63 protein-coding genes and 5 tRNA genes are annotated in these 52,382 nt (G+C 53.5%); 19 read left to right on the top strand and 49 right to left on the bottom strand.

All coding sequences use genetic code 11. The features are described from left to right. The 10 genes from Q7R85_02470 to Q7R85_02425 all read right to left on the bottom strand — a co-directional run. A partial coding sequence (locus Q7R85_02470) for a hypothetical protein (GenBank protein MDO8584964.1) occupies window positions 1-384 on the bottom strand: 384 nt, incomplete at its 3' end. 32 nt (window positions 385-416) lie between these two features. Next, on the bottom strand, window positions 417-1,058 hold the full coding sequence (locus Q7R85_02465) for a VTT domain-containing protein (protein ID MDO8584963.1): 642 nt from the start codon (window positions 1,056-1,058) through the stop codon (window positions 417-419). A gap of 12 nt (window positions 1,059-1,070) precedes the next feature. Next, window positions 1,071-2,105: an AI-2E family transporter gene (locus tag Q7R85_02460; GenBank protein ID MDO8584962.1), complete on the bottom strand. Its 1,035-nt coding sequence runs from the start codon at window positions 2,103-2,105 to the stop codon at window positions 1,071-1,073. Window positions 2,106-2,110: 5 nt separating this feature from the next. Beyond that, window positions 2,111-3,097 carry a GTPase ObgE gene (obgE, locus tag Q7R85_02455; protein MDO8584961.1) on the bottom strand — a complete coding sequence of 329 codons (987 nt, stop codon included), beginning with the start codon at window positions 3,095-3,097 and terminating at the stop codon, window positions 2,111-2,113. Window positions 3,098-3,213: 116 nt separating this feature from the next. Beyond that, entirely contained in the window at window positions 3,214-5,403 is a 2,190-nt protein-coding gene (locus Q7R85_02450) for an Ig-like domain-containing protein (GenBank protein ID MDO8584960.1), read from the bottom strand. An 83-nt stretch (window positions 5,404-5,486) separates the two neighbouring features. Continuing rightward, window positions 5,487-7,304 carry a translational GTPase TypA gene (typA, locus tag Q7R85_02445; GenBank protein ID MDO8584959.1) on the bottom strand — a complete coding sequence of 606 codons (1,818 nt, stop codon included), beginning with the start codon at window positions 7,302-7,304 and terminating at the stop codon, window positions 5,487-5,489. Window positions 7,305-7,580: 276 nt separating this feature from the next. Then, the gene (locus Q7R85_02440; protein MDO8584958.1) at window positions 7,581-8,375 is read right to left on the bottom strand and encodes a hypothetical protein; all 795 of its coding nucleotides are present in this window, start codon (window positions 8,373-8,375) and stop codon (window positions 7,581-7,583) included. Window positions 8,376-8,755: 380 nt separating this feature from the next. Then, complete coding sequence (locus tag Q7R85_02435) at window positions 8,756-8,989, bottom strand: hypothetical protein (protein MDO8584957.1); 234 nt, start codon at window positions 8,987-8,989, stop codon at window positions 8,756-8,758. A gap of 10 nt (window positions 8,990-8,999) precedes the next feature. Beyond that, on the bottom strand, window positions 9,000-9,794 hold the full coding sequence (locus tag Q7R85_02430) for a hypothetical protein (GenBank protein ID MDO8584956.1): 795 nt from the start codon (window positions 9,792-9,794) through the stop codon (window positions 9,000-9,002). A 127-nt stretch (window positions 9,795-9,921) separates the two neighbouring features. Continuing rightward, the gene (locus Q7R85_02425; GenBank protein ID MDO8584955.1) at window positions 9,922-10,641 is read right to left on the bottom strand and encodes a thioredoxin domain-containing protein; all 720 of its coding nucleotides are present in this window, start codon (window positions 10,639-10,641) and stop codon (window positions 9,922-9,924) included. Between the two features lie 107 nt (window positions 10,642-10,748). Here Q7R85_02425 and Q7R85_02420 point away from each other — a divergent pair, with 107 nt between their 5' ends. Continuing rightward, window positions 10,749-11,441 (top strand): hypothetical protein, encoded by a 693-nt coding sequence (locus Q7R85_02420; protein ID MDO8584954.1) that lies wholly within the window; start codon window positions 10,749-10,751, stop codon window positions 11,439-11,441. Window positions 11,442-11,511: 70 nt separating this feature from the next. On the opposite strand, the gene Q7R85_02415 is transcribed toward Q7R85_02420, so the two are convergent. The 15 genes from Q7R85_02415 to Q7R85_02345 all read right to left on the bottom strand — a co-directional run bounded on the left by Q7R85_02415 (window position 11,512) and on the right by Q7R85_02345 (window position 19,600). Continuing rightward, window positions 11,512-11,973 (bottom strand): hypothetical protein, encoded by a 462-nt coding sequence (locus tag Q7R85_02415; protein MDO8584953.1) that lies wholly within the window; start codon window positions 11,971-11,973, stop codon window positions 11,512-11,514. Between the two features lie 173 nt (window positions 11,974-12,146). Further along, window positions 12,147-12,217: transfer RNA gene (locus Q7R85_02410), tRNA-His, on the bottom strand. Between the two features lie 127 nt (window positions 12,218-12,344). Next, complete coding sequence (locus Q7R85_02405; GenBank protein ID MDO8584952.1) at window positions 12,345-12,647, bottom strand: hypothetical protein; 303 nt, start codon at window positions 12,645-12,647, stop codon at window positions 12,345-12,347. Between the two features lie 84 nt (window positions 12,648-12,731). Next, window positions 12,732-12,953 (bottom strand): hypothetical protein, encoded by a 222-nt coding sequence (locus tag Q7R85_02400; protein MDO8584951.1) that lies wholly within the window; start codon window positions 12,951-12,953, stop codon window positions 12,732-12,734. Window positions 12,954-12,973: 20 nt separating this feature from the next. Then, a complete protein-coding gene (locus Q7R85_02395; protein MDO8584950.1) occupies window positions 12,974-13,189 on the bottom strand; it encodes a hypothetical protein in 216 nt (71 codons plus the stop codon). Between the two features lie 119 nt (window positions 13,190-13,308). Continuing rightward, the gene (locus Q7R85_02390; GenBank protein MDO8584949.1) at window positions 13,309-13,518 is read right to left on the bottom strand and encodes a hypothetical protein; all 210 of its coding nucleotides are present in this window, start codon (window positions 13,516-13,518) and stop codon (window positions 13,309-13,311) included. Between the two features lie 327 nt (window positions 13,519-13,845). Continuing rightward, the gene (locus Q7R85_02385) at window positions 13,846-14,373 is read right to left on the bottom strand and encodes an NYN domain-containing protein (GenBank protein ID MDO8584948.1); all 528 of its coding nucleotides are present in this window, start codon (window positions 14,371-14,373) and stop codon (window positions 13,846-13,848) included. A gap of 47 nt (window positions 14,374-14,420) precedes the next feature. Beyond that, window positions 14,421-14,999 (bottom strand): thymidine kinase, encoded by a 579-nt coding sequence (locus Q7R85_02380; GenBank protein ID MDO8584947.1) that lies wholly within the window; start codon window positions 14,997-14,999, stop codon window positions 14,421-14,423. A gap of 209 nt (window positions 15,000-15,208) precedes the next feature. Next, window positions 15,209-15,280, bottom strand: a tRNA-Phe gene (locus Q7R85_02375). Further along, window positions 15,263-15,955: an LAGLIDADG family homing endonuclease gene (locus Q7R85_02370; protein MDO8584946.1), complete on the bottom strand. Its 693-nt coding sequence runs from the start codon at window positions 15,953-15,955 to the stop codon at window positions 15,263-15,265. Before Q7R85_02370 ends, Q7R85_02375 begins: the two co-directional genes overlap by 18 nt. 98 nt (window positions 15,956-16,053) lie before the next feature. Continuing rightward, the gene (locus Q7R85_02365) at window positions 16,054-16,308 is read right to left on the bottom strand and encodes a hypothetical protein (protein ID MDO8584945.1); all 255 of its coding nucleotides are present in this window, start codon (window positions 16,306-16,308) and stop codon (window positions 16,054-16,056) included. 420 nt (window positions 16,309-16,728) lie between these two features. Further along, window positions 16,729-18,474 (bottom strand): ATP-binding protein, encoded by a 1,746-nt coding sequence (locus Q7R85_02360; protein MDO8584944.1) that lies wholly within the window; start codon window positions 18,472-18,474, stop codon window positions 16,729-16,731. Between the two features lie 17 nt (window positions 18,475-18,491). Then, complete coding sequence (locus Q7R85_02355) at window positions 18,492-18,902, bottom strand: hypothetical protein (protein MDO8584943.1); 411 nt, start codon at window positions 18,900-18,902, stop codon at window positions 18,492-18,494. Window positions 18,903-18,928: 26 nt separating this feature from the next. After that, a complete protein-coding gene (locus Q7R85_02350; protein MDO8584942.1) occupies window positions 18,929-19,198 on the bottom strand; it encodes a hypothetical protein in 270 nt (89 codons plus the stop codon). Between the two features lie 330 nt (window positions 19,199-19,528). After that, window positions 19,529-19,600: transfer RNA gene (locus tag Q7R85_02345), tRNA-Arg, on the bottom strand. Between the two features lie 65 nt (window positions 19,601-19,665). On the opposite strand from Q7R85_02345, the gene Q7R85_02340 reads away from it, so the two are divergent. The 5 genes from Q7R85_02340 to gpmI (Q7R85_02320) all read left to right on the top strand — a co-directional run bounded on the left by Q7R85_02340 (window position 19,666) and on the right by gpmI (Q7R85_02320) (window position 23,829). Further along, window positions 19,666-19,736 (top strand) — tRNA-Pro (locus tag Q7R85_02340). A gap of 387 nt (window positions 19,737-20,123) precedes the next feature. Beyond that, complete coding sequence (locus Q7R85_02335; protein MDO8584941.1) at window positions 20,124-20,321, top strand: hypothetical protein; 198 nt, start codon at window positions 20,124-20,126, stop codon at window positions 20,319-20,321. A gap of 79 nt (window positions 20,322-20,400) precedes the next feature. Then, window positions 20,401-21,408: a GDP-mannose 4,6-dehydratase gene (locus Q7R85_02330; GenBank protein MDO8584940.1), complete on the top strand. Its 1,008-nt coding sequence runs from the start codon at window positions 20,401-20,403 to the stop codon at window positions 21,406-21,408. A gap of 188 nt (window positions 21,409-21,596) precedes the next feature. Continuing rightward, window positions 21,597-21,968, top strand: a complete 372-nt coding sequence (locus Q7R85_02325) for a hypothetical protein (protein ID MDO8584939.1) — start codon at window positions 21,597-21,599, stop codon at window positions 21,966-21,968. Window positions 21,969-22,245: 277 nt separating this feature from the next. After that, the gene (gene gpmI, locus Q7R85_02320; GenBank protein ID MDO8584938.1) at window positions 22,246-23,829 is read left to right on the top strand and encodes a 2,3-bisphosphoglycerate-independent phosphoglycerate mutase; all 1,584 of its coding nucleotides are present in this window, start codon (window positions 22,246-22,248) and stop codon (window positions 23,827-23,829) included. An 81-nt stretch (window positions 23,830-23,910) separates the two neighbouring features. On the opposite strand, the gene Q7R85_02315 is transcribed toward gpmI (Q7R85_02320), so the two are convergent. The 3 genes from Q7R85_02315 to Q7R85_02305 are packed head-to-tail and all read right to left on the bottom strand — an operon-like array spanning window position 23,911 to window position 26,032. Further along, on the bottom strand, window positions 23,911-25,287 hold the full coding sequence (locus Q7R85_02315) for a carboxypeptidase-like regulatory domain-containing protein (GenBank protein ID MDO8584937.1): 1,377 nt from the start codon (window positions 25,285-25,287) through the stop codon (window positions 23,911-23,913). Window positions 25,288-25,296: 9 nt separating this feature from the next. Beyond that, on the bottom strand, window positions 25,297-25,458 hold the full coding sequence (locus tag Q7R85_02310) for a hypothetical protein (protein ID MDO8584936.1): 162 nt from the start codon (window positions 25,456-25,458) through the stop codon (window positions 25,297-25,299). After that, window positions 25,442-26,032, bottom strand: coding sequence for a hypothetical protein (locus Q7R85_02305; protein ID MDO8584935.1), 591 nt, complete (start codon window positions 26,030-26,032; stop codon window positions 25,442-25,444). The genes Q7R85_02310 and Q7R85_02305 overlap by 17 nt, the downstream gene beginning before the upstream one ends. 72 nt (window positions 26,033-26,104) lie before the next feature. On the opposite strand from Q7R85_02305, the gene Q7R85_02300 reads away from it, so the two are divergent. Next, window positions 26,105-26,175, top strand: a tRNA-Gly gene (locus tag Q7R85_02300). 285 nt (window positions 26,176-26,460) lie between these two features. On the opposite strand, the gene Q7R85_02295 is transcribed toward Q7R85_02300, so the two are convergent. The 3 genes from Q7R85_02295 to Q7R85_02285 all read right to left on the bottom strand — a co-directional run bounded on the left by Q7R85_02295 (window position 26,461) and on the right by Q7R85_02285 (window position 28,359). Next, the gene (locus tag Q7R85_02295; protein MDO8584934.1) at window positions 26,461-26,802 is read right to left on the bottom strand and encodes a hypothetical protein; all 342 of its coding nucleotides are present in this window, start codon (window positions 26,800-26,802) and stop codon (window positions 26,461-26,463) included. 74 nt (window positions 26,803-26,876) lie between these two features. Continuing rightward, window positions 26,877-27,644 carry a metal ABC transporter permease gene (locus Q7R85_02290; GenBank protein MDO8584933.1) on the bottom strand — a complete coding sequence of 256 codons (768 nt, stop codon included), beginning with the start codon at window positions 27,642-27,644 and terminating at the stop codon, window positions 26,877-26,879. Then, a complete protein-coding gene (locus Q7R85_02285; protein ID MDO8584932.1) occupies window positions 27,637-28,359 on the bottom strand; it encodes a metal ABC transporter ATP-binding protein in 723 nt (240 codons plus the stop codon). Before Q7R85_02285 ends, Q7R85_02290 begins: the two co-directional genes overlap by 8 nt. Window positions 28,360-28,469: 110 nt before the next feature. On the opposite strand from Q7R85_02285, the gene Q7R85_02280 reads away from it, so the two are divergent. Genes Q7R85_02280 through Q7R85_02270 form a run of 3 tightly spaced genes read left to right on the top strand, consistent with a single transcriptional unit; the run spans window position 28,470 to window position 30,382 of the window. Further along, complete coding sequence (locus tag Q7R85_02280; protein MDO8584931.1) at window positions 28,470-29,039, top strand: RNA polymerase sigma factor; 570 nt, start codon at window positions 28,470-28,472, stop codon at window positions 29,037-29,039. Then, window positions 29,020-29,499 carry a hypothetical protein gene (locus Q7R85_02275; GenBank protein ID MDO8584930.1) on the top strand — a complete coding sequence of 160 codons (480 nt, stop codon included), beginning with the start codon at window positions 29,020-29,022 and terminating at the stop codon, window positions 29,497-29,499. Before Q7R85_02280 ends, Q7R85_02275 begins: the two co-directional genes overlap by 20 nt. A 4-nt stretch (window positions 29,500-29,503) precedes the next feature. Continuing rightward, entirely contained in the window at window positions 29,504-30,382 is an 879-nt protein-coding gene (locus Q7R85_02270; protein ID MDO8584929.1) for a hypothetical protein, read from the top strand. 362 nt (window positions 30,383-30,744) lie between these two features. Here the strand turns inward: Q7R85_02270 and Q7R85_02265 are convergent, their stop codons facing one another. From Q7R85_02265 to rny, 3 genes are all read right to left on the bottom strand, one after another. Then, on the bottom strand, window positions 30,745-31,014 hold the full coding sequence (locus Q7R85_02265) for a hypothetical protein (protein ID MDO8584928.1): 270 nt from the start codon (window positions 31,012-31,014) through the stop codon (window positions 30,745-30,747). A gap of 178 nt (window positions 31,015-31,192) precedes the next feature. After that, window positions 31,193-31,468 carry an HU family DNA-binding protein gene (locus tag Q7R85_02260; GenBank protein ID MDO8584927.1) on the bottom strand — a complete coding sequence of 92 codons (276 nt, stop codon included), beginning with the start codon at window positions 31,466-31,468 and terminating at the stop codon, window positions 31,193-31,195. A 199-nt stretch (window positions 31,469-31,667) separates the two neighbouring features. Continuing rightward, window positions 31,668-33,191, bottom strand: coding sequence for a ribonuclease Y (gene rny, locus Q7R85_02255; GenBank protein ID MDO8584926.1), 1,524 nt, complete (start codon window positions 33,189-33,191; stop codon window positions 31,668-31,670). Between the two features lie 499 nt (window positions 33,192-33,690). On the opposite strand from rny, the gene gpmI (Q7R85_02250) reads away from it, so the two are divergent. From gpmI (Q7R85_02250) to Q7R85_02235, 4 genes are all read left to right on the top strand, one after another. Then, window positions 33,691-35,241 (top strand): 2,3-bisphosphoglycerate-independent phosphoglycerate mutase, encoded by a 1,551-nt coding sequence (gpmI, locus tag Q7R85_02250; GenBank protein MDO8584925.1) that lies wholly within the window; start codon window positions 33,691-33,693, stop codon window positions 35,239-35,241. Between the two features lie 10 nt (window positions 35,242-35,251). Then, complete coding sequence (locus Q7R85_02245) at window positions 35,252-35,629, top strand: phage holin family protein (protein ID MDO8584924.1); 378 nt, start codon at window positions 35,252-35,254, stop codon at window positions 35,627-35,629. A gap of 13 nt (window positions 35,630-35,642) precedes the next feature. Continuing rightward, window positions 35,643-35,861, top strand: a complete 219-nt coding sequence (gene secG / locus Q7R85_02240) for a preprotein translocase subunit SecG (GenBank protein ID MDO8584923.1) — start codon at window positions 35,643-35,645, stop codon at window positions 35,859-35,861. A 109-nt stretch (window positions 35,862-35,970) separates the two neighbouring features. After that, window positions 35,971-37,635 (top strand): peptide ABC transporter substrate-binding protein, encoded by a 1,665-nt coding sequence (locus Q7R85_02235; GenBank protein MDO8584922.1) that lies wholly within the window; start codon window positions 35,971-35,973, stop codon window positions 37,633-37,635. A 51-nt stretch (window positions 37,636-37,686) separates the two neighbouring features. Here Q7R85_02235 and Q7R85_02230 read toward each other — a convergent pair whose 3' ends face one another. The 13 genes from Q7R85_02230 to Q7R85_02170 form a co-directional block, all read right to left on the bottom strand. Continuing rightward, window positions 37,687-38,829 carry a hypothetical protein gene (locus tag Q7R85_02230; protein MDO8584921.1) on the bottom strand — a complete coding sequence of 381 codons (1,143 nt, stop codon included), beginning with the start codon at window positions 38,827-38,829 and terminating at the stop codon, window positions 37,687-37,689. 256 nt (window positions 38,830-39,085) lie between these two features. Next, a complete protein-coding gene (gene rpsI, locus Q7R85_02225) occupies window positions 39,086-39,523 on the bottom strand; it encodes a 30S ribosomal protein S9 (protein MDO8584920.1) in 438 nt (145 codons plus the stop codon). A 6-nt stretch (window positions 39,524-39,529) separates the two neighbouring features. After that, the gene (rplM, locus tag Q7R85_02220; GenBank protein ID MDO8584919.1) at window positions 39,530-39,871 is read right to left on the bottom strand and encodes a 50S ribosomal protein L13; all 342 of its coding nucleotides are present in this window, start codon (window positions 39,869-39,871) and stop codon (window positions 39,530-39,532) included. 1 nt (window position 39,872) lies between these two features. After that, window positions 39,873-40,217, bottom strand: a complete 345-nt coding sequence (gene rplQ / locus Q7R85_02215; protein MDO8584918.1) for a 50S ribosomal protein L17 — start codon at window positions 40,215-40,217, stop codon at window positions 39,873-39,875. Between the two features lie 100 nt (window positions 40,218-40,317). After that, complete coding sequence (locus Q7R85_02210) at window positions 40,318-41,070, bottom strand: DNA-directed RNA polymerase subunit alpha (GenBank protein MDO8584917.1); 753 nt, start codon at window positions 41,068-41,070, stop codon at window positions 40,318-40,320. A gap of 22 nt (window positions 41,071-41,092) precedes the next feature. After that, window positions 41,093-41,707: a 30S ribosomal protein S4 gene (gene rpsD / locus Q7R85_02205; protein MDO8584916.1), complete on the bottom strand. Its 615-nt coding sequence runs from the start codon at window positions 41,705-41,707 to the stop codon at window positions 41,093-41,095. A gap of 4 nt (window positions 41,708-41,711) precedes the next feature. Further along, entirely contained in the window at window positions 41,712-42,149 is a 438-nt protein-coding gene (gene rpsK, locus Q7R85_02200; protein MDO8584915.1) for a 30S ribosomal protein S11, read from the bottom strand. Between the two features lie 53 nt (window positions 42,150-42,202). Continuing rightward, window positions 42,203-42,586: a 30S ribosomal protein S13 gene (rpsM, locus tag Q7R85_02195; GenBank protein MDO8584914.1), complete on the bottom strand. Its 384-nt coding sequence runs from the start codon at window positions 42,584-42,586 to the stop codon at window positions 42,203-42,205. Between the two features lie 125 nt (window positions 42,587-42,711). Then, on the bottom strand, window positions 42,712-42,825 hold the full coding sequence (rpmJ, locus tag Q7R85_02190) for a 50S ribosomal protein L36 (GenBank protein ID MDO8584913.1): 114 nt from the start codon (window positions 42,823-42,825) through the stop codon (window positions 42,712-42,714). A gap of 100 nt (window positions 42,826-42,925) precedes the next feature. Beyond that, entirely contained in the window at window positions 42,926-43,168 is a 243-nt protein-coding gene (gene infA / locus Q7R85_02185) for a translation initiation factor IF-1 (protein MDO8584912.1), read from the bottom strand. A gap of 47 nt (window positions 43,169-43,215) precedes the next feature. Beyond that, the gene (locus Q7R85_02180; protein ID MDO8584911.1) at window positions 43,216-44,835 is read right to left on the bottom strand and encodes a hypothetical protein; all 1,620 of its coding nucleotides are present in this window, start codon (window positions 44,833-44,835) and stop codon (window positions 43,216-43,218) included. A 12-nt stretch (window positions 44,836-44,847) separates the two neighbouring features. Further along, the gene (locus Q7R85_02175; GenBank protein ID MDO8584910.1) at window positions 44,848-46,056 is read right to left on the bottom strand and encodes a hypothetical protein; all 1,209 of its coding nucleotides are present in this window, start codon (window positions 46,054-46,056) and stop codon (window positions 44,848-44,850) included. Window positions 46,057-46,081: 25 nt separating this feature from the next. Then, entirely contained in the window at window positions 46,082-47,020 is a 939-nt protein-coding gene (locus Q7R85_02170; protein ID MDO8584909.1) for a reverse transcriptase/maturase family protein, read from the bottom strand. 33 nt (window positions 47,021-47,053) lie between these two features. On the opposite strand from Q7R85_02170, the gene Q7R85_02165 reads away from it, so the two are divergent. Beyond that, window positions 47,054-47,494 (top strand): four helix bundle protein, encoded by a 441-nt coding sequence (locus Q7R85_02165; protein MDO8584908.1) that lies wholly within the window; start codon window positions 47,054-47,056, stop codon window positions 47,492-47,494. A gap of 545 nt (window positions 47,495-48,039) precedes the next feature. Here Q7R85_02165 and Q7R85_02160 read toward each other — a convergent pair. Further along, window positions 48,040-48,633 (bottom strand): hypothetical protein, encoded by a 594-nt coding sequence (locus tag Q7R85_02160; protein MDO8584907.1) that lies wholly within the window; start codon window positions 48,631-48,633, stop codon window positions 48,040-48,042. A gap of 153 nt (window positions 48,634-48,786) precedes the next feature. On the opposite strand from Q7R85_02160, the gene Q7R85_02155 reads away from it, so the two are divergent. The 4 genes from Q7R85_02155 to Q7R85_02140 all read left to right on the top strand — a co-directional run bounded on the left by Q7R85_02155 (window position 48,787) and on the right by Q7R85_02140 (window position 52,159). Then, on the top strand, window positions 48,787-49,230 hold the full coding sequence (locus Q7R85_02155) for a dUTP diphosphatase (GenBank protein MDO8584906.1): 444 nt from the start codon (window positions 48,787-48,789) through the stop codon (window positions 49,228-49,230). 183 nt (window positions 49,231-49,413) lie between these two features. Beyond that, window positions 49,414-50,349 carry a succinylglutamate desuccinylase/aspartoacylase family protein gene (locus Q7R85_02150; protein MDO8584905.1) on the top strand — a complete coding sequence of 312 codons (936 nt, stop codon included), beginning with the start codon at window positions 49,414-49,416 and terminating at the stop codon, window positions 50,347-50,349. 98 nt (window positions 50,350-50,447) lie between these two features. Then, window positions 50,448-51,386 carry a hypothetical protein gene (locus Q7R85_02145; GenBank protein MDO8584904.1) on the top strand — a complete coding sequence of 313 codons (939 nt, stop codon included), beginning with the start codon at window positions 50,448-50,450 and terminating at the stop codon, window positions 51,384-51,386. 92 nt (window positions 51,387-51,478) lie between these two features. Continuing rightward, window positions 51,479-52,159, top strand: coding sequence for a hypothetical protein (locus tag Q7R85_02140; protein ID MDO8584903.1), 681 nt, complete (start codon window positions 51,479-51,481; stop codon window positions 52,157-52,159). 46 nt (window positions 52,160-52,205) lie between these two features. Here the strand turns inward: Q7R85_02140 and Q7R85_02135 are convergent. Next, window positions 52,206-52,382, bottom strand: a 177-nt coding sequence (locus Q7R85_02135; protein ID MDO8584902.1) for an alanine--tRNA ligase, incomplete at its 5' end; no start/stop codon positions are given.

Below are 52,382 nucleotides of genomic sequence, written 5' to 3'. Positions count from 1 at the left end.
CTCACCCTCGTTGAGCATCGGGAGCTGTTGGATGTTTGCGACATCCAACAGATCGTCTCCCGGGCCGTCGGCGATGATGTCCCATCCTCCTTCGTCCTCGAACGGGGGCTTGATCTCGGAACCGAAGGTGGTCGGGGTGAGGGGAATGCACACGCCGCCGTTCTGCAGGAAACGCGTGAACTGCTCGCCCGAACCCTTCGGATTGTTGATGATCCGCTGGGCAACCTCTGTGAGAACGTTGTCCCACTTGGCGTTGCATCCGAGCACCGCCATCACCTGGATGGACTGGTCGCGTCCCGTGCCGTTTTCGATACCCATGGCTCTACGTCCTTTCCTCCAGGGCTGACCGTTTGTCCGCACCGTGCGAACATTCGGCTGACCCACTTTGTTCTAAAAAGCATTATACACGTGCTTCCTCAATTTGTCAAGAGGCGCTTCTTAATCTGCCAATACGCCACGATTCCGCCGATCACAAGCGCGACAAGGCCGTATTTCTCTACCACCTCAAACTGGCTCGCGTAATACGCATACTCCTTCCCCACTCCCCAGCCGACAAGCGCGGAGCCGGATGCGCGCACAAAGGCGCCTAAAAGCGTTACGACGAAAAACTCTTTCCACGGCAGACGTATCAGTCCGCAGACCGCGGAAATAATAGATATTGGAAAAATCGGCAGCGCGCGGAGGATAAACAACAATGTTTCATCCATGCGCCCCGCCGTAAATTTTTTCTCCGCTGCTTCAATTTCTTCCCATGTCAGCCCCACATATTTCCCAAAACGCGCGATGGTCGGTTTGCCTCCGGCATAAACGATGCCGTAAATAAAGAATGAACCGAGCGTAACGCCAAGCGCGGCCGGAATACCGATGTTAATCAATGCCGCGAATACGGCGTTCGCGAATGACGCCTCGGGTGCAATAAGCAAAAATCCGGCGCCAAGAAATACGAGCGAAGATGGAATAATGAACACCACCTCTTCTAAAATGCCAATTAAAAAAACGCCGAGCGCGCCTTGCGCCGCAATGAGTTCCCGCAGCCAAAATTCAATATCCTGGAACATTAATCTGAGATACTAATCGGTATGTGGCGCAACGCCGGCAGCATACAATTCAAGCAACGCAACGAGTAATGCAAGGAGCAACGGACCAAGCAAAAATCCGTAAATACCAAAGATGTGCAGGCCACCGAGCACAGAAAGGAGAATAAGAAACGGATGGACGCCGACGCCCTTCGCAATGAGTTTCGGTTTCAAGACATTATCCATAAGTCCCACGACAAGCACTCCCCACACGATAAGTCCGATAGCCGCGCCAACATTTCCTATATTCCAAAGATACATAACCGACGGCACAAGCACTGCCGCTGTCCCGATGCCGGGAATAAATGACGTGAATACCGTCGCGGCGCCCCACAGGGCGGCGTTCGGCACTCCGAAAAGCGCGTAACCTATTCCCGCCACGACGCCTTGCGCGAGCGATATTAGCAACGCGCCTTTAATGACCGCGTTCACGGCATTGCCGAGATGCGTGGCGATTCGCTGGTCATCGCTGTCGCGCAAAGGACTCAAGCGCACCAGCGCGTCTTTCATGCGCCCTCCGTCGCGCAAAAAGAAAAAAAGAGCGAAAATGGCGAGTAACGCGTTTAACCCCGCTGTCGCAACGCCGGAGAATATCTTTCCCAAATTACCAACGATATATGAAAGCGCCTCGCGCGCGTATTGCCCGACGTTCGGAATAAGCTTCTCGCTCACTTGGAATGGCAACATGCTTCCAAGTTCTTGCAGTAATCCTTGCGTCGCCGAAAGCCCGCTTTCCTCATCCGCAAAACGAACATAGAGATCCTGCGCCTGTTCAAAAACCAGCGTGCCGAAAAATGAGGCGGGCAGTACAATCACAACGAGCACTGCCGCCATCGTAAGCAGTGTCGCAACGCTCGGCGCTTTGGGTATCGCGCGAGCGACGCGCTCATATACCGGCGCGAACACCACCGCGAGCGTCGCGGCGAACACCAACGTGCCTACGTACGGCAAAAAAATAAGCGCGTTTAATGCGAGCGCGATGATAAGCAATCCGAGGAAAAAGTAATGCTGTGCCCGTGCTGACTCCATACAAACTATCTTACCTGATTTTGCTCGTCTATCATAGCATCCAGAAATTTCCGAAGCTCCTCTATTTCCTCGGGGTTATAAATAGAAACTACAAGCGCGCCCTTGCTCATCTTCCGGAGCTCTTTCATCTTCACCGCGCGTTCCTTGTCGCCCAGAAGGTCGGTTTTTGTGAGGCAGATGTATTCAGTTTTTTCCGCGAGTCCGGGACTGTGCGCCACGAGTTCCGCGCGTACAGTATCATAAGTTCCCCGAATGTCGGCGTTGTCAGCGGCAATGCAATGCAACAACGCTTTTGTCCGTTCAATATGCCGCAGAAACTTATGCCCCAGCCCTTTACCGGCGGAAGCACCTTCAATAAGCCCCGGGATATCCGCGAGAATCAGACGCCCGTGTTTACCATAAAACACCCCGAGGTTCGGCTCGAGCGTTGTAAAGGGATAGTCCGCAACGCGCGCCGCGGCACTCGTGAGCTCATTCAACAGCGATGATTTTCCGGCGTTCGGCAATCCGATGAGACCCACGTCGGCGATGAGGCGCAGCTCCAGCAACATCTCGAACAATTCGCCCGGCCTCCCTTCTTCAAACTGCGTGGGGCTGGTATTCCGCGGGCCTTTGAAAAGAAAATTGCCTTTGCCGCCCCGTCCGCCACGCGCCACCCGTACCCTCTCCCCCACGCGCAAAATTTCCACGTCGCTTTTGGTGTCCAGATTATGCACAATCGTTCCGGTGGGAACTTTCAGCACAAGATCCACACCGTTGGCGCCGTCCAACGTCTTCGCCCTTCCGTTCTCCCCATTCCCCGCCGCAAAATCTTTTTTGTGCCGAAATTGTTTTAAGGCGCTCAAATTTGACACGCCCTCAACGTATACATCACCTCCCCTGCCACCGCTGCCACCGGTCACTCCCCGCCCGCCTTTGGACGTATCAAAAGCAACCTTGCCGTCGCCTCCGTTTCCGGCATGGATATGAATTTTTACTTCGTCAACAATCATGCGTATATGTTACCAGAAAAATGCTCTTTTATCAACCGCGATAAGACACAACCCCCATGGAAGGGTTGTGTCTTGTGTTTATAGATAACGCACCGCGTACCTGCAATTCTAACGCATTACTCACCCGCGATCCCAAAAAATTCCTTTATTGTTGACCACAATGATGTACCGAACCATCCGTCACTTTCTGATGCCGCGTACGCAATCGGTATCCCGCCGGTTCTTGTCGCTGACGGTCGCCGCTGTCTGATGAAATTATCCATCGTACCCTTTGTGGCTCCGTTTCTCAACTCTCCGGAATTATTGCCGGGTTTCCGAGAAAGAATTTGCGTCGCCGAACATCCGCGCGTATCCGTCATGGTATATGCGCTATCAACGACCTGTTTTGATTTCGGATCTTTTGTTTTGAAGTGCGTACCGCCGGACCACATAAAACGTCCTTCTTCCGGCGCAATCGCATCCTCAACAGTTCCCGAACATTCATCGTCTCCCTCTAGAATACCGTCACCATCATCTTCTCCGGGCGCGAAAACATTCACATTGCCTGTTCCCGTCATCGGATCGCGCCCAATATTTCCCGCGGCATCTGTTGCTTCTACGTAATATGTGTGCGTTCCGGCGCCGAACGTCGTGCTGTATACACATGACGCCGCAAGACACTGCTGAACCGCGATGCCATCAACAAAAATCGTTATCATGTGCACACCGACATTATCAGTTGCAGTAGCGGAGAACGTAAATGAATCTGCCGTTGTGCCCGATGCCGGACTTGCGGCAGAAGTCACCGTCGGCGCCGTGAGATCCGGCGGAGCAAACGTGGTCGCGTACACCACCGCGGAATCTGCGCTATGATTTCCCGACGCATCAACCGCCACTACCTTGTATCCATATACCGTGCTACCAGTAAGGCCCACATCAAAGTAGCTCGTGCCTGTTGGAGCCGCAATCTGGGTTACCGGCGCGCAACTTGCTCCCGCACAGCGATACAAAAGATACTGCGCAACACCGACGTTATCGGTTGACGGACCCCATGTTACGTTGATTTGCGCGCTGCTTAACGCGCTCGCGGCAACATTGGTTGGCGCGGTCGGCGGGGTCACATCCACCAGTGGCACGAAGAAAATCTGCACCGGAACATTCCGATTCGTGAGCGTCCCGTCCCCCACCTGACCATTCGCGTTATATCCCCAGCCCCAGACGGTGGTATCGGATTTTATCGCCAACGAGTGACCGAACCAACTGCAGGCAGCTCCGCAAAATTGATTACCGCCCGTCGCGATAGCCGCAACTCCACTAATCACTGTCTGTACCGGAGTAAGCGTATTCACAAATGTGCCGTTGCCGAGTTGTCCGCTGACATTTTCACCGGAACCCCAAACATCGCTGTCATTCTCAAGAATAAGCGTATGCGCAACGCCACCGGCTATTCTGCTACCCGTGTTAAAGCCGGGCGGAGTTTGTAATGGAATATTAGAATCGGAACCTGTGCCGTTGCCGTACTCTCCCCTGCGGTTCCATCCCCACTGCCACACCAGCCCGTCACCCGTCACCGCGGAGGAGTGCGCGAAACCGGAGCTGATATCCACTACGCCCGTAATGTTTGAAACCTGAACCGGTGTCGCCTGAAATTGTCCGGTTCCGCCGGTTCCATTACCGATTTCTCCTCTGTTATTTCTTCCCCATGCCCACACCGTACCGTCGTTTTTAAGCGCAAGAGAATGTTCCGCCAACGCTACTGCGGAAATTTTTGTTATCCCTGTAAGATTAAGAACTTGGCCCGGAGTTTCCCTGTTAAGAGTTGTTCCATCTCCGAGTTTTCCATATATATTGCTCCCCCATGCCCACACCGTACCGTCGTTTTTAAGCGCGATTGAATAGTCATAACCACCACCGGCAGTGCCGCCACCGCCACCACCGGCAACCGCGGTAACTCCGGTTATACCGGGAATTTGCGTCGGAATGCGCTTACCATTCATCGAACCCCATTCCCAAACCGTGCCGTCGGACTTCACCGCGACCGAGTGATAACATCCGGCCCCAATTCCGATAACGCCATTCAAACCCGAGATTGGTGTCGGGGTTGAACGGTTTACTATTGTATTGTCCCCTACCTGACCATAATCATTCCTGCCCCATCCGAAAACGGTTCCTCCGGACGTCAACGCAAGCGAGTGCTGACAACCGGTGGCAACTTCTGTAATAACCGGCGACGCCACCTGCGCCCCCGCGATACCGACAAAACCCGCGACGAACGACGACGCCAACGCGACCGTGGTAAAAAGGTTCCTAATATTTTTTATATTCATATATTTTTAATATAACAAAACTAAACTGTGTACGCGAACAACGACACCCCCCACTATACGGGGGTGTTGGTTTTTGCGCGATGCTAGTTGTCCGATGATCGGCGCACTTTTTGCCTATTGATCAACTTGAGTACGCTCTTCCGCAATCGGATACTTTTCGGCGTTGCCTCAACAAGCTCATCGCGACTGATGTATTCAAGCCCCGCTTCAAGCGACATACGGTGCGGCGGAGTCAGCGGAATCAATTTCCCCGCTCCGCGCGAACGCATGTTAGAAAGTTCTTTTTCTTTGCAAGGATTCAGTTCCATATCAAACTCGCGGGAGTTCTGTCCAACAACCTGTCCTTCGTATACCTCATCGCCCGGACCGACAAACAAGGTACCGCGGTCCTGCGCGTTTTCCACCGCGTACGCGCGCACGATTCCCGTATCGGTTGAAACAATGGAGCCGAGCAACCGGCGCTGCATTTCGCCGAGCATCGGTTTATACGCCTCAAAAATGCTGTGCATAATAATGAGGCCTTTCGTCCGCGTCATAAGCAGTGATTTAATCCCGATGAGTCCGCGTGTCGGGATGATGTATTCCAGCTCCACCTCGTGTTCGCCATTCATGACGTTTTTCAATTCTCCGCCGCGCTTCCCTACTTCTTCGATCACTACTCCCTGATAGTCGCCGGGAATTTCCACCACCAGCCGTTCAAACGGCTCCATCTTCTTGCCTTCAATTTCCTTAACAATTACCTCCGGCTGAGACACCTGCAACTCATACCCTTCACGGCGCATGGATTCAATAACCACGGCCAAATGCAACTCTCCGCGACCGGAAACTAAAAACTGATCAGGCGCCGCGGTTTCTTCCACGCGCAAGGCGACATTGGTTTCCAATTCTTTAAACAACCGCTCGCGCAAATTACGCGAAGTGATATACTTTCCTTCTCTGCCGGCAAATGGAGAGGTGTTGACGCCAAAAGTCATTTTCACCGTCGGCTCTTCCACTTTAATCGGCGGCAAGGCAACCGGAGTTTCCGCGGACGCGATGGTTTCCCCGATTTGCACCTCATCAAAACCGGCGATGGAAACAATGTCCCCCGCCAAGGCATCGGGCACATTTACTTTTTTCAACCCCTCAAATGCCAAAAGCGCCGTCACTTTTGCTTTTACCACCTTCCCATCGTGCATAATACGCGCCACGGTTTCATTTTCGTTTATTTTCCCTGATTTTATTTTCCCGATTGCCATTTTACCTTTGTAATCGTCATAGGCAAGCGCGAGCACGAGCATTTGCAATGGCCCCTCAAGATTCACTTCGGGGGCGGGAATATATTTTACCACCGTGTCAAACAGCGGCGTTAAGTCCTTGCCCGGCACATGCTCATCCAGCGTCGCTGTGCCCTGAATGCCGATGGCGTAGACTATCTGGAAATCCAACTGTTCGTGACTGGCTCCCAGCTCCACAAATAAATCAAATGTCTTATTCACCGCGAATGTCGGCCGCGCATCGGGCTTATCAATTTTATTGATGACCACGATTGCTTTGAGCCCCAACTCCAATGCTTTCTTTAACACAAACCGCGTCTGCGGCATCGGACCTTCTTTCGCGTCAACGAGCAGTAATACACCGTCCGCCATGCGAAGCGTGCGCTCCACCTCGCCGCCGAAGTCCGCGTGGCCCGGCGTATCAATAATGTTGATTTTGATGTCGCCATACATGATGCTCGCATTCTTGGCTTTGATGGTAATGCCGCGCTCGCGCTCCTGATCCATGGAATCCATAATAAGCTCGCCCATGTCTTCAATGTGGCGGTCGGCGTGCATTTGTTTGAGCATCGCGTCCACGAGCGTGGTTTTGCCGTGGTCAACGTGGGCGATGATGGCGATGTTTCGGATGTTTTCGCGTTTCATATTATTTATACCCTGAGCTTGTCGAAGGGCGTTTCCACTACGTAAGACAATACTATAACACGGTGATTTGAGAAAATAAAGGGGTTGCGCTTTTCTGTCATTCCCGCGAAAGCGGGAATCCAGTAATACGTCATTTTTGAAAGCTCTAGATTCCCGCTTTCGCGGGAATGACACCGATTGCGTAAGTCCCAATAAAAATGAAGAGCCCGACGTCAGAATGGTTACTGACGTCGGGCCTGTTTTCGCTTGGGGACCTACTTGGTCCCGTTGGCCTCGCTAGATACGATGGTAAGCCTTGTGGTCTGCGATGGCCCTCCGAAGCGCCTTCGACTTGAACCACTGACGTTTCGCCGCATCGTGAAACCCGATCGAGATGCGCCGGAGCTCCGCCATCTCGACAGGGAATTCGCCGAGCTTCTTGCGCATCTCATGGAGCTCATGATTGAGACCACGCGCCAGCTGTTCCGCCATCCGCGCACGCTCGCTCATGGAGATGTTCTCATTCCGGAGCCACTCCGCCTCCGCGAGGAGCTTCTTCTGCTCCTTCTGAGAGAGGAACAGCTCGTCCTTCTTGAACTCCTTCGCGGCCGCCTTCACCTCCTCGGCCGTGACCTTGCCCGCGAGATACTTGCAGAGCAGGTTCGGGCCTACGTAGTAGCCGGACGACGCGCCCCCGCAATTCGGGTACCTATGTCCAATGTAGCGCACGCCCTCGATCTCCACCATCACTGACGAATCTGTCACCGTGGCGAGGCGATCGGCGGGAGGAATCCACACATCTTCGAGATCCACCGGCTTGTCCACGCCGCCCGTCACCTCAATGAAGAAGCACTGATCCTCGCGATGCCCATACTTCCCGATAGGCGGCAAGTAGCTAACCACGAGAGCGATGACGTCCTTGGATCCTTCCTCGGGAACGACGACGAGTGCATGGATGCCCTCGCCTGTCTCCACATTCATGCGGCAACTTGCGCCACACACGGTAATCCATCCCTCGGGAGGAATCGGCGTGATGACCGCCGTCTTCTTCACGGAATCGTAAGACGCCACCAACAGATCCTTGGGTCTCATGACCCACCTCCACAGAATACTCCGTCCAAAGGACGGATTGTGAGGTACTGTTCGGCAGCTGCGAACGCAGCCGCCTCGAGAGACTTGCCCCTCTCGTATAGGTCGAACGGAAACGCTCCCGTTCCGATGAGCGCGCCTCTTACGAGGTTGCAGAAAGTATACCAAAAGCCGCCCGATTTGTCAATATGTCAAATTTGTTGTCTCTTATTCTCTTATTCGCGCGAATAAGGGTATGAGCGCGCAACGGCTCAACGGAGGCCGTCCCGTTGAGCCGTTGGGGCAATACAACCAAAAAGGCCTCAAATGGGCCTTTTTGGTTCTGCGTACTTCCGCGTTGCTATCCCTGCCTACCGCAGGCAGGCGCGCGTATCCGCTTCTATCTATAATTGGTTCAAGTCCGCATCGATTCCCTGAAAATCCGCTCCGACATCACCAATGTCAATCGCTCCCAGATCGGCATCAATGTCGGAGGTCGGGCTTACCTCGGGAGTCACCTCAACAACCGGCGCCGTTATCGGAGCCACGACTACCTCCGAGGGTTCCGCGTTCATCCACCAGAGCCACGCGCCAACGACCACAATCGCGATAATAAGTACAATAGAAAGTTTGTTCATGATGTTGGTGTTACTGAGCTACCGGCGCTGTTACCGGGGCGGGTGTTTTAAACTCTTTGATACCCGGGACTTTGCCTAGTTCGCGCGCGGCGTTTTGTACCGCCTCGCGCGCCGCCTTCACCGCGTCTTCCGTTTTCTTCAGATCTTCGTGAAGCACTTTACGCAAATTCCCCGCTTTTGTCTTCAACGTCGCTTCGCTCTCTACGCCGAGCTTGTATACTTGTCCCGCCTGCGCTTTGACGACAAGACGCGCCGCATCAATCGCTTTTAACGCGTCCGCAATTGCCGCTTCAACCGCCACCACATCGCGGCCAGCTTCTTTTGCCTTGTCGGAACGATCCCTGACGCGCTCCGTTACCGCCTCCAGCTTCTCCAACGCTTCGGTAAACCGATCAGTGCGTGTCGCGTTCAATTTCGTCATCTCCGCATATATACGCTCCACGGCGGCGCGCTTTTTCTCATCCTTAATTTTCGCGAGATTCGCTTTCAGCTCGTCTTTCTTCTCCTGCACACGCGCACGCATTTTTTCCTGCGCGTCGCTGATTTCTTTTTTGAATTGTTCGCGCTTTTCCACGCGGACAACACGAAGATCGGCAGCCACTCTCTTTGCTTCGGCGCGAATATCTTTCACTTCTCCGCGCACTGCCTCCCGCGCCTCCTGCACCTTCTCTTTTGCCGCCTCACGAACAGCCTTGACCGGAGCCGTTACCGCCCGCGCCGCGGCACCCGGTTCCTGCGCCACAACCGGCATCGCAACAATCATTGTTGCCGCAGCTACTGCTACATAATACATGGGGTTCTTCATATATATAGCACCGTTAGTCCCTGAGTTTATCGAAGGGCTACACTATTGTATTCCTTGCGCCACCGCTAAAGCTAAGGCGGCACGCGGTCGACTGTACTCAGGAAATAATAATTACTGATAATAATACTTACCTCAACGCCTCATCAACAATATTCTTCACCGACTCCAGCGGCAATGCTCCCGGAATCGTTGTTTTTTGTCCGCTCGCGCTTACGACGATGCTAAACGGCGTTCCACGCGCGCCAACCGCAACCGCTTCCGCGTAATCCGCCGACACGCGCGCTGTCGTCTTTCCGCTTGCCACGCATGCGTTAAACTCCGCGATGTTAAGTCCGGCGTAGGCGGCGATCTTCGGCAACTCGGCAAAATCAAGACCGTTGTTGGACGGTGTAATCTCATAAAGCCGGTTTAGATATGTCCAATATGCTTCATTGCCGCCAAGCTCTGCCGCGCACTCCGCCGCCGCGGCTTCTTTCGGGGCTTTCGGATGCAATGAATCTAATGGGAAGTTCCGGTACACCCACGCCACTTTGCCGTCATACTCGGCAACCAGCTGCCGCATGGTTTCATGAAACCGTTTACAGAACGGACATTCGGTGTCGGAATATTCAATAATTTTTACCGGAGCATTCGGATCGCCAAGAATGTGGTCGTCCGCGCCGACGGCCCGCGCTTTATCCAGCGCATTCGCGGTTCCCGAAACATCCGCTCCGTCATCCGCAATCGGACCGGTAACGGACTTTTTTCCGACCGCGTAAATGACCGAAACGCCGATAATAAGTCCCGCGACGATAATCGCGAGCGGAACCGAAAGCTCACCCCGACGAGTACTGAAAATGTTTTTCATATATTTTTAGTGTAAAAGTGCGCCCAAAAAAATGCAAGCATTGACCATCGCATTACTTCCTGCTATCATGGCCGACAGTAGCATCTGAATAGTTCGGATGCGGATTTATGGGAAAAGGAGGACGCATGCTGAAACTCTCGGCAACGGACGAACTCATCTACGGACGGTTCATGGAAGAAGGCATCTTCGAGGAACTCAAGCCCGAGAGCATCCCTCAGGCGGACGGCGTCATCGCGGTACTCTGTGCTGACGGCGACCGATTCCACGACGCGATGCAGGACATCTGGGATCTCGGATCGGCGCAGCGTACGAAGCGGCGGTCGCATGCGTGCGGTGTCGCCGGCGGAGCGACACAAGCGGCGGAAGACCCGTTTGCGAATCCGATCACCTTGGATGTCTGCATCGACGACGATGCGCCGATGAAGAGTATCGAGGAGATCCGATTCCGCCTCATCTTCCCGAACGGCGAGCATCTCGTCATTCGAACGAAGACGAAACGCCTCCTCGGCCCCATGACCAGCGTCGTGCTTCTCGCGAACATCAAGGCGGCGGAGGAGATGAATGGTATCGAGACACTACTCCTCGTCGCTCACGCCCCGTGCGGCGTGGCGAACAACCTCGGTTGGGACCTCGCAGTCATCACCGCAAAGGTACTCGCGGCCGAGGATGTGGTCCGCGAACGCATCGCCGGCGAGCACGACCTGCACATCGTTCCCATCTGCCGAGTGCTCCGCGGTGAGCGCGAAGTGGCACATCGCGTGAACCGCGAACGCTTCGCAGCATGGAACGCGCGCCGATAGACAGCGAAAACGCCGGGCTCGAGAATCTCGAGCCCGGCGTTTCCATTTCTTACTTCTTACTTCTTACGTCCTACTTCTTTCCGTCCACCTCCTCAATCTTCACCTTGTCCTCCCCCTCCACATACACAAACCCCATGCGTACTTCCGCTTTCGGAAAATGCTTTTTCGCCCACGCGCCCGCGGCTTTCAATTCTTTCTGATGGAATACGCGCTCGTCGGGAAAATGTTCAAACGTGTTCCCCTCGGCGGCATACTTCCCGCAGTTTTCATGATTTAACAAAATAATGCGTTGCGCCTTGTGCTTCTCCAGCGCCAACGCCACGTCGTCGCGCACCACTTCGCGGCGCGATTCAACGCCCGGGAGCGAGCAATTCTTCGCCCCGCCCGCAAGCTTAATCTCATCATAATGGTCAATCCCAAACGCCTCACGGATTGCCTCGTGCAACGCGTGCCGGAAACGGAAATCAATACACGCCACAACGACGTTTTCAACTTCGTGTACCGCGAGGAGTTTTTTGGGATGTGTTGCCATAAATTATTTCTTAATACTTTGGGCGCTTAGAGGGAATCGAACGTCGCTTCGCTCCTTGAAACCCAGCGGTTTCAATACTTCCGCCACGGGAAAACTCCCGTTTTCCCGACCCCTTTCCCGTCCGCTTCCAGCGCCCAAATGACAACATTGCTTTTCAGCAATACTGTCATTTGGGCGCTTAGAGGGAATCGGACCCTCGCTACCGCTGCCACAGAGCGGAGTTCTACCATTAAACTATAAGCGCCGTGTTTTGCTTCACTATAATATCATAACCGAAACACCAAACGCAAGGAGAACACGACTAGCCGCCAAGCCCATTCACCGAGTTTCCGACTAACAAGCTAACGAAGCTAACAAGCTGTGCTTACCCCTTACACCTCTTCCGCCGGCGGATTTTCCGTCCGCTCGCGCGCAGCGACGTTGTGCAGCTCGGCAACGCGCCATACATCCAGCGCCGCAAGTATTCCGAAGGTGACGCCGAAGAGCGTTACGCGGTTCGGCAAAATAAGCTCGGGGATGAAATAACTAAGCGCCAGCGCAAGCACCGATCCCAGCGCGAACCACGCAAGACCCCGGCGCCAAAAGCCCAAGACAATGTGCCCCAATCCCCCAACAAGCAAACTCAAGACAACTCCCGCAATAATCCGCGGCATTGATAAAACTTTCTCGTTCATCTCTCTATTATATACTCAATAAAATGATTTGAGGCGAGGTCCACGATTGTGAACCTCGCCTCATTGCTTTTCTCCCTTCCGCCACTAGAGCGGAAAAATCTCCACTTGGTCAAGCCGCCGGAGCGTTCCCAGTTCCATCTTTCCGGTCTCGCTGTTGCTGACGGGCCGGAGGATGTCCACCAGTCCATCAGCGCTCATCCCGACGAACACTCCCACCTCCAGACGCCCTCGCCGCGTGAAACGCACGAGAGCGATGAAGTCGGGGGGATGACGCTCCGGAACGATGGTCGGAATGACGTACATCATCGTTCACCTCCTTCCGAAACCTAGTCCACGGTCACGTCGCGCCTGCGCACGACGACAGGATCGCCGCCACTGGCGAGCTTCACCCGCACGCGCTTGCGGCGGCTACCGTCCTTGTCCGACACCACAACGCCGAGCACGTCCACTCCGTCCAAATGAACGATGACATGCGTGCCAGACTTGAGGTTCTTGCGCCCGACGCCGACAAACATCCCCTTCATGAAGTTCAGAACTCCCATGACGACCTCCTTCAATTCAAGGTACAAACCATCATTCAGGCCACGATCGAATCCATGTTCGAAAAATATCGTGGGCTGAAGGATAGCAGGGAGCGAGCGAACTCGCTCCCCGGACCGGACTACTCCACCTGCACACCGCTCTGCCGGAGAAGCCACCGTCTGATCGCCACAGCATCCTTTTCTGTGACGTACCAGACGTGCAACCCAACAGCATTCTGAGGTTTGCGAGTCGGGCAAATGCCTCTCCCGTCCACGAAGTCAAAGAACATCTGAACCATCCGGATGTCCTCCTGCTGCTCGTAACAGAGCCCCAGGTTGAGATCACTCATATCGAGCGGGTCCCTTTCTCCTTCGTGAGGAAGCGGAATCCAAAGATCACACCTGAGGCACACGCGAACTTCCTCTCCCTGCGTTCGGAACATTACGTGTAACATCTAAACTTCTCCATCGCTGGAATTATTTGAAACTTGCCAACCCTCACATCAATGCGAGCGTACTACTGCTTTCCGTTAAATTTGAATCGCTATACTTCCCGCATTGATGTGAGGGCTGACTGGAACTGCATACAGTATAGCACAAGCGCACTGCGTTTGTCAAGTATTGACTTTTATCCGCGGCTTGCTATATAGTTATCGTATTCACTACGAAAAAGACCCTTATGGAGTTCTGTCTCCGTTGGGGGCTTTTTCTTTATTGGCCATCAAAATATTCTTCTGATCGCCCAGATATGATATCTTTACCGTGGTTCTTTTAAGTAAAATTGAGCACTTCTTCTCACTCGCCGGAGAAAGCACAACCGCCATCTTCTGCTTTTCTTGGAGAAACTTAACAAGCCCCGCATAGTCACCGTCGCTCGAAACAATAACGGCTTTATCTATTTCCGATTCATACACATCTCGGACGGTCTGTAAAACCAAATCAGCATCGCAATTACCTTTCGGCTTTCCGTTGTCGTCGTATATAACTTCTTTGAATATAAGGGTGTAGCCGGCTTTCTGCAGGAACGTATATAAGTCCTTATATTTTGGTATCAGTCCAATAAAAATATAGGCAGTTTTCACGCCGTATTTTTCAGACAACCAAACTCGAAATCGCCCATAATCAAGCACCCAGCCAAGGCCAGCGATGCCCTTGTGTAAATTCGCTCCGTCTATATACGCAAAATTATTTTCTTTTTGTTTCATTGCCCGCTTCCGCGTTTATCCGCGTTGTCATCCGTGTCTATCCGCTTCTACCCTATCTTGAAGCACTTCCTGCACCTCGGTTCGTACGACGACATATCCCCCACCAAAATCAGCGGTGAATCCGCAGATGCCGGCACCCCGCTCACGAGACGCTGTGTATACGTCGCGTCTCCCCCGCACTGCATACATACGGCGGAAAGTTTTGTGACATGATCCGCCACCGCCAACACATGCGGCACGGCGCCGAACGGCCGGTGCAAAAAATCCGTATCAAGCCCCGCGACAAACACGACTTTCGTTTTTCCAAGCTCCTCCACAACGCGCAATAAGTCGGCAACATCCTTCTCGGCATGAAAAAACTGCGCCTCATCAATTGCAATTACATCCGCCCGATTCACCAGCCGTTTATGCGCGGTCAAAATTTCTTTCGGATGCGTAATCGCGATCGGCTCCGGCATTTTCGCTTTCGCTTTGTTTTGGAACGCGTGTATACTCCGGACTTTGCGCGTGTTCGCTTTTGGCTCAAAAATCACAACATTATTTTTCGCGAGCACAAACCGCAAAAGCCGCCGATAGAGTTCTTCGGTTTTTCCGCTCCACATGCAACCGACGATGGCGTGTAACATGGAGTAATCGCGAACCCTTCGACAAGCTCAGGGTATAATGACAGTGAGCACTGTCGAACTGTAATGCGAATCTGTTTCAAAATAATGCGAATCCGCTCCTCACGAAAATTGTAGCAGAGATGAATTGACGGGGGCAACTTTTGGTTTGCGCTTGCTCGCCGCTGCACAATATAAATAACCCCGTTTTGCGGGGGTTATTTATATTATTGTGCCGCGGGAGGGAATCGCACCCCCGACACGTACCTCTTCAGGGTACTGCTCTACTACTGAGCTACCGCGGCTATTGCAATATTTGCGTCTGATTTCAAAAGATTATCATACTCAAACGCTTTCACCATTTTATCGTACTTGCGACTCAAAAACAATAGCCCCGGCTTATAGTACATGGCCGAGAATAACTTCTTGCTGTCGCCTTTCACATACCGCAAATTATACACTCCCGCTCCTTTCCGGATAAATCCCTTCATTCCATACTTATCGGCAAGCATCTCTTTCAACCACCAAACAAAAGGATAACTCGCGGACGCAAACGATGCTTGAAAAACAAAACTTCGCGGCCACCGTTTATCCCACGAAGAATAGAATGTGCCGTCTCCATCAAAAAGGCCGCGCAAAAAATCCGGGAAAAATTGATTGGGTACGGCGACAGATTTAATAGTTTTTGATTTTGCCGGCGTTATTCCGATACTGTTCAAAAATCGCCAGAACGCAACGCTGCTAAATTGCGTGTAGTAATATTTCTTCTCGCTCTCCCCTCCGCGGGCACTTCGCCCAATGTTATTTGTGATGCCCAATGCGTCCCGAAATTTCAACATGAGCTCTTCTTCTGCGGACTTAAATAGAATCCCTTTCCCGTTCTTGTGGACATTTCCATCAGAGGCGATGAGCCCTATTCCATATGCAAGATTTGCCGACCAACGAATGTCACAATTTCCTACATAACCATGCTTTGCCATAAGGTAATTATACCTCAAGAGCTTTTATGGGTACTATCGTTCTCTAAAAACGAATGAGCCCTGCAATGCGTCTCCACGCATCGCAGGGCTCGTCGCTACTAGTCCTCCTCGTCCGCGTCCTCCTCTCCGCACTCCTCACCATCGTTTTCGAAAGGGTTCGGATACGGGTCATCGCGCGGCAACTCGAAGAAGTCGTCTCCCCAGTCATCGAATTCGCAATCGCACACCTCGTACAGGTAACGGCTATCGTCCTCGAGGGCGACGCGAATTTTGTCGATCCCCTCCGCGATCTCGCGCCTAACGCCGCATGCCTCACGACGAGGCGCGCGCCGGGTCAGATTGCTCGTTCCCATCTCGTTCTTCTCCTTCTACTGAACTCCCATCGAAGCGAAGATCATCTGCCTGTGGTCGTCGTAGTCCTTGTCGATCGTGTAGGTCCTCTCGGGTCTCGAGGAGACCTCGGGCTTCTCCTGACATGGCGGCCGGTCGAGCAGCTGCCGATCCCGCCTCGTACGCACCGGGCGCACCCGTCCGATCCGGACTTCCGTGATCTCGCTGCGCTTTCTCATGACTTCCTCCTTACACGAAAGCGGTTCGCCCAACCGTTGAGCTACCCACCTTCGGAACCAAAAACATCCTAGCATAGTGCTAGGCTTTTGTCAATAGATGCCCCCGCGAAAGTATTACGTATGGAGTATTCAGTATCTCGTATGGGCTCGAGGGTCGTTGTCCTCCCATACTGAATACTGGATACCCAATACTAAATACTCGTACTACGCCAATGGAATGGTAAAATAGAACACGCTTCCTTCGCCTTCGCGCGAGTAAACGCCAATAATGCCCCCGTGCGCCTCCACAAGTCCTTTCGCGATCGCGAGCCCCAACCCCGCGCCTTTTTTCTCCTGCCCCAATATGCCACGCTGAACTTGCTTGAATTTTGTAAACAACAGCGGAATCTCATCCGCCGGAATCCCCTCTCCGACATCCGTTACGGCGACCACCACCGCGTCCCCGATTTTTTTCAGCCGCTCTTCGCTTTTTACCCACAGCCAGGCAAAGCCCGCCGCCTTCGCCTCCGCTTCTATCAACTCGCCTTCCGCGTGACGCAACGCCTCCACCAGTACCGTGCCTCCGGCAGGCGAAAACTTGATGGCGTTAGAAATCAAATTATTGAGCGTCTGCGCGATGCGCAACGGGTCAAAGGCAACGGTTTTCGGCAAACGATCATCACAGGAAACCGCGAGCGTCACACCCGCGCCCTCGGCCGCTGCAGTATAAAACGTCGCGCGCTCGCGGATGACGCCGCAGGTATCCGACGGCACCTTTGTCATCTCAAATTTCCCGGATTCCAGCCGCGCGACGTCCAGTAAGTCGTTCACGAGCGCGATCATGCGGCGCGATTCATCATAAATAAGCACGATGTCTTTCGCGCGCTTCTGTTTGTCGGCGGCGATATTGGGCAGCTGCAACACCTCGGCAAGCTTATTAATACCCGTGAGCGGCGAACGAAGCTCGTGCACAATCATCGCCGTGAAATCGTCCCGCAGCCGCTCCAGTTCTTTATCGTGCGTAATGTCATGAAAAATAACGACGCCGCCCAACACTTCTCCTTGCGCGACGCCGGCGCTGCTTTTGACGGGTGCTACAAAAATCTGATAATACTTTTCCCCGATAAGCGCCTCCGACACCTCCAGCACCTTATCCAATTTCACGCTTTCCTCCAGCTTCCCCTTCATATCAAATTTCCCGCCCAGATGCTCCACAAAATCAAAGAGCGTGACGTCTTTTTTCCCCGGGGCAATGCCCACCATGCGTTTTGCCGCGGGGTTCACCGCGACAATACGATAGTCCAGCCCGGTCATCACCACCCCTTCGGTGATACTCTCCACCATCGCGGAGAGTTTCCGTTGTTCGGTTTCCACGACTTCCTGCAGCCGCGTCACGGCGAGCGAAGCCTGTTGCGTGATTTTATAGAGAATGGTCATCTCTTCCTCCGCAAAGTGGCCTGGCTCGGTATGCGCGACCGTAATGACGCCAACCGGATTTTCGCCGATGATGATCGGAATGTTGAAAAATGACCGCACGGACAACGCCGGATCCTCCACGAGTATGGAGCCGGAGACAACCTCGGCAACCTGCTGCTTTTGGAATGTCCGGTCCAGCAACGCCGAAAGCGAACCGAGCATCCGGTCGCGCACATCGTCAATAAACTTGCGCGGCACCGACCGCTCCAGGTGTATCTTAAACATCACCGCCTCGGGCTCCAGCAGCATATACGACACCGCGCTGTACTCAATAAACTGATGCAGCGACCCGGTGATGACGTCAACGATGTTTTGAATATTTAACGAGTAGCCGGTGCGTTCACCAAGTTCTTTCAACATCGCAAGCTCGTACATGCGGCGGTTTGCTTCCTCGGCGCTTTGGGAAAGAACGCGCTTAAACGCGCGGTTCTCCCAATAAGAGAACAGCCCAAACCCAACCGCGAGCACCGCAATGATGATGGTCGTTGCTTCCATTAACTAAGATCTACCAGCTATTTTCCAAGAATTCTCCCCAAAAGCGCGCTCCGCGTCCTCATAAAGACATACAGAAGCGTTCCCGAGAGAAGCAATCCGAGCACCTCGTTAATGCCACCGATAGAGACAAAGCCAAGCGCGCTCATAACGTTTGCGATGTGTGTCAGCGCGAACAATACCGCAGCAAACGCAAGCGCGTTCCATGTCTTCTCAAGCTCCCCGCCCTGCGAAAGCGCCGCGAGTTTCACTGCGTAAAATGCCGCAAAGAGACCAAGTGCTAAATTCAGGAAGTGGAAGATATCCATCACTCCGCCCTCAGGAATCAGCTGAATCGTATAGAGCGTCGTCATTCCCGCGCTTTCCTGCGCAAGCGCAAGAAGTGGCGCGACAAATGCGGCAACCGTTCCGAACAATAATCCTTTTTTCATATTGATGTTACGTACGATGATGCGTTTTACTTTTTCGGCTGCATCATCTGATACTTCTCAAAAATCGACTTTGTGACGTTTTTAACAATGAGCCCGGAAAGATTCACGTACTCCTCGATGAGCTTCTGCACCGCCTCATCGGGATTCCCCGTAATGTCAGTCACTTCGCCCTTATCCGAGATCGCAAGCTCCGCGACATTGCGCGCCTTGAGTATTGCGATGTCGGGCCCCAGAATCACCGCCTCCTTCGCGATCACTTCGGAAAGCAACGCTTTATATTGGTCTATATTTTCCATGAAAGAATTTTTTTTATTTTAATTCGACCGCGTTATGACGCTATGAAATTAGTATACACTATTCGATAGCGCTACGAGGAATTTTTTCGTCCGATTCCTGGCACAAATCAAAATACCGCGTAAGGCGGTATTCTGATTTGTGCCCCCGGTAGGAATCGCCTCAAACTTCTGCTGAAGTTTGAAATCTTCAGCTCCTCACCGGAGCTTGCGACACTAAAGTACTGCTGTTTACGAGCCAATCTCTACGCTCTTGGGTAAACAGGGAGCCCGCGGTTCGATTCCTACCAGACAGAATGACAAAGCCACGCATTGCGTGGCTTTGTCATTCTGTGCCCCCGGTAGGAATCGAACCTACATCAATGCCTTAGAAGAGCACTGCTCTATCCATTGAGCTACGGGGGCGATTTTGTTTATACATTATCAACTTTTGACGTTTTATGCAATTTTAGGGTAGAATGGCAATATTGCGGGCCGTCGTATACCGGTAGTACGCATGCTTTGGGAGCATGTTGACTGGGTTCAATTCCCAGCGGCCCGACTGAAGGGAGGGATGCGGAAGTGAACGGGAAAGGGGCCGGGAAAACGGAAGTTTTTCCGTGGCGGAAATACTAAAACCGCTGGGTTTTAGGGAGCGCGCAAGCGCGACGTGAAATTCCCAGCGGCCCGACAAAAGTTTTTTTATACGAATGTAGAGTGCTTCCTAACTTCACGATCGTGAAGTTAGGAAGCACTCGTTACTCTCCTTGACCACCGAATTGCCGATGGATTTTGTTGGTTTTACCACGCCAAGCATCGCATTATCTCATACTATTGACAAAACCGTATTTAAGGCGTACAATGTATGTAGTAAATGCAGGTGGTGTTAGCCTGCAAATGAAGGGAAAACCAAGGGTTTCTTTCACTGGAGGATGCCGTGTTCGAATCCATGAACATCCTGGACGCGTCTGCGATCGTGGGTTTGGTACTCACGTGTCTCATCTTCCGCTACAGCCTCCGCGCCTTGAAGGCGCAGTTGGCGCGGGAGGCGGCAACCCGCGACGTCGAGCTCCAGAAGGAGCACGGCGCCTGGGTCCGCAAGATCCAGGCGCGGGAGGCGGCTCTGCGGCCGCCATCCGAGAACTAGAGCCCCGCAAGCCCGCTCACACGATGTGTGGGCGGGCTGCAACTTTTTATAACACCCGGAGTTATGTATGATAACGTAGATGAAACCTCAAACTTCCAACATCCAACCTCGAGCGATTTTAGTCACTGGCTGCGCCGGATTTATCGGCAGCAATTTTGTGGCGCAATTTCACCGCGAGTTTCCGAAGGTCGCCATCGTCGGAATTGACGATTTTTCAACCGGACGGCACGAAGTATTAACGCCCTTCGACTCCGCTCAGGGCAAAAAAACTTTCGTTTTTTATGAGGGCTCTATTTTAGACGAAAAACTGTTAGCGAAGATTTTCACAAAACATAAACCCGAATACGTATTTCATTTCGCGGCACTCCCCCGCGTGTCATATTCCATTGAGCAGCCAGCGAAAACGACGCTCGTGAACATCGGGGGCACCGTTGCCTTGCTTGAAGCGGCAAAAAATAACGGCATCAAACGCTTTATATATTCGGCTTCATCCGCGGCCTATGGCGGAGCAAAAAAACTCCCGACCAAAGAATCGGAAAATCCGGCAGATCCCAAATCGCCCTACGCGCTCCAAAAATATGTCGGCGAATCGTTTTGCAAAATGTTTTCCGAACTCTATGGGTTAGACACCGTGTCGCTCCGCTACTTTAACGTCTTCGGTCCCGGACAATACGGTGACTCGCCCTACTCCACGGTGATTTCCGCGTGGCTTGAATCGCTCTATTTTCCGAAGCATAAAAAGGCGTTTATTGAAGGCGACGGCACGCAGTCACGCGACTTTTGCTACGTAGACAACGTCGTCCGCGCGAACATCCTTGCCATGCAGGCGCCGAAAAAGTTAAACGGTGAAATGTTCAATATCGCCCACGGCGAACGCACAACCGTAAACGAAGCGCGCAAGTTAATTGAGCAATATACCGGCAAAAAACTGCAGCTTGAAGCTCGCCCGCCGCGGTTGGGCGACGTCCGTGACACGCACGCGGATGTTTCCAAAGCAAAGGAATGGCTCGGTTATGTTCCGGAAGTGAAGTTTAAGGAAGGGTTGAAGAGAACGGTGGAGTGGTTCTTGGGAAGAAGTAAGACATAGAAAATAAGAAGTAAGAGCAACGAGAACGCCCACCTGTCGCCTTACTTCCTACTTCTTACGTCTTATGTCTCAGCCAGGCGTTTGCATTTTCAGACGCCCTGTGCTATGCTAGTTGCAGTAAACAATTGTTTCATCCCGACTTGTGTCGGGATGACCATCGAGAAATGGCTCATTAGGAGAGGACCGAGATGAAACAGACAATCGCGGCGTTGTTGATCGTCATCACGATGACGGCCGTCGGCGTTTGCGCGGTGTTGCTAAACCGAGTCGCCAACAAGAACATCACGCAAGACAAGAATACGGCGACGAACGTCGTCGAGGCAAACGCCTCGAAGACGACGGGCTTCACCATTCCCGCCGAGGCGATGCCGACCAGTGACACCTACTTCGTCACGATCATCAAGGGGCACGGCGAGAACGACGGCATCTGGGTGCTGGGTCGCCCCCTTTCCACGGTCACCGAAAAGGCGGGCTTCACGCTCATCATGGAGGCCGCAAAGAAGGGCGACGCGAAGCACTATCCGCTCCCCGACGAACTGAAGCCCAACGAAAAGAAGTGACACCCAACAGACGTCATCCTTCAGCCGATGACCATCGGCTGAAGGATCTCAAAGCACTCGAACGCCCCGTACCGCATACTGGTACCGGGCGTTTGCATTTTTACAAATTTGCTATGTCCACTATCATGCCCGATCGGACATGGTAGTAGACATTTGGCGCGGAGCGCTTTCATCTTTCCGGCGGAGAGATTGTTTCGTCGCCGCTGCGCCTCGCAATGACAGCGCGCTCCTTTTTTACTTCCTACTTCTTACATCTTACTTCTGTTAAAGTTATTGTATGCATCGTCCCCATGTTCTCCTCATCTTAGACGGCTTCGGCTTATCACTTGAAACGAAAGGCAACGCCGTAGCAATGGCACGGCTCCCCCATTTGCGCTATTTGAGTCATTTCTATCCGGGTACGGCACTCCAATCCTCCGGCATTGCTGTGGGCATTATGTGGGGTGAAGTCGGCAATTCTGAAGTCGGGCACTCCAACATCGGCGCCGGCACCGTCATCTATCAGCACCTCCCTCGAGTGAACCTCGCGATTGAGGACAAAACATTTTTTGATTTACCGGTATGGAAAGACGCGGTGGCGCACGCCACAAAAAACAATTCCGCAATCCACCTTGCGGGCCTCCTTTCCAACGGTGGCGTGCACGCGCACATTGACCACCTTTTTGCATTGCTTCGCGCCATAAAACAGCTCGGCTTTTTCGGAAAGGTATTTGTCCACGCGTTCACGGACGGACGCGACGTGCCGCCGCAATCCGCGCCGCTATTTTTTGATTTGCTCAATAAAGAAATTGCCGCGGTGGGACTGGGAGAAATCGCAAGCGTTTCCGGCCGCTACCTTGGCATGGACCGCGCCGCAAAATGGGACAGGACAAAACGCGCCTATGACGCCATCATCGGCAAGGGAGAAAAAAACGCGGACGATATCCAAGCGGCGCTTGATGGTGCATATAAAGAAAACATCAGCGACGAAGTAATTCCCGGCACAACAATTGTCCGCGATGGCACGCCCATTGGCGCTGTTCACGACAACGACGCGCTGTTGTTCTGGAACTTTAGACCGGATCGCATGCGGCAACTGCTCCTCCCCTTCGTTGACCCGATGTTCAAAGAGTTTCCACGCACGGCGTTCAAAAATCTTTTCATCGCGACCATGACCGAATATGACGAGACGCTCCCCGCGCACATCGCATTCCCCTCACAGCACATCGCAGAACCGCTCGCCAAAGTCATCGCGGACGCGGGGTTGCGCCAAATCCACATCGCCGAGAAAGAAAAATACGCGCACATCACCTACTTTTTGAACGGTGGGCGCGAGGAGCCGTTTGAACACGAAGACCGCGTCATCGTGCCTTCAGCCGCGAACGTGACCGACTATGACCAGAAGCCGGAAATGAGCGCGCGGGAAATCGCCGACAAAGTAATTGAAGCGATCCGCTCTAAACAATACGACTTCGTCGCCGTGAATTTCGCGAACGGCGACATGGTTGGCCACACCGGAAACATCAGCGCCGCAATTATCGGCCTGGAAGTTATTGATGAGTGCGTGGGCACCATCATGAATGAAACATTAAACGTGGGCGGCGTGCTCTACGTGACCGCGGACCACGGCAATTGCGAGGAAATGATTAATCTGGAAAACGACGAGGCGGACACCGAACACTCCACTAATCCGGTGCCGTTTTGGATCGCGGCATCAGACAACAAACGCACGACACCCGCGAACCCCGTGTCCACCATCATCACGCGCGGTATTTCTGCAGACGTCGCGCCGACCATCATTGCAATGATGGGGCTCAAAAAACCAAAAGCAATGACGGGGACAAGCTTAATTAAGGTTATCGGGCAACTGCCGCTGCCGTAGAACATTTGACCGGTGACACGTGACAATTAACTTGAGTTCCTCTGGTCAAATGTCAATTGTTTTCTGTCAATTGTGCGATTGCTACCGCAATCGCTCCATCTGCACATCAAACGTGATGATTCCGGATTTCTTCAAGAACACGGGTTTTGATTGGTATGGTTTGTATCCCGTTTTTGCGCACGAAACATAGTACGAACCAGGTGAAAGCAAAAAGTTGAAGCGGCCAAGTTCATCGGTAACATGCGTGCCGAGGAGCCAGCTGCGCTTTTCATCAAACACGCGTACCACCGTGAGCGGCAGCGGGGTTTTGAGTTTCACGTCGGCCACGATGCCAAACGACTTCAGCGACCAGCGCGCCAACAAAATCTTTACCGCATCCAACGCAAGATACAAAACCAAGACACCGTAATTGAAGCCCGTCGGCACAATCACGGCGATAAACATGCTGAGCCCCGTGCCGAAGACAAACAGATACGGATTGACGAGATCAAACACCGATTTGATGGTGTTGAGCGTCCGGAGCAACCGCAACGACCGTTCATCTACTTCTTTGGTTTCGGATTTTACAGGAATCTCCAGCGCGACCACTTCCTTGGGGTCGGCAACATGCACGACCCCCGTCTCCACCGCGGTGAATCCTTTTTTCACAATCTGCAAAAAATATGTTCCAGGCGAAACCAAAAACCCGAATCGGCCATCGCGATCGGTAATCTGCGTTTCTTTCACTTTCTTAAATTGCGCGTCATAGATGCGCACCGTCGCGCCGGGAATGGGGTTGCCGGTCAACTCGCTGTATACCCTCCCCCACGGCCGGCGGCGCTCAAATCGCAAAAAACCGAGCGCAAGAAAACGGAGGAGTTGGATTAAATTAAGCGCGAACGGCGCGCTGGACGAAGCGGCGGTGGTGGTCAAAATCCCCACGCCAACGGCGCCAAGCGTCACCGACACCGGCACCGCAACGGTTTTGATCTGACGCACCACCTCGGGATTCGCGCGGAGTTCCCTGATGGTATTACCGATGGTCTGCAAAAATCCCAACGGCTGCTCGCTCACCACAATTTTGCTCAAATCCACCGAACCCTCGCCGCTGAAGAAATCATCGCGCCAAATAAACGGTGCCGGAGCGCCTTCCAGCGCGTTCAATGCTTGCGCCGCGCCACGCAGCACAAACTCCGTATTCCACGAAGTACCCGGCTGCACTGTCCCTGGTGCCACAAGATACAACACGCGGTCGGCGTAGCGCACGGAGTCGTTTGTCACCGCGGCCATGACATCTTCCGGTAGCTGCACTAAAACAACCAAATGATACGCGGGTCCGCCGGTCACGGAAGTCGTAAACGTGAAGCGATAGGTGCGATCAATGAGCTGGTCAGCGGTCTGGGCAAAGGCGACGGACGATAAAAGCACCAAAGCAAAGAAGCAAAGAAGCAAAGAAAAGATTTTTATCCGCTGGGCCATTTGCTTTCATTATAGCACTCGCCCGTAGAAGCGCATAAACCAAAAAGGAGCGGTGTACGCCCCTCTGGTTTGCGCTTGCAGTTCCTTGCTTCCTTGCTTCCTTGCTTTCTTGTTTTTTTGCTTCTTTGCTTCTTTGCTTTCTTGCTTCTTTGCTTTATTGATATACGTCATCAAACCGCTTCATCGCGTCAACAAATGCTGCGTTCAAGTCATTCGCGGCATTGGCCCCCGCGTTAATGTCGTTGATCATGGCGCGCACTTTGCCGTCTGTCTCTGTTACCTGTCCGGTAAATTTCGCTCGGAGTAGCTCAAACAGCCGGTTTAATATGTCATTGTATGAAATAAGGCGCGAAACAAGCGCCACTTCGTAGCCAATGGCCTCGCTCGCGATCTGTCGCGCGCTTCCCGGTTGGATGTTCGGCAATGCCTGCGCCATTCTGCCGAGTTCCACGGACAAGCTGACCGCGCGCTCACGGACATCTTTGTTGCGTATCAATTCGCGCGAGGTGGCAATGAGCGCCTCGGAGGTGTTGGCTTCGGCATCATAGCGCGCGATGTCCTCCAATCCTGATCGCGACGCGCTCGCAAGGAAAATAATTTCTTCAGTAAGGCGCGTACCTGTTTGACGCGCCGCCGTAAATTCCGCCGGAACCACCTTCGGTCCGACAAGAATAAAACGGATGAGCAGCGCACCGACTATCACTATCATTGCCATCCACAGCCACGTTTTATGACGGGTTTTCATTACATATTAAGTTACTCCTTTTCTTTACAGGAGGCAAGCGGGCTGTTAAGATAGTTTCGTAAAGGAATCAGCGCGGGTATCGTATAATGGCAATACCTCAGCTTTCCAAGCTGAAGCCGGGGGTTCGATTCCCCCTACCCGCTCATAATAAAAGTCCCCTATTCGGGGATTTTTATTATGAGCAGGGAATCGAACGGGAAAGGGGTCGGCCTCCGCCCGTCGTAGTCGGCTTCGGTCGACGAAGTCGGGGAAAACGGTAGTTTTCCCGTGGCGGAAGTTGGGAACCGCTGGGTTCCCAGGAGCGCGCAAGCGCGACGTGAGATTCCCCCTACCCGCAGGGGCGGCCCGCTCTCTGTGGTAAAAGAAGAGACCGCCGGATGATTACCCGACGGCCCCACGCTTTCCTCCGCGCCAGCTGCCTGTTACCACTAAGGCCCATGAAGACCCTTGAGGAGGCGATCGCGGTACGCAATGGCGTCTTCTTTGTTGTTGACGATGTATGCGTACTCCTCGCTACCGCCTTGCTCAAGGCGCTTCCCCGAATTCGTCCAGCTGATAAGGTGCCACCCGCCCTCGCGCTTCTGCGACTCCGATTCCATGCCGGTGCCGTAGCCAACGACGACGACGCAGCGGCCGCTGTCCATATCATGCGTCATCGAGGCAACACGCGGCTCAAGAGAAATCAGGCCGAATGCATACACGCCGATCCACCCCACCAGCGCGGTCGCCGCCACGCCAAGCAGGAACACGAACACATCGCGCTTGCGCATCGCTTCACTCCTTCAACAAGAAACCAACTCTGTTAAGAGTATATATTGCGCGACATCGAAGTCAAGGTTTTAGTTTACGCCCTTTTCGCAACAAACAAGCTCATAAAAAACAACGCGGCGGCGATACTGATGATGACGGGGCCGAGCGCCAAGGCATAAGCGTTCGCAAGCCAATAACCGGCGCCGACGGAACAAACCGCCACGGCGACAGAAATGAAAAGTGTGTTTTTTAAACTCGTTCCGAGATTGCGCGCCACGGCTGCCGGCACGATGATGAGTGAGCCCATAAGGAGAACACCTAAAAACTGCAAACCCAAAATGATATTCAACGCGAAGATAAGGAGAAACCATAAGTTCATTCGTGAAACGGAAATACCGGACACGGTCGCGAGGTCTTCCGACACGAGCGCGAGCGTGAGCCGTTCTTTCATTCGCACGATAAACACAATAACCACGAACGCGGCGAGCATGCCGACGAGCGCACCGGCAAGTGACGGCGTCCGCGCTTCGCCGAACAGTACTTCAATCAACTCCTCTTGTGGCGTAATCAAACTCCCGATGGCGAGTGAGGCGGAAAACATAACACCGATGATGGTTTCTGTTGAAATTTCCGTTTTGCGCTCAATGCTCCAAATGAGTATCGCCCCAAGCAAAAGCGCCGCCGCGCCGCCGATAAGCGGATTGATCTCCAAGAGCACCGCGATCCCAAGCCCCGGCAATGCAATATGCGAAATGGCGTCCGAGGCAAGCGTCATCTTGCGCATCAAGGCAAACACGCCGACCAAGCCGGAGGCCGCCGCGACTACGAGCATGAGCACAATGGTTAATGCGTCGCTATTCATGATGTTCGCGACTCCCCTCGCTGTGATGATGGTGATAAATGACACGGTCGCCGTAGAGATGATGCAGATTTTCCTCGGTTAGCACATGTTGCGGCGTGCCGTAACAGACAAGGCGCTGATTGATGCAAAGCACCTTTGTGGCGTAGCGGTAGACTAAGCTCAAGTCGTGCGACACCAAAAACAGCGTGAAATGCTTCTCGTCCTGCAGGCGATGCAGGGTTTCATAAATCTGCTCCTCACGCGGAAGGTCAACTCCGGAGGTCGGCTCATCAAACAGAAGCACGTTCGGATCGCCGATGAGCGCGAAGGCAATCAACACCCGCTGCAGCTGACCCGAGGACAAGCTGCCGAGTTTTTTATCAAGAAAACTTTCCGGAAGCCGCACTAGCCCCATGTTTTTCCGGATAGTATCATGCACTAGGCCCAGCGACGCGGCGCGCGTCAGCAAAAAGTCGCGCACCGTGAGCGGCAACGTGCGCTCCAAGTCGATGCGCTGCGGCACATAGCCGATGCGTACGTCTTTTGCCCAATGAATTTCCCCCTCGTGCGGCACGGCGCCGATGAGCGCCCGCAAGAATACCGTCTTCCCCGAACCATTCGGCCCGATGATCGCCACGCTCTCGCCCGGCGCCACCTCCGCGTCGATGTCCGAAAGCACGCGCTTGCCGTCAAAGGACACGGAGAGATTTTTTACTCGAAGAATCGATTCCGACATATCGTTAGTATTGAGTATAAAGCAACTCATCGGGACTGTAAAATTTACCCAGACTCTATATACTTATTGAGATGGGTGTTGGTAACTAAAACATCGGTCTATCGTTCTATATGTTAGAGCAGGAGCCACAACTTATTGCCAGCGCTTGCGATGGAGACAGAGGCGCGTATAGCGCGCTTTATGACCATTATATCGCCCAAATCTACCGCTTTGTCTATTTGAAGACCGGAAGCAAAGCGGAAGCGGAAGATTTGACCCACGACGTCTTTTTGAGCGCCTGGCAAAACATCGGGACCTACCGCCATCGCGGGCATCCTTTTTCCAGCTGGCTCTACCAAATTGCGCGCAACAAAGTCATTGACCACTACCGCACGCGGAAGTTCACCTCTCCGATTGATGAGACGACGGAAGGTATCGCGGACCTTGCGATGCAAACCGAGCATGCCGCCGACCAGACCATGGAGCTCGACCGCGTACAGCTCGCGATGCGCGAACTCTCGGATGACCACCAGAACATCCTCATCCTGCGATTTGTTGATGACTTGACCCCGGGAGAGATTGCCGAGGCGCTTGGCAAAACCGAGGGTGCCGTGCGACTGATACAACATCGCGCCATCAAGAATCTCCGAGCTATTCTCTCCGACAACGAACCCCAAACCAATGAAGATACTCTTATCTAACATCAAAAAGTTGCAGCAACTTGCCCCGGACGACGCATATCGCGCCCGTTCGATTGCGTTGATTCTTGGAAACCCGCAGTTACAGAAGTCGCTGCGCGCCCGATTTTTTGAGAGCGTGCGCTACAGCGTCGCCTTGTCCCTCACGGCACTCGTGATTGTGGTTGCCGCTGGCGGATTTTCATACTTGAATTGGTCCAGCGCCTCCCCGCTCATCATCGGCAGTTTGAACGCGAAAAGCATCGCCGCCGAGGCCGCGCGTGTGGATGCGGAATTAGAACTCGCGCAATTCGGGTACTATGGCGCCTCAGCGCAGGATGTCGCCGTTGCCTTGAAAGCCGTTTCACAAAATGCACCCGATCATTTGAATGACGCCGTATTGAACAAAGAACTGCGGGAGTTGGAGCGGCAAAAAGACGCAAGCAAGGATATTGACGCACTTTTGAATTCGGTCTCAATGTAGTCCCATGACGAGAAAGAGCTACATAACTTATGCGGTTCAAACAGCCGCCGCCTGTATCGGCGTCTTTACGTTTACTATCGCGCAGGCGTCATGGTTCTCCCCCAAAACCATGCCGTCGCTCGCTGACGCGCTCCAAAGCCTTAAAACAAGCGTGAATGCTTTAGCGCAAACAAAAGACGACACCCCACCGGCCGAGAAAGATCAGCAGGAATTCCGCGCAAAAGTCCAAACCCTTCAAAAAATTATCGAGTTAGGATTGGTGGAGGCAAAAGACCTGAAGGCGCGCCTTGCGGATTTACATATCGAGGAATTGGTCGCCGACGACTTCACGTTTGATGCCGTGGAAACATCCGGCACGTTTGTCCAAATGTTGCAGTCATTTGATGCCTACTACAGCGAGGCGGAAAAAAAACTGCTTGAAGCGAAAAATGTAAGCGACGTGAAAGCTATCGCTGTTACCATGCGCGCGTGGAGGGAAAAAACATACAACCCCGGCGTGCGGAAAATCTTGAGTCTGGGACTGCTTCTTCAAAACCGCGTGGCGCTCAAAACCGCAGCGGTAAGGTTTGATAAAATACTTGCGGACCTGCGAAAACTCAAAGGCGCGGAGCTCATCACCATGACCACACTTGAGCCTCTCGTAACTTCGAGCGGTGCGAGCTTAAAGAAAGCAAAAGCCCTGCACGAAGACGCAACCAATATCGTATTGCGGATGCTGCGCGAGCGGCCAGGAATGCCCGCGGAGACCGGTGATGCCGAGCTCATTTCCCCGCACGAACGCATTTCCAACCTTGTTGACCAGTCGTTCGCGGAACTGCGGGGGGCGTATAAGACGTTTATGGAGGTGAATATAGCAGTGAAAAAAATGCTAGGAATTGAGTAGCTTGGGCTCGCTTTCGAAATGAGCGATTGCGTTGTCGCTCCTCCTCGCAGTAGCACTGACGGCTACAGCTTCGTCGTCGCTCCTAGCACTCATCTCATTTGGAAAGCGAGCCCCTGTCATCCTGAGCGTAGCGAAGGATCTCACGTTTTGGTGGTGAGTTACAACGACATAGGTCTTCGCGCAGCGCTGTACTCACTCAACATGCCGGCTCAAAAGGAGGGTTGCCTCTTTACGCTCTTCACCTTTTGGGGTGGTTGGTGATGATAATGTAGCGCGTTGCGCTTCTTTTTTAATTCGATATAAAATGGAAACGCGGTCGCCTGATGTGGCAACCGCGTTCACGCTTCTTCGCGGATTCCTTCCTACTTGGACTCGGTGGTCGTGGCGGGCGCGCCAGCCGCGGGCTTTGCGAGCTGCGCTTCCAGGACAGCGACGCGATCACGGAGCTTGGCATTCTTCTCGGCATTCTTCTCGTGCTCCACAACCATCAGGGCCATCAACGCCACCACGAAACAGTAGACGCCCAGGACCGTGATCCTCACGGAGAAATCACGAGCTTCCGACGTCTTATGATGGCCAACGACCAGCAAAATGATGCCAGCGCTGACGAGACCAATGGCAAGCAACTCCATGACTTGTCTCCCTAAAGGATCCCGCTGAAAACCGACCACTTACACGCTACGGCTAGCATAGCGCGCCTCTACAAAACCGTCAACGTCAGACAATAAAAAAGGCGCTGCCTCACGCAGCGTCTTTTTTATTTTCCTTGCAAGGAAAGTTTGCCCTGTGCCACAAGCATGTGGCGCGGGGCTACTTGACTGCCTCTTTCAACGCTTTGCCAACGCGGAACTTCGGTTTTGTGGAAGCCGCGATCTGGATCTTTTCGCCCGTCTTCGGGTTCACGCCCATGCGCGCCGCGCGCTTTACCACGCGCCATACGCCGAAACCCGGGAACGAAACCTCCTCGCCGCGCGAAAGTGCCTTTACCACGATATCAAGGAAGGCATCAACTGTTTCCATGCCCTTCTTCTTCGTCTCAAGACCCAATGCCTGGCCGAGTGCTTCTGCGAATTCAGCTTTTTTCATATTTTTTTATTGTATATACGACCTTTATATTACTTTTAATGCTTAAAATCAGTATAGCACGCGCGATATAGAGCACAAGACACCTAAGGAATCGAGCTTTTCAAAATGAGATGAGCGCTAGGCGCCCCGAGAAAGGTGTAGCCACAGGGCTACTCCGACGAGGGGCAACAACGCGATCGCTCATTTTGAGAAGCTCGCTCTACCTCGCATATTCCACCGCCCGCATTTCTCTTATCACGTTTACCTTTATCTCGCCGGGATATTTGAGGTCCGTTTGAATCTTTGAAGCGATGTTCTTTGCCAGCTGCAGCGCGCCGAAGTCATCAATCTGCTCCGGAATCACGAACACGCGCACTTCCCTGCCTGCGGAGAGGGCATACGCGGTTTTGACACCAGGAAATCCGGCCGCGGTTTTTTCAAGGTCGCCCAAGCGCTTAATGTAGTTTTCTATCGTATCTCGACGCGCGCCCGGACGCGCGGCAGATAAGGCGTCTGCCGCCGCAACGATAAACGACTCCGGCGTAGAGAACGGATATTCATCATGGTGCGATTCCATCGCTTTAATCACCGCGTCGGCAATGCCGTATTTCTGCAGAATCTTCCGTCCCAATTCCACGTGCGTGCCTTCCACCTCGTGGCTGATGGCTTTGCCGATGTCGTGCACCAACGCGCCCTTTTTGGCGATCTCAATGTTCGCTCCCAACTCCGCCGCGATCATTCCGGAGATATGCGCCATTTCAATGGAATGCACCAGCACATTCTGGCCGTAGCTTGTGCGAAAATGCAAATGTCCCAGCAGTTGAATAATCTCTTTCGGAAAATCAATGATGCCGACTTCAAGCGCCGCCGCTTCGCCGATTTCGATCATGCGCTTATCAAGCTCAGCTTTCGCCTCCTCCACTTTTTCTTCAATCTTCACCGGTTGAATGCGCCCATCTTTAATCAGTTTCTCAAGCGCGAGGCGAGCAATTTCGCGGCGCAACGGGTCAAACGAAGAAATAATGATGTTGTCCGGCGTTTCGTCCATGATAAACTCCACTCCCGTGAGCCGTTCAAGCGTTCTGATGTTCCGTCCTTCTCGGCCGATGATTTTGCCTTTCAACTCTTCGTTCGGAAGGTTGAAGATACTAGTCGTCAAATCCGCCACATGCGAACGCGCATAGCGCTGAATGGCCGAGGTGATAATTTCTAAACTTTTCTTTTCCACTTCCTCGCGCCGTTCTTTCTCCAGTTTCTGAATGGTTTGCGTCAATTCTTTCCCCGCCTCCTCCTGCACCTGCTTCAACAGCATGGACTTTGCCTCGCCAGCAGAAAGCCCCGCGATGCGCTCAAACTCGCCCTTGATGCTTTTCTGCAATTCCGAAACCTGCGTTTTTGCCATTGTAAGGCGCGAAAGCTCATCCGCGAGACGATTCTCTTTCGTGGAAATATCCTGCAGCTGCCGCTCAATGGTTTCGTCTTTCCTCACCAGCCGCTCCTCCAGCTTATCCAGCTGGACTTTGCGATTCCGCTCTTCTTTCTTCACTTCCTCCAGCGCCTGCGCTGCCTTGTCCTTTGCTTCAAATAAAATTTCCCGCGACTGGATTTTCGCTTCTTCAAACTGCGCCTTCGCCTTCGCCTCAATGGACTTCGCCCCTTTACCGGCAAAGACCAGACTCAAGATGTACCCGACGGCTGCCCCGATAATGACGAATATTCCTCCCGAAATGAGGGTTGATGACATATAGTTCGCTGTTCGCTAAATTCTTCGCCACAGTAAGCTCAAACGAATTCTTTAGGAACGTGTTAATGGTATACATACTTATATTTAACATGATATAGAAAAGGTTTTGTTTCGTCAACTAAAAAAGATACGCCCACTCCGATGATGACCACCGGAGCGGGCGTTGACGACGGACGAACTACCTACGACTTCGGAGGCGGAGACTTCGCTTCGAGAGCCCTCACGCGCCTTTCCAGTTCATTGTGATGTTCCGAATGCCTCCACAGAAGAAGGCCGGCAGCGATGCTAAGCATCATTGCTCCCACAAGGCCAATCATATTAACCTCCTCAACTCTTACGCGGCAATTGTCGCCTATCGCACCACGCGATATAACGCCATTACCATACTACGAAACAGTAAAGCACGGCCTTTACAAAAAAGCAACGAAACAAAAAAACATAGAAGCACTCTTTGTTTTATTGCTTTCTTGTTTTATTGCTTTCTTGCTAAAGTGAATGTATGCGACGAACTATCGTACTTGCGGTACTTGACGGTTTTGGCATAGGGGCGGATGACGACACCAACCCCATATATCTCGCCAACCCCGAAACCATCAACTATATCCGAAAAAATTATCTTTCGGGGGCCTTGCAGGCCTCGGGCATTGCCGTTGGCTTACCGTGGGGCGAGGAGGGAAACTCCGAAGTCGGCCACTTGACGCTCGGCGCTGGCAAAGTCATCTATCAGCATTTCCCGCGCATCTCGCTTGCCATCAAAGACAAAAGTTTTTTTGCGAATGATGTGCTTGCCAAAGCGTTCGCGCAAGGGAAAAATGGTGGCCGCGTGCACCTTGCGGGACTCCTCACCGAAGGCAGCGTGCACGCAAGCTTTGACCACCTGGAGGCGTTGATTCAATACGCCAAAAATGCGGGCGTCGCCAAACTCTCCCTTCATCTTTTTACCGACGGCAAAGATGGCGCGCCGCGTTCGGCTGTAACACTCATCAAAAAAATCGGTGCCGTTCTGGAACACGAAGGCGTAGGCGAAATCGCGAGCATCGGCGGACGGTTCTACGCGATGGACCGCGACGAGCATTATGACCGCACCAAAAAGGCGTATGACGCGATGACCGGAAAGGGCACGGCCGCAAAAGATGCCGGCCAATGGATTGAGCAGGGTTATGCTTCGGGGCTGGAAGACGAATTTATCGCGCCGGCAACCATCAATCCCGACGCATGCGTCAAGGAGGGCGATGCCATTATCTTCTTTAACTTCCGCGAAGACAGCATGCGGCAGCTCCCCGAAGCATTCATCGCGCCGTCATTTGATAAATTTCCCGTACTTCCGGCCGTGAAACTCTCTGTCACGACATTCACCGCGTATTCCCCGAAATTCACGGTACCGGTCGCCTTCCCCATGGAACGCGTGGATGCTCCTTTAGGCAAAGTACTTGCCGACAAAGGGCTGGTACAAATCCGCATCGCGGAAACGGAAAAGTACGCCCACGTGACCTATTTCTTCGACGGTCTCGCGAACGCCGTGTACCCAAATGAATACCGCATCCTTGTCCCCTCTCAGAACATCGCGCGGCATGACGAGCATCCGGAGATGATGGCCGGAGAAATCGCCCGGCGCGTCGTGCAAGCCGTGGAAGAAGGCGGCAGTGATTTTATTCTTTGCAACTTCGCGAACCCCGACCTCATCGCGCACACCGGCAACCTTGAGGCAACAAAGGCTGCAATCACCACCGTTGACCAAGAGCTCGCGCGCGTGCTGGATGTGTGCCTCAAGCGCGACGCGGTGCTGATTGTGACCGCCGACCACGGAAACGCCGAGCGACTGCGCAATCCCTTGACCGGCCAAGCCGAAACAAAACACGACGCGAGCCCCGTACCCGTGGCAATTGTTGGCAAAGAATTCGTGAGCGTCAAAACCGACGCTGAATTTGCCGCATCACAGTCCGAAATCGCCGGCCTCCTCTCCGATGTTGCGCCGACCATCCTTTCCATTATGGGCGTTCCGAAACCGGATGAAATGACCGGGGAGAATCTTATTCCTAACCTCCGCTAATGTAGCCGCTATGCTCACCAGCCTCATCGCCTCGCTCATCGGCAACGCCGCCGGACTACTCCTCGCCGCGTACTACATCCCCGGCTTTCGCCTTGACTTTGACTGGACGGCGATCGCGACCATCGCGGTACTTCTCATGCTCGGCAACGCCGTTCTGCGGCCGATATTGAAGTTTATTTTCAGCTTTGTCGTCATTATTACACTGGGACTCTTCACCATCGTCATTAACGCGGCAATCCTCGCCAGTATTGACTTTTTCTCGCTACACCTTATGATTATGTCCATACCTGCGCTTATCTACGGAACCCTTATTATCAGTATTACGAGCTTCATTCTCGGCGGCGCGATACGTATGTTTGCCCGCACTTCGCCGAACGAAGACGCCTAACAGAACAAAAGATATGACAACTATCCTCCCCGTCATCCAAATAGCCGTTTCACTGTTACTCATCGTACTTATTCTCCTCCAGGAACGCTCATCGGCGACATCCGGTATTTTCGGCGGAGGCGGAGGCGGATTTTACCAAACACGCCGCGGCGCTGAAAAAGCGATTTTCATCGCTACCGTTGTCTTGACTATCGTCTTCGCAGGACTTGCGATTGCCAACCTCGTGCTCTAAATACGTCCCTCATCGCTTAAACGCGCAATGAGCGGTGGCAACGATTCCTCTTAGGCGGCCCCCTTATTCGCATTATTTTGAACCAATTCGCATTATTCGCGATTACTCCATGCTCACGCGTATTCGCCAACTCATCCGAACATTTACGCGCATTGAGCAACGCGCGTTTTTCGCTTCCGTCGCTTTATTCGCGCTCGCCGTTATAGCGGGAGGCGCGCGCTATGTCTACGCCCACACCACTCTCGTGCCCGCGGACGGCGATGAGTACGTGGAAGGTATTGTCGGGCAGCCGGTGACGGTGAACCCGGTGCTTTCCCAAGGCAACGACGTGGACCGGGACATCATCACGCTCCTCTTCTCGGGACTCGCTGAACTCTCGGAACAAGTTGTCCCGAGCGAAGGCGGAAAAGTATGGACGGCGACGCTCAAGAAAGACATCCGGTGGAGCGACAGTGAAGCATTGACGAGCGATGACGTACTCTTCACGCTTGAAACAATCCAGGATATCGCGAGCCGCTCACCGCTCTTCCCCACGTGGCAAGGCGTTGTCGCGGAGCGTTTAAGTGAGCGCGAGATCAAATTTACGCTCAAAACGCCGTATGCGTTTTTCGCCGATAACCTCCGCGACCTGCGCGTTATTCCGCGCCACATTTTCGGCAATATTCCGGCCGCCAACCTCCGACTCTCCACATACAATTTGGAACCGGTGGGAAGCGGGCCATATGTTTTTCGGCGCTACGAGAAACAAAAGGATGGGTTCATCACCGACTATATTCTTGAAGCGAATCCGCATTTTGCCGGAAACAAACCGCATCTTGCGACGTTCCATTTCAAATTTTTCATCGGCACCGCCGATGTCCTGCGTTCATTTAATAGGTTCGTGATCAATGGCATCGGGGGGCTCACTGCGAAGGATCTATCCTCCATTACCGTCGGCAACGATGACCACTACCTGGATATCCCCCGCTACTACGCCGTGTTCTTCAACACCGGATTGCATCCGGCGCTCAAAGAGCGCGATGTGCGCGAGGCGCTGACACGCGCGACCGACCGCGCAAATATCGCCGGCACGCTTTTTGAAGGAGACGGGCACGTGACTCCGGTATATGGCCCCATTACTCCATCACTTGAAGGATACGACGCGTCTCGCTACATAAACGAGACCTACACACCGGCAGACGCGCAAAAACTGCTTGATAAAGCAGGATGGGTGCTGGGAAGTGACGGCGTGCGCGAAAAGATGTTCGGGCGTAGCAAAGTGAAACTTGAGCTTGATATGGTTGTTCCGCAAATCCAATTTTTGATTGACGCGGCAAATATCATAAAAGAGAACTGGGCGACCGTCGGCGTGAAGCTCACGCCGCTCATTATGAACCCGCAAGACATCGCGAACGATGTATTAAAAACCCGCAACTACCAACTCCTGCTCTTCGGAGAAATCCTCGGCACTAACCCTGACATTTTCGCGTTCTGGCATTCGTCTGAACGCTTCTCGCCCGGACTAAACCTATCGGTATACGAAAACAAAGCCGTTGATACCCTTTTAGAATCCATCCGCAAAGAAATGAACCCGGACGCGCGCCTCAAAAGCATCGGCAAACTTCAGGATTTACTTTTGAACGACCGGCCAGCTATCTTCCTTTTCAACCCCGGCTATCTCTACGTCACCGACAAACAATTACAAGGGTTTGACGCCGCAACTGTCGCCACGCCCGCGAACCGCTTTGACGGAGTAACTTCCTGGTACTTCCGCACGCGTAGAGTTTGGCGCTAACACGTCTCTGAAATATGGGAAACGGGAGGTCGCCTGAGGCGACCTCCCGTTCTACGTTTTCGGTTCTTCTGTCACATCACCGGATTTTTCATCGCCGGCGTGTTCTCCTGCCTCGCGATTCTTTTTTTCCTTTTCTTCAAGCAGGGCAAGCGATGCCTTCACCTGCTCGCTGTCTGCGATACTCACTTCGTCCATCGCAGGGAGGAAGTCGGGGTCCCCGAGAACCGTATACGCCGTATACCCGGCGACTTCAAACCGATTCGCCACCGGGATGCAGACGAGGTGCTTGATATCCTTCAGATACCCGTACCACGCCCGCTTTCCGCTGAATTCCGTAACGAACTGCTGCCCTTCCGCGACAAAGAGCAACTGCTCCCAGCTATGCGCGGAGAGATACAGCGGCCCCGCATAGTTCATGTGCTTCGCGTACCCCCGAAGAATCAGCGCAAACGTTTCGCCGTCGCCTTCGTCGAACTCCGGATTCCTGCGAACGAAATTCCCGTACTCGTCTTCAGCAAAACCGTCGTCGGAAAGCTGCTTCCGCACGGCTTCCGAAGTCGTACCCTGCCTCTTGGCGATGCGCGCGATACTTTCCGGCGAAACCAGACTCGCTCCCAGAGGAGGCCCGCGACGCAGCCGCTTGATCTCTTCACTGTGAACTCGTTCTTCCCAGTATTGCCGCTCCCATGCATCGTCGCAACCTTTCCAGACACAACGCACCCGCAAAGGGTCCCCGCCTTCCCACCGGACAAGACTAAGCGCCACGCGCTCAATGTCTTCCCGCGTCACCTCGCGCCCGCTGATAATGACGTGCAGCGTGCTACCCTTGCGTTCACTGATGGGAAAGACAACAAAGGGCATCAGCTCCCGTTCGCGGTCATAGTCCTTGCCGCAACGTGCATCGACGATCTCACGAAGCAGCGCGACGTAGGGATCATCTTCAAGTATGATCATTGACCCTGCCCCGCACACCGGATGCCGCGCATGATCCTCGCGCGTCACATGCCGCGCATAGGCCTCGATCGTCACTCGCCAAAGGAACTTCCTCCAGCACACAAAGAACGATGAGGTGCTCGGCCGATGCCCGGCAGGGAATCCGGCCCCGAGCGTCGTGCAACAAAGGAACAGCAGTTCCTTTTCCTTGTTCCCCCCGCCGTTTCCCGTGGCTGGGAGTTGGCGCGTTTCATCCGCCATGATCCACCTCCAAGAAAAACAACGGAAAGTGATTCTACTATAATTCTAGCACACTACTTCCTCCCACGCAGCGGGCGAAACTAGCAAAAACTCCCCTTACGGGGAGTTTTTGTTTTAACGTTTCGCCCGATGTGGTGTCGCTTCGCTCCTTAGAAACCGACGGTTTCTAACGGTCGCTCGAGCGACCTGTTTTCCAACACGGAAGGGGCGGTTTCGCCGCCCCCTCCGACCCACCCCCTCTCCGCATTGTGCGAAACTACCGTTTCGCCCACTGCGGAGATTTTCTCGCTTTCTTAAGGCCTGGTTTTTTGCGCTCAACTTCGCGCGCGTCGCGGGTCAAATATCCCACGCCCCGCAGTTTCTTTTTGTATTCCTCGTTCATCCGCACCAGCGCTTGCGCGATGCCGTGCCGCACCGCGTCGGCTTGCGCGGAAATGCCGCCCCCTTTCACGTGCACCGTCGCCGAAATCGTTTCCTCAAGCCCCAGGAGTTTGAGCGCCGCAATCGCGGTCTGCTGCAACTTCGGCAGCCTAAAGTACACGGCGAGCGGTCGGTCGTTCACTATCACGTCGCCATGCTTCGCGTACAAACGCACGCGGGCATGCGCGGTTTTTCGGCCGCCCAACCCTTCAACATACCGCATCTTTTCCACTTTCGGTTTTTCTTCTGTTTTTTTAGCACGCGGGGTCATCATAGATTTTTATTTTTCTATTTTCAACATTGCCAATCTTTTATCACGCAAGAAGTTCCTCGGAAGCATTCTGCGCACCGCTTCGCGCAATACCTCGCCCGGATGCTTGGCAAATTCCTCGGCAAACAAATGCTCGCGCAAATGACCCATATATCCGGTGTGGCGGTAATAAATTTTCTTCTTTTCTTTTCCTCCGGTCACCACGATGCCTCCAGCGTTTTTCACCACCACGCGATCTTCACCCCGCAAGCGAGGCTCATACTTCACGTTTTTCTTGCCCTGCAATGTCACCGCAATTTGCGTCGCAAGCCGGCCGAGTCGTTGATTTTTTGCGTCAATAATGTAATCCATATTATACAAATGATATCGTCGCTGTTTTTGCCGCATCGCGTCGGCGCATATTCCCCAGCTTCAGAATTCGGAGGTACCCGCCTTTACGCTCTTTATACTTCGGAGCGATTTCATAATACAACTTTGACGCGGCGTCCTTCGGCAGCCGCGAGAGCAAAAGCCGCAAATCCTGCAGTCTTCCCCGCCGCGCGATGGTTACCAGCTTCTCCATAATCGGGCGGATTGTCTTCGCCCTTGCGTCGGTCGTCTCAATAGTTCCGCCCATAATAAGGTTGTGCGCCAAAATACGCACGAAGTTACGGCGCGGTCCGACGGTTCTATGGAGTTTTCTTTTGATGCTAAACATAGGAGTGTTCGCTAATAATGCGAATGGGGGGCGAATAATGCAAATGGGTTTTTGAGCTATTCGCATTATTTGCCGAGGATTCGCGTTATTCGTGATTACTTCATTTTTTTGTCTTCTTTGTTTTTTTCTTCGGCTCGGCTTTTTCTCCCTCAATCACCTTCACATCCAGCACAATAAGTTTCGCGAAGTGTTCCTGCAAAATGTTCGCGGATGCGACAAGCGCCGCCGACGGCGTAATGCTCCCATCGGTTTCAATCACTAAGCGCAGCCGGTTGTAGTCGGTGCGGTCCGCGACGCGCATGTTTTCCACGGAATAGCTCACGCGCGTGACGGGCGTGAAAATCGCGTCCAGCGCGACAACGCCAATCGCGAGCTTCTCCAGTTTCCGCGCTTCCACCGGAACGTAGCCCAAGCCGCGCTCCACGGTAAATTCCATTTCCAGCTCGCCGCTCTTTGCTGAAATTGTCGCGATGTGCGCGTCCGGCGTGATCACTTCCACGTTCGCGTTTATTTCAATATCCCCCGCGGTCACCACGTTCTCCCCCTTCACCTTGAGCGTTAATGTTTGCGTCTCGTCAGTATATAAACGAAAACGAATTTTCTTCAAGTTCATGGCGATCTCCACCACATCCTCCATCACGTGCGGGATAGTCGTAAACTCATGGCCGACACCTTTGATTTTCACTTGCGTAATCGCGGCGCCCGGAAGCGAAGAAAGCAAAACTCTGCGCAGCGAGTTCCCCACGGTAATGCCGTAGCCGGTGTAGAGACCCTCAATTTCGAACACACCTTCTTTTGTGTCCTCGGAAATCCTCTTAATTTGTACGTTCTCTCCAAGATTGGAAAACTGCATAGTGTGCGGTTTTTTGATTAATTTATTTTGAATAATAGTCAACGACCAAGTTGGTATCAAACAACGTTTCCAAATCTTTTGGCATCGCCGTCATCTTTCCGGTAAGCGTTGATTTGTCAAGTGAAAGCCACACCGGCGCCTCGTACTTTTTCATTGTTTCCGCGAGCTCTTTAAATCCCGAGTGATCTTTTGATGCGGGGCGGATGGTAATAACATTCCCGATTGAAACAAGCGCCGAGGGAACATCGACTCTGCGGCCGTTCACAAAAATATGGCCGTGACCGACAAGCTGACGCGCAACCGAACGCGACGGAGCAAAACCCAGACGGTACACGATATTATCCAAACGGCGCTCCAAGCGAGCAAGCATCGCTTCGCCGGTTGCTTCAGCGGATTTTACCGCCGCCGTAAATACTTTTTGCATTGCCGCTTCGCGGATGCCGTACATCGCCTTGATCTTTTGTTTTTCGCGTAACTGCAATCCGAATTCGGAGGCGCCTCTGCGGCGCTTTCCGCCGTGCGGACCCGGAGGCTGCGGCTTACGGATGGTCGCGCACTTCGGCGAAGCACACCGATGCGGCTTCAGCATAAGCTTCATTCCCAACGCGCGCTCTCTTTTTTCGCTGGTGTTAAACATAGTCTTATATTCTGCGCACTTTTCGCTGACGCGGTCCGTTATGTGGAATCGGCGTCACATCTTTAATGGAAAGCACGTCAAACCCCTGGTTCGCGAGCGAACGCACCGCGGAATCTCTCCCGCCGCCGACGCCGTTTAACAGCACCTCAATATGCACGGGGCCCGATTTACGAAGCTTCTCCGCAAGCGCGGCGACCACCTTTGACGCGGCAAACGGAGTTGCTTTTTTCGGACCCGTAAACCCGAGCGACCCCGCCGAACCCCATGCCAATACGTTCCCTTTCTCGTCGGTCATGGAAATGACGGTGTTGTTGTACGATGCGTTGACATACGCTCTGCCGCGCTCATATTTTTTGGACGTCTCTTTCACGGCCGCCTTCGGCGCCGCCGCGTCCCCGGACGCCTGATCCCCGCTTTTTTGCGCAACTTTTTTCTTTCCCATGAGAGTAATCGCGAATAATGCGAATTTGGTTTAAATAATGCGAATATCTTAGTTTACTTCAGCTCAACTTTCCGTTTACCGCTGCCGGCAGTCTTTCTGACGTTGCCACGCACGGTGCGTGAATTGGTTTTTGTCCGCTGGCCGCGTACCGGAAGATGTCGCGCGTGACGATTGCCGCGATACGCAAGCATTTCTTTGAGCAACGTAATGTTTTGCTTCACCATCGCGCGCAATTCACCCTCCACCTTCACGCTCTTTTCAATATAGTCCTTGATGTGCGCAACTTCCTGCGGCGTTAGATCTTTTGCTCTCGTATCCGGATTGATATTCGTCGCTTTGATGATTTTTTCCGCTAATGCTCGGCCAACGCCGTGGATATACGGCAGGGCGTAAAGAACTTTTTTATTATCCGGAATGTTGATGCCGACGATTCTCATATGTAGTGTTCGCGAATATCGCGAATTGGGTGATGAATAATGCGAATGGCTAGTTTGGATCGGGGTTGTTTAGCTCTATTCGCGATATTTTTATTTGTTATTCGCGTCATTCGTGAGTACTATATCTACCCCTGACGCTGTTTATGCTTCGGAGTGCTGCAGGTAACATAAATTCTGCCCTTACGGCGCACAAGCTTACAATTGCTGCAAATTTTTTTCACTGATGCGCGAACCTTCATAGTGTTAGCTTTTTAGCTTCGTTAGATTGTTAGCTTCGTTAGTCGTGAGATTAAGTAAAATACCGAGATTCACTAATGAAGCTAATGCCCTAATGAAGCTTTACAACCTCCTCACGATTCTCCCCCTTGCATCATCATACGGGGTCATTTCCATGAGCACGCGGTCACCCGGAAGAATTTTTATATAGTGGAGTCGCAGTCTTCCCGCGAGATGCGCCAACACTTCTCTTCCGCCTTCAATTTTGACGCGAAACGTCGTCGCCGGAAGCGACTCCTCCACGATACCCTCGATTCTCACTACGTTTTTTGACGGATTACCGGCTGCGGGAGGAAAATCACTCATGTAAGTATCTAGCGTAGCATGACGACCTCCAAGCCGTCAATAGCCACTTATTCCACCGAGATTTTGACCTTCGCGCCGTCGCCCGGCACCGTGCGCACCCAAAACGGCCACAGCGTGATGCGCGCGCTAAGAAGTCCGGAAATATTCAGCACCATCGCCCTCAGATCACGCTCTGATTTCAACAGCACGTTGCCACGGAGCTCGTCGACGTTTACTTTGCGCGCGACCGTAGCCGAATAATCAAGAGGCACGGTCATGCGACCGGCTCCCACGTCAAAACGCGCCGTTCCGTATTTTAATGCCTCACGCTTCACCTCATGCTCCCCCACGATTTCCTTCGCGATGCGTCCATGAAGCGCCGTAAGCGCGTCGGCCTCCCGGATACCCATCGCGCTCACCTCCGCTTCCGCGGTAATACTGAATTGACCCGCCGCGTTCACCGCCGTATCCACGGTTTGCTTCACCACGCGGAACTTCGTACTGCCGTCCAGCACCTTGAACGCCTGCGGAACTTTGGCAAGCACCGCGGCTTTCAGACCGTCGGCGAGTGTCGTTGCGATTCCGTCTTTTGCTGTTTTTATATCACCGTCGGTCGGATACGCGGCCTCACCGACAAACCCTCCGCGCATCGCCTCTTTTGTTTCTCCGCGGAATGCCTCGTACTTCGGCGTCCCTTTTAGCCCCGGAATAGTAAGCGCGACTCCGCCGGCAACGTTATACTCCTCCCCCGCCTTATCCGCGATTACCCCGGCAACAATACTTGAGGAAACTATTTTTCCGTCCGCAATCTTCGCGCCCGGAACCGTGACGTTATTCGTTAGCCGAAATATTTTCCCATCCGGCGTAACAAAGCGGGTTGTCGCGACAAGCTTTTGCGCGTCAGAACTGTACGCGTTGGAGATGGTGATGCTTCCGCTTGCTTTCGTGGTCACCTGGCGATGCCCGGTCGCGGGGAATGTCAGCGTGACATTACGCTTTTCCGTAAACAACTGCCCCGGAATTTTTCCGGCTTCGGCATCAGGCGCGGCTATGCCCTTGTCGGCCACCATTGCGTCGCTATACGCCCATTCCGTTTTCTGCGTCACGATGTGAATTTCCGCGCGCGGAAGCACCCGCAACCCGAGAAATGCGGCGACACTTGAACACCCGACGAGCATAAGCGCCGCGAGCCACATCTTACCGTGCCGCTTTTGATGCTCCTCATCCATCGGACCGAACTGCCGATTGAGCTCCTGCACCACCTCTTCAGTCGATCCAACGAGTGTTGCCTGCGCGCGTTCCGGGGATGGCGCCTCGTCTTCCGCTTCGGCTATTTGCGGCGATGCCTCCGGAACAATGTTGCGAAGTTTCACGCGACGCGGCTTTGGTAACGTCACAATATCAGCGACCGGACGCCCGACACGGCTAAAAAACGGATTTTCCGCCTCAATAGAGGCGGCTTTCGCGAGCGCCACAACCGCGTCATCAACGGATTCTATGCGCAATGTTTTCTTTAACGCTTCGCTCTCGCGTCTCAGTAAATGAAAATTGTTTTCGGACTGCGCGAGACGTGAAAAGCGCGGAACGTGCAGCACAACGAGGCTTCCCTCGGCATCAATCACCTTCTCCGCGACGACGGCCGCGTCATCGTTTTTGTTTACGTAAATTTTTTTCGTTTCTTGTGGCACGGGATGTAAAAATTACTGTTCCCTTTCGTTCGCGTTTGCGGCTGGCGTTCCTGATTGCAGCCAGCGCACACGCCGACGCGCGATGGCGTTCAATGTTTGAAATTTCGGCGCGATATACGCATCAAAAAAACTCATCACGGCGCCGAGCGATACGTACGCGGGCTCCGATACTTTCCATTGTATCGCAAAGCCGAAATTTTTACTAATATCTTCAGCTGAAACAAACAACACCTTCGCCAGCCGCCGTGACATATTTTTAATCGGAATGCTCAGCAGCACACTCGTCACATCGTAAAACGGCACGACGAGGCATTTGCGCGCCGGCAATTTGCCCGCGACCGTCTGCAACCCGTTTACCAGAAGCTGTAGCTCCGCCGCGACAATATCCCCCACTTTCCGCGTGAAGAGCGGCGAAGTTTTCGCCCCGTCGCGCGCCGCGCCGATGACATATCGCGCGATGTCATGCGTCACCGCGAGCTGTACCGCGACTCCGGAAATCAATTGCTGTTCGCCCCATTCAAACGCGTCAACATAACGAATGCCATCATCGGCCACAACAACCACCGCATGTTCCGGAAAAAGTCCGGCGACTAAAAATGGCGCGTCATCAGCGGTCGTGGACTGCAGAACGCGCGCCCATGAAACCCCGGACTCGCTCATCAACGCGATCCCCAGCGGAAACGCGGCAGTGAGCAACGCATGTTGCGCGCGCGGCATCATCGTGACGCTCAAACGCACTTCAACATTTTTCGCGGCATAGCCCAGGGGATTCAGCATCACCCGCCCATCAAGCGCCACGCGCCAGACGCGCGCATCCGCAAGCACAAGCTCATCCGTTGATACGCCGAGACGTTTTGCCGCCACGGAGCGCTCACCATCAAACAGCTTCCAGATTGACTGCGCGACAATATGTTCCACCGCGGCTTCATCCAGCACTCCCCCGCCTTCATTCGGCACAACGATGTTTCCCTGCACCGTCGCGGCAAGCGCCGCGTCACAGCTCACCACGACATTCATCCGCGAAAGTTTCCCTAAACGTTTTGCGAATGCTACGAGTGATTCTCCGGATTTTGCCGCTGTCGGCGCCCCAACCCGCAGCAACCGCCCCTCGGTATCAACGCGTATCGTCGTTGCCCGGATACCATGCCGAAACAGCTCCAGCACTAAAAAGCGCTCTTTTTTACGCATCAATCCTATGATTTTTTCTAAAAATCTGAACATAAGCGTAATTTCATTATATACCCGATTATCCTTTCCCTCTAGAATTTATGAATTGGGCAGGGTGGCGTGCATTTCCATGCGACAACAACCCTCTGTACGATTGGAGTGTTCCTTCCGTTGGATGTTCCTGAATCCTCCGGAACATCCGATGCTTTGTTGCCGTTCGAAGGACGCGATGGTCGGTAAAATGCACCCAGCCCAATATGTCCGCGCCGCTCGCAAGCGATTTCAGTGTAATTTTCTTGGGGTGCAACTCCAAATGTAGCCGCTCCGCGAGGAAGTTGCGTAATTGAGAAATAAGTCCGAGGAGCCAATCGCGATCAGCAGAGCAGAAGATGAAATCGTCCGAGTAGCGGAGATAGTATTTGGCTTTCAGTCGGTGTTTCACAAACTGATCCAGCGTATTGAGATAGATATTAGCAAACAGTTGCGAGGTGAGGTTCCCCAGCGGCAACCCGACATGGGGCGTTCCGCTGGAAAAGCTCTCAATGACTTGGCGCAGTAGCCAACGCACGTCTTCATCGGCGATATATTCATGAAGTGTCGCGATAAGCATGCGCTGATCAATGCTCGCAAAGCATTTCCTGATGTCGCAATGGAGCACCCATAATGTACGTGTATGATTGCTGCTGGCGTGATAGGCAAAGGCACGGAAACGCTCTATGGCGTGGTGCGTCCCCTTCCCGATTCGACAAGAAAAAGAATCGGGAATGAACGTCCGGTCAAAAAACGGGTAGAGGATGCGGTAAATGGCGTGGTGGAGTACACGATCACGAACCGTAGCTTTGTGAATCACTCGCGGCTTCGGATCCGCGATGCGAAACATTTGATAACTGCCGTGATTATATCTATACGCGGCAAGGTCGTTGTGCAACGCGAAGATATTATCCATCAAATGTAGCCCGAACTCCTGCACATCGCGCTTTTTTCGCTTGCCCTCGGCAAACTCTTTCCACGCCGACAATAAATTATCAACCGAAATAATTTCATCAAACCTATGAGTGAATTGAATTTTGGGAATAACCTTTTGAACCCCACCCCCGCTGGAAATTTGAGTATTCTGCAACATTTGATTGCGAGTTATAAACTGTGGCACGAGATTAAATCTCACATTCAGAAATCCTCACGGTATACGCTAGGCGAAAAGGTAGATGCGTTGTTTGTTGAAACGCTGGAGTTGATATTTGTCGCGCAATACATTTCCAAAGCGCAGAAACTGCCTGCATTACAGAAAGCAAACACCAAGTTTGATGCGCTAAAATTCTTTCTCATGATACTTTGGGAAGTTGGTGATCTCGGGCAGAAACAGTATGCCGCGCTGTCTGAAAAATTTGACGCGATAGGAAAGATGCTCGGCGGATGGCTGCGCAAAACTGAAGCTGATGCCGCGCGCGACGCAAGTAGTCGCGCGCAGGCAACAGCAAACACGAAGAAGTAGTTGCTGACAAGGCGACGGCTGTTGGAGTTCACGTCGTTGCTGAACCAGTTGTAGTTGCAGTAGAAGCCGTTCGCATTGCGATAGACGTACCAGGCGTAGCAGTTGCCGCTCTGGCGGTGCCGCCCAAAATGTGCCGCTCATCATCCGCGCCACTTGCCCATTGTCCACCGGCTGGCGGACTCCGGCTGTATCGTATTTGGCATCTCATTCAGTAGAATGACCTACTGGGTTACAATGCCCTAATGCGCGGCACCAAGTAGTTTATTCGTGTTGTTAGAAATCTCTTCGCGACGCTCGGAAAAACCCTATTCGCCCATCGGCGAATGTAGCCGTCCCGACTCTGCGCAAAAAGATTCTAGAATTCGGCCACGCGAAGCCATCACTGACGTTTGCCAAGGAGAACCGCGCGTTGTCGCCTACTATCCGCTTTCAGTATACAAAATAGAACAACCCCGTGCGAATGAACGCACGGGGTTGGGATTCGAAGTGACCGAGGGTCGCAAGGGTCAAAGGGTCCTAAGGGGACCCAGCGACCCAAGGCCCAACTACTTACTGACAAGGCGACGGCTGCTGGAGTCCACGACGTCGCTGAACCAGCCGCAGAGGCAGCAGAAGCCGCTCGCATCGCGATCGACGTACCAGGCGTAGCAGCGGCCGCCCTGGCGGTGCCGCCAGACCGTCTTCCCGCACGGCGCGTAGGTGTCGACGGGGAAGACCTCTTTCGAGATCTTTCCGGCGTTGCCCGCATCCCGAATCCGGAACGCAGCGCGCTGGCCGAACTCCCGGCTGCGGCGCACGGCCTCCTCGTACTTGATGACCGTCTCGTCGCCCTCGAGCATCGGGAGCTGCCGGACGTTTGCGATGTCCAGCTCGTCCGGGCCGTCGGCGATGAGGTCCCAGCCACCCTCGTCCACGAACGGGGGCTGGATCAAGGGGCCGAAGGTGGTCGGGGTGAGGGGAATCATCACGATGCCCTCGCCACCCCGAAGCGTCGCCGCAGCCACGCCGTAGTCGGGCGCATCCACCGCGACGTCCCAGAGCCCGCTTTCCACGAGCTTCACGAGGCGCTCGTTGGTCACCGCATTCGGCTGGCCCTCGCGAACCATCCGATTGAACGTAGCCAATGTCGGGGAACCCATCACAGACCTCCTGTCCAAAATGCATCGCCCGCACTACCTGCTACACCGCAGGATTTGGGCGTGCTAACCAATAGGTTCTGCAAAGAGTATAGCAGACCTTTCCACATTTGTCAATAGTGCTGAAATTCGCCCCTTGTCTTATGATAGAAATGCATGCCAAAGAAACTCCAAGTGCATATCAAGCGTTTCGACCGCGCACTCCCGATCCCCCAGTACCACACGAAGGGTGCCGTGTGTTTTGATTGCCATGCACGGGAAGCCGTAACCGTGCCGCCACAGCAAACAGCGCTTGTGCCGTTAAATATTGCCGTTGCGCCGCCCAAAGGGCATTTTGTACTGCTTGTCGCGCGCAGTTCATTTTATAAACGCGGACTCATCACGCCGAACGGCCTAGGTATCGGCGATGAAGATTTTTCCGGCGATGGCGATGAATATCACTTTCCTGTATTTAACTTTACCAACGCGCCCGTAACAATTTTGCGCGGCGACCGCATCGCGCAAATGCTCATCATGCCCTACAAGCGCGCGGCACTGCATGAAGTGAAATCTATGCGCCGCAAAACAAGAGGAGGGTTTGGAACGACAGGGCAAACATAGAAACAAGAAAGCACGTAAGCAACGAAGCAATGGAACAAAGAACTAATGGCTGTTCTTGCTTCGTTGCTTTATTGCTTCTTTGCTTTATTGCTTCTTTGCTTTGATGCTTTTTTGCTTTTTTCTATTCTGGGAGTATAGTAAGCGTAGTCTGATTTCTCAAAATCCAACTGTGGAGGACTTTCCATGAAAGGCCCCATGACCGCGGAGGCGTTCTATGCGCGCATGCTCCGCGTGCTTAAGGGCCGCGCGGACATCACGCTTGCATGGCACACGCTCTCGTACGGAAAGCACGGGAGAAAGCGCTATCGCTTCCTGCGTATCGCCTCGCGCGACATTGAGCGAAAGGATAGGATTCTGCTCCTCACAACCGGCATGCACGGCGACGAGGCAACAGGGCCGCTCTTCATGCTCCGAAGCGCGAACCGGATCCTTAACGCCGCGCACAAGGCGGGCGTCAAGGTCATCATCTACCCGCTCATGAATCCCTCGGGGTTTGAGCTGGGGACGCACTACAACCTCTATGGCGACGCGAAACTGCAGCGGGGCAACAACGACTTCCTCGTATACCGCAATCGCAACGGCGAGATTGTCTATGACCTCGGCACGCGCGATACGTCGGAACTCTGGTTCTTGAGTACCGACCGGCGGCTCCGTCTCCGGCTGCCCCCGGAGACGCGCCTCATGCATCATCTGCTCGGGAACGACTTCTGGAATCACCACGGGCAAATTGTTGGCGCGCTTGACCTCCATGAAAGCCAGGACGATGACGACTTCGCGAGAAAAGCACCCACGGGAGCGTTTCACTACGCATTCGTGAAAGGCGTCTTCCGAAACATCGTCCGGCGCGTCGCAAAAGCCGTTCCTGTGCTCCGCCATCGCTGGATCAGCGACGGGTTTGAACGAAACAGCGATGGGTTCGCGCTCATCCGCGTCATGAAGACCGATGGCGACGGATGCATTCACCACTACGACGGATCGCTTACCGAACACCTCTGGCGTCTGAATGTCCCCTACGCCGCGTGCGTGGACACCACAAACGGATTCCTGCGCCGGAGGATCATGCAACTGTACGCGATCTGGATTCAGGGCATGATAGAACTCATCCGATCGCACGACTAACCCCCGCAGTCGCCGCTGGCGACTGCGGGGGTTCACAATTTCGGTCATTTGTGCCACTATGGCAGTAGTTACATCGGCCACTGTTAAGGAGTGCTGCGATGGGTCCCATGACCGCGTGGGAATACCACGATACTCTCGTCGCATCGCTCCATGGGCGACGAGATCTTAGTATCCAAGAGTTTACGGGTGCGATCCGATACAACGGAAACGACTATCCGTTCACTCGGGTTGCCTCGCGAAACATCACGCCCAAAGACCGGGTGATGCTCATTCGTGCGACGTTCCACGGTGACGAAACGGCGGGAGCGCAGACGATGCTGCATCATCTGCCCGAAATTGCCGAAGTGGTGCATAGCCGCGGTCTGAAGCTCATCGTCTATCCGCTTGCGAATCCTTCGGGATTTGAGCGCGGAGAGCCGGGTGGCGAGAACGGTACGCGAGGCTATGACGACTGGGTGCGTTACTTGATGAATGACGGCCGGGTTGTGGACGAGCTCCTCTCGGGCGAAACCTATACGCGTCGGTTCATTTCGTCTGATCCCGAGCTTTCAAAGCACGGGGTTAACGACACACTTGTGCAGGAAACCGCGCTCATGCATAAGCTGATACGCAACGACCTTGCTCTCGGCGCGCGCATTGTCGCGGCACTTGATCTGCATCAGCACTGCCACGTGGAAAACGGGGAAGATCCGGAAAAACTCGGCCGTCCGGCTGCGTACTTCTACGCATTCGGCGAACGCGGTTGGCGCAAACGCTACGATACAATCGTGAATCGCATCGAGCGCCATGTCCCCGTGCTCCGACACACGCAAATCCTTTCCGGCGAAAGCATCCCGATGCGAACTGACGACCAGGGATGCATCGCGGATTGCCGGGACGGGTCATTCACCGACTACCTCGCATGGCGCGGCACGGAAAGCATCACGACGGAAACCACCGGCACAACGCCGCCGGAAGCGGCCGAAGAGGTCAACATGGAATGGGTGCGCGGCCTTGCCAAGCTCCATAGCAGGGCAAGGAACCACACGAAGACGTAAGGGCGGTCGCCTAGGCGACCGCCCTTTCCCTTTTCCTGTTTTCGCACTATGCTACTTTGTAGCAAACAGATTCGTCTTTCGGGGTGTCCGCAATGCAGGAAAGCAAGATCGTGTATTGCGGAATGACTCTCCGCTACTACACGCACGGGAAGAATCCCAAGTGGCTCATACATTCCGGAACACACGGAAATGAGTGGGGCGTTATCGCGCCGGTGACTGAGTATCTCCGCGCGCACGCGCAAGATATGCCCAACTTCATCTTCGTTCCGGAGATGAGCCCGTCGGCCGTCCGACTCCGCAGGCGGCGAAACGCCTCCGGCAATGACGTCAACCGGATGTTCGCCGACGAATCGCCGGACACAGAAGTCCGCGCGAACCTGATGCTCATGTACACAGGCACGTTTGACCTCCTCCTCACATTTCACGAAGACCATGAGCGGAGCAACAAGTGGTACCTTTACGACACCGACGATGCCTCCGAAAGCAAAGAGATTCAGAATCTCTTTGCCGATGCGGCGAAGATCGGCGTTAACCCCCATTCCGGTTCTGACTGGAAAGGCGTGGGAAGCGTCGTCATCCGGAATGGATACTTCTCTGAACAATGGCGGGGGGGTGGGTTCACGCGTAAACGCCTCGCTGGACAGGCAACCGTCTACGCGGTAAGGAAGGGCATCGCAAAGCGCGGCATCACGCTGGAAATTCCGCAACGCGCTCCGCGAGAGGTAAAGGAAAAGCTCGTCGCGATCATCTTCCAACACTTCGCGAACGCATAACCCCCGCAGTCGCCAACGGCGACTGCGGGGTTCTCATTTCTCAGCACTACTCAACCGTCGCGCGAATGCGCCGCACGCCGGCGGCGACGGCTTCTTCTTTCAAAATCTTGAATTTGCCAATAACGAGCGTGTGATCCACGTGAGGACCGCCGCAAAACTCTTTACTGAACGCATCAGCGAGTGAGTGTCCTGCATAGTACACTTTCACCTTTTCCGGATATTT

The organism is bacterium (assembly GCA_030649055.1).
Classification (GTDB): Bacteria; Patescibacteriota; Minisyncoccia; order UBA6257; family JAUSGH01; genus JAUSGH01.
This window is presented reverse-complemented; position numbering and strand designations above follow the sequence as displayed.

Bases quoted from the DNA above. Each gene is read 5' to 3' on its own strand.
- Q7R85_02160 (MDO8584907.1), bottom strand. From the start codon at position 48,633: ATGGGTTCCCCGACATTGGCTACGTTCAATCGGATGGTTCGCGAGGGC.
- rpsM (MDO8584914.1), bottom strand. From the start codon at position 42,586: ATGAGAATCGTCGGCATCAACATTCCGGATAATAAAAAAGTTCTTTAC.
- Q7R85_02360 (MDO8584944.1), bottom strand. From the start codon at position 18,474: ATGGAAGCAACGACCATCATCATTGCGGTGCTCGCGGTTGGGTTTGGG.
- Q7R85_02415 (MDO8584953.1), bottom strand. From the start codon at position 11,973: ATGGCAACACATCCCAAAAAACTCCTCGCGGTACACGAAGTTGAAAAC.
- Q7R85_02295 (MDO8584934.1), bottom strand. From the start codon at position 26,802: ATGCGCAAGCGCGATGTGTTCGTGTTCCTGCTTGGCGTGGCGGCGACC.
- Q7R85_02400 (MDO8584951.1), bottom strand. From the start codon at position 12,953: ATGATGTACGTCATTCCGACCATCGTTCCGGAGCGTCATCCCCCCGAC.
- Q7R85_02425 (MDO8584955.1), bottom strand. From the start codon at position 10,641: ATGAAAAACATTTTCAGTACTCGTCGGGGTGAGCTTTCGGTTCCGCTC.
- Q7R85_02460 (MDO8584962.1), bottom strand. From the start codon at position 2,105: ATGGAGTCAGCACGGGCACAGCATTACTTTTTCCTCGGATTGCTTATC.
- Q7R85_02370 (MDO8584946.1), bottom strand. From the start codon at position 15,955: ATGGCAAAGCATGGTTATGTAGGAAATTGTGACATTCGTTGGTCGGCA.
- Q7R85_02150 (MDO8584905.1), top strand. From the start codon at position 49,414: ATGAAAGGCCCCATGACCGCGGAGGCGTTCTATGCGCGCATGCTCCGC.
- Q7R85_02420 (MDO8584954.1), top strand. From the start codon at position 10,749: ATGGGAAAAGGAGGACGCATGCTGAAACTCTCGGCAACGGACGAACTC.
- Q7R85_02465 (MDO8584963.1), bottom strand. From the start codon at position 1,058: ATGTTCCAGGATATTGAATTTTGGCTGCGGGAACTCATTGCGGCGCAA.
- Q7R85_02365 (MDO8584945.1), bottom strand. From the start codon at position 16,308: ATGGGAACGAGCAATCTGACCCGGCGCGCGCCTCGTCGTGAGGCATGC.
- Q7R85_02280 (MDO8584931.1), top strand. From the start codon at position 28,470: ATGTTAGAGCAGGAGCCACAACTTATTGCCAGCGCTTGCGATGGAGAC.
- infA (MDO8584912.1), bottom strand. From the start codon at position 43,168: ATGAGTGATTTTCCTCCCGCAGCCGGTAATCCGTCAAAAAACGTAGTG.
- Q7R85_02235 (MDO8584922.1), top strand. From the start codon at position 35,971: ATGCTCACGCGTATTCGCCAACTCATCCGAACATTTACGCGCATTGAG.
- Q7R85_02260 (MDO8584927.1), bottom strand. From the start codon at position 31,468: ATGAAAAAAGCTGAATTCGCAGAAGCACTCGGCCAGGCATTGGGTCTT.
- Q7R85_02305 (MDO8584935.1), bottom strand. From the start codon at position 26,032: ATGAAAACCCGTCATAAAACGTGGCTGTGGATGGCAATGATAGTGATA.
- secG (MDO8584923.1), top strand. From the start codon at position 35,643: ATGACAACTATCCTCCCCGTCATCCAAATAGCCGTTTCACTGTTACTC.
- gpmI (MDO8584925.1), top strand. From the start codon at position 33,691: ATGCGACGAACTATCGTACTTGCGGTACTTGACGGTTTTGGCATAGGG.
- Q7R85_02335 (MDO8584941.1), top strand. From the start codon at position 20,124: ATGAACATCCTGGACGCGTCTGCGATCGTGGGTTTGGTACTCACGTGT.
- Q7R85_02380 (MDO8584947.1), bottom strand. From the start codon at position 14,999: ATGTTACACGCCATCGTCGGTTGCATGTGGAGCGGAAAAACCGAAGAA.
- Q7R85_02165 (MDO8584908.1), top strand. From the start codon at position 47,054: ATGAGTGAATTGAATTTTGGGAATAACCTTTTGAACCCCACCCCCGCT.
- Q7R85_02390 (MDO8584949.1), bottom strand. From the start codon at position 13,518: ATGAGTGATCTCAACCTGGGGCTCTGTTACGAGCAGCAGGAGGACATC.
- Q7R85_02245 (MDO8584924.1), top strand. From the start codon at position 35,252: ATGCTCACCAGCCTCATCGCCTCGCTCATCGGCAACGCCGCCGGACTA.
- Q7R85_02265 (MDO8584928.1), bottom strand. From the start codon at position 31,014: ATGGAGTTGCTTGCCATTGGTCTCGTCAGCGCTGGCATCATTTTGCTG.
- Q7R85_02270 (MDO8584929.1), top strand. From the start codon at position 29,504: ATGACGAGAAAGAGCTACATAACTTATGCGGTTCAAACAGCCGCCGCC.
- Q7R85_02310 (MDO8584936.1), bottom strand. From the start codon at position 25,458: ATGACGTATATCAATAAAGCAAAGAAGCAAGAAAGCAAAGAAGCAAAG.
- Q7R85_02230 (MDO8584921.1), bottom strand. From the start codon at position 38,829: ATGGCGGATGAAACGCGCCAACTCCCAGCCACGGGAAACGGCGGGGGG.
- rpsK (MDO8584915.1), bottom strand. From the start codon at position 42,149: ATGGGAAAGAAAAAAGTTGCGCAAAAAAGCGGGGATCAGGCGTCCGGG.
- obgE (MDO8584961.1), bottom strand. From the start codon at position 3,097: ATGATTGTTGACGAAGTAAAAATTCATATCCATGCCGGAAACGGAGGC.
- Q7R85_02210 (MDO8584917.1), bottom strand. From the start codon at position 41,070: ATGCAGTTTTCCAATCTTGGAGAGAACGTACAAATTAAGAGGATTTCC.
- rplQ (MDO8584918.1), bottom strand. From the start codon at position 40,217: ATGTTTAGCATCAAAAGAAAACTCCATAGAACCGTCGGACCGCGCCGT.
- Q7R85_02385 (MDO8584948.1), bottom strand. From the start codon at position 14,373: ATGAAACAAAAAGAAAATAATTTTGCGTATATAGACGGAGCGAATTTA.
- rny (MDO8584926.1), bottom strand. From the start codon at position 33,191: ATGTCATCAACCCTCATTTCGGGAGGAATATTCGTCATTATCGGGGCA.
- rpmJ (MDO8584913.1), bottom strand. From the start codon at position 42,825: ATGAAGGTTCGCGCATCAGTGAAAAAAATTTGCAGCAATTGTAAGCTT.
- Q7R85_02395 (MDO8584950.1), bottom strand. From the start codon at position 13,189: ATGGGAGTTCTGAACTTCATGAAGGGGATGTTTGTCGGCGTCGGGCGC.
- Q7R85_02450 (MDO8584960.1), bottom strand. From the start codon at position 5,403: ATGAATATAAAAAATATTAGGAACCTTTTTACCACGGTCGCGTTGGCG.
- Q7R85_02355 (MDO8584943.1), bottom strand. From the start codon at position 18,902: ATGAAAAAAGGATTATTGTTCGGAACGGTTGCCGCATTTGTCGCGCCA.
- Q7R85_02315 (MDO8584937.1), bottom strand. From the start codon at position 25,287: ATGGCCCAGCGGATAAAAATCTTTTCTTTGCTTCTTTGCTTCTTTGCT.
- Q7R85_02290 (MDO8584933.1), bottom strand. From the start codon at position 27,644: ATGAATAGCGACGCATTAACCATTGTGCTCATGCTCGTAGTCGCGGCG.
- Q7R85_02140 (MDO8584903.1), top strand. From the start codon at position 51,479: ATGCAGGAAAGCAAGATCGTGTATTGCGGAATGACTCTCCGCTACTAC.
- rpsD (MDO8584916.1), bottom strand. From the start codon at position 41,707: ATGTTTAACACCAGCGAAAAAAGAGAGCGCGCGTTGGGAATGAAGCTT.
- rplM (MDO8584919.1), bottom strand. From the start codon at position 39,871: ATGGATTACATTATTGACGCAAAAAATCAACGACTCGGCCGGCTTGCG.
- Q7R85_02435 (MDO8584957.1), bottom strand. From the start codon at position 8,989: ATGAACAAACTTTCTATTGTACTTATTATCGCGATTGTGGTCGTTGGC.
- Q7R85_02325 (MDO8584939.1), top strand. From the start codon at position 21,597: ATGAAACAGACAATCGCGGCGTTGTTGATCGTCATCACGATGACGGCC.
- Q7R85_02275 (MDO8584930.1), top strand. From the start codon at position 29,020: ATGAAGATACTCTTATCTAACATCAAAAAGTTGCAGCAACTTGCCCCG.
- rpsI (MDO8584920.1), bottom strand. From the start codon at position 39,523: ATGATGACCCCGCGTGCTAAAAAAACAGAAGAAAAACCGAAAGTGGAA.
- Q7R85_02350 (MDO8584942.1), bottom strand. From the start codon at position 19,198: ATGGAAAATATAGACCAATATAAAGCGTTGCTTTCCGAAGTGATCGCG.
- Q7R85_02330 (MDO8584940.1), top strand. From the start codon at position 20,401: ATGAAACCTCAAACTTCCAACATCCAACCTCGAGCGATTTTAGTCACT.
- gpmI (MDO8584938.1), top strand. From the start codon at position 22,246: ATGCATCGTCCCCATGTTCTCCTCATCTTAGACGGCTTCGGCTTATCA.
- Q7R85_02145 (MDO8584904.1), top strand. From the start codon at position 50,448: ATGGGTCCCATGACCGCGTGGGAATACCACGATACTCTCGTCGCATCG.
- Q7R85_02285 (MDO8584932.1), bottom strand. From the start codon at position 28,359: ATGTCGGAATCGATTCTTCGAGTAAAAAATCTCTCCGTGTCCTTTGAC.
- Q7R85_02440 (MDO8584958.1), bottom strand. From the start codon at position 8,375: ATGAGACCCAAGGATCTGTTGGTGGCGTCTTACGATTCCGTGAAGAAG.
- Q7R85_02430 (MDO8584956.1), bottom strand. From the start codon at position 9,794: ATGAAGAACCCCATGTATTATGTAGCAGTAGCTGCGGCAACAATGATT.
- Q7R85_02175 (MDO8584910.1), bottom strand. From the start codon at position 46,056: ATGTTCAGATTTTTAGAAAAAATCATAGGATTGATGCGTAAAAAAGAG.
- typA (MDO8584959.1), bottom strand. From the start codon at position 7,304: ATGAAACGCGAAAACATCCGAAACATCGCCATCATCGCCCACGTTGAC.
- Q7R85_02155 (MDO8584906.1), top strand. From the start codon at position 48,787: ATGCCAAAGAAACTCCAAGTGCATATCAAGCGTTTCGACCGCGCACTC.
- Q7R85_02405 (MDO8584952.1), bottom strand. From the start codon at position 12,647: ATGAACGAGAAAGTTTTATCAATGCCGCGGATTATTGCGGGAGTTGTC.